We start from the raw sequence: 40,413 nt of genomic DNA, 5'->3' as shown, positions 1-40,413 counted from the left end.
TACATGCCCGTCGATGCGGCCGGGGAATGATCGCCTTGACCAGCGGAGGACCGGGCGCCGGCCGGGCGCCGGCCATGATCGCCCGCAGGGCGGCGACGGCGATCCCGGCCAGAGCCGCCGCCCGGGAAATCGCCTCTGTCGGTTTGCCGATCAACAGGGGCGAAGGCCTTTCATCCCACCCGCCCGGTCAGGACACGCCCGCGTGGCCAGCGCCCCGGCGCGCGGCCGAGAGGACATGAGTTCCACCACTCCACCATCCTCGGCCAGCGCGCCACCGCCCGCGATCGTGACGCCTGGGCCGCGCGCGACACCCCTCCACATCCTGCAGGCTTTTCCCGGCCAGTTATGCTAGCCCGGCCAGGGGCGTGAAACGGGCCCTGCGAACCAACATAAAGGCTGAACTGATGAGCACATTCGACGAAGACCTGTTCCTGAAGGGCCTGGAACAGCGCAAAGCGACCCTTGGCGCAGGCTATGTGGAAAAGAACCTCGCCGCCGCCGACGACTTCACCCGCCCCTTCCAGGAGGCCATGACCGCCTGGTGCTGGGGATTCGGCTGGGGCGACGAGACGATCGACGCCAAGACGCGCAGCATGATGAACCTCGCCATGATCGGCGCGCTGGGCAAGATGCACGAATGGGAACTGCACTGCCGCGGCGCGCTGAACAACGGCGTCAGCCGCGCCGAAATCCGCGCCATCATCCATGTCGTGGGCATCTATTGCGGCGTGCCGCAGGCGCTGGAATGTTTCCGCGCGGCGCGCAAGGTGCTCGACGAGCAGGACTGACGGCTGGTCGCAGTTCCCCTCTGCGCGGATCGATGTATATAAGGATCCGAATACGTCTCCACGATCATCGCCAGGGAGGACTTGATGACCGTTCTGAAACCCAGCCGCCGCGACCTGCTGAAACTGGCCGCGGTGGCCCCCGCCTTCGCCCTGCCCGCGCCGCTCAGGGCCGCGACGCAGTTGACCGGCGCCAACCCGGCGCATTTCCGGTTCAACATCGGCGAGATCCACCTCACCGTGGTCTCCGACGGCCATCTCGGCCTGCCCACCACCGGGCTGGGCGTCAATGCCGACGCCGAAGAGGTCAAGGCCTTCCTCAAGGCGCACCGCCTCTCGACGGAGGAGCACTACTCCCACACCAACCACCTGGTGATCGAGACCGGCGAGTCGACGATCCTGGTCGATGTCGGCTCCGGCGACCGCTTCCTGCCAACGGCGGGTCGGCTCCTGGACAACCTCGCCGAGGCGGGGATCGACGGCGGCGACATCACCCATGTGGTGATCACCCACGCCCACCCCGATCACATCTGGGGCATCCGCGACGACTTCGACGAGCCGATCTTCCCGGACGCCGAATACATCATCGGCGCAACGGAATACGACTACTGGATGCAGGACGACCTGGCGAACCAGGTGTCGCCCGAGATGCAGCAATTCGTGGTCGGCGCGGTGAACTCGCTCAGCGCGGACGGGCTGGAATGGACCATGGCGCAGGACGGCCACGAGGTGGCGCCGGGCGTGAGCCTGCTCTTCACCCCGGGCCACACGCTGGGCCACATGTCCCTGCGGATCGAGAGCGAGGGCAAGCAGTTGATCGCGCTGGGCGATTCGATGACCCACGCCTATATCTCGATGGAGCAGCCGGGCTGGGTCTCGGGCTCGGACACCGATCCCGCGCTGACGGTCGAGACCCGCAAGCGCCTGCTGGACATGACCGCCACCGACGAGATCGCGGTGCTCGGCTATCACTTCCCCTTCCCCGGCGTGGGCCATGTGATGCGGGCCGGCGACGCCTACCGCTTCGTTCCCGCGCTCTGGCGCTGGAGCTGACAGGCCGGCAAGCCTGACCAGAGGGCGGCGCCCGCCCTGGCGACGGGGCGGGCGCGGCCCGGGCTTCTTCAGCCCTCCAGCCGTCGCACGATGAGGAAACTCAGCCCGGCCATCGCGCCCGCGGTGGCCAGGCACAGCGGCAGCCCCCCGATCTGATAGCTCAGCCCCGACAGCAGCGTGCCCAGCAGCCGCCCCGCGGCGTTGGACATGTAGTAGAACCCCACATCCATCGTCACCCGCTCGGCCTCGGTGAAGGCGAGGATCAGGTAGGAATGCACCGCGCTGTTCAGCGCGAAGACGACGCCGAACAGCATCAGCCCCGCCACCAGCACCCCCGTCAGCCAGCCCTGCGGCCCGCCCGCGGCCCAGGCCGCCGCCGCCAGCGCCAGCGGGATCAGCGTCAGCGCACCCACCCAGACCGCCGCCAGCCGGACGATCTGCGACAGCGGCTTGCCCGCCGCGCCCAGCAGTTTCGGGGCCCAGGCCTGCACCGCGCCGTAGCCGATGACCCAGAGTGCCATGAATGTGCCGATCTGGAAGAACGCCGCGCGGTTGCCGGCCTCGGTCCCGTCCGAAAGGACGGCGTAGAAATAGATCGGGACGCCCACCACGAACCACACGTCGCGCGCCCCGAACAGGAACATCCGCGCCGCCGACAGCCGGTTGATGCGCGGGTCCTTGGAAAACACCTCGCGGAATTTCGCGCCCTTCCTGCCGCGCGGCAGCCCCGCCGGCATGAACAGCGCGACGCCCGCCAGGATCGTCGCAAGCACCGCGGCCATGGCGTAGACCGCAGCCGTGAAGCCCAGCACGCCCAGCAACGCCGCGCCCAGCAGGAAGCCCAGCCCCTTCACCGCGTTCTTCGATCCCGTCAGCACCGCGACCCAGCGGAACAGCGCCCCCTCGCCCGTCGGCGCCAGCAGCTTGACCGCGGATTTCGACGACATCTTGGCCAGGTCCTTGGCCACGCCCGAGGCCCCCTGCACCGCCATCACGAAGATCACCGACCCCACCACCGACCACCCTGGATCGAGCTGCGCCAGCGCCACCAGCGCCGCGATCTGGAGGCCGAGCCCCGCGTAAAGCGTCGAGGTCAGCCCGAACCGCGCTGCGATCCAACCCGCCGACAGGTTGGTGACCATGCCCATGAACTCGTAAAGCAGGAACAGCCAGGCCAGCTGCACCGGCGAAAAGCCGAGGCTGTGGAAATGCAGCAGCACCAGCATCCGCAGCGCGCCGTCCGACAGCATGAAGGCCCAGTAGGCCGCCGTCACCGCGATATAGGCGGCCAACCCGTCCGGCTTCGTCGCCCGCGCGGTCATAGGCCCGCGGCCACCATGCGGGTGACATCCGCCAGCCGGCAGGAATAACCCCATTCGTTGTCGTACCAGGCGAAAACCTTCACCTGCGTGCCGTCCACCACCATGGTCGAGGGCGCGTCGACGATCGCGCTGCGCGGGTCGTTGGTGTAGTCGCAGGACACCAGCGGACGTTCCTCGTAGCCGAGGATGCCCTTCAGCGCGCCCTCCGCCGCCGCCTTGAACAGCGCGTTCACCTCCTCCACCGTGGTGGGGCGTACGACCTCGAACACGCAATCGGTGAGCGAGGCGTTGAGCAGCGGCACCCGCACGGCGTGGCCGTTCAGCTTGCCCTTCAGCTCGGGGTAGATCAGCGTGATCGCGGTGGCCGAGCCCGTGGTCGTCGGGATCAGCGAATTCAGCGCCGAGCGCGCCCGGCGCGGATCCTTGTGGGGGCGGTCCACCATGGTCTGGGTGTTGGTCACATCATGGATCGTGGTCATCGAGCCATGCACGATCCCCAGCCCCTCCAGCAGCACCTTGACCACCGGCGCAAGGCAGTTGGTGGTGCAGCTGGCGGCGGTGATTATGTCATGTTTTTCTGGATCATAAAGGTCATGGTTCACACCATAGACGAGGTTCAGAACGCCTGGATCCTTGACCGGGGCCGAGACCACGACCTTCTTCACGCCCGCCGCGAAATACGGGGCGATCTTCGCCGCGGACTTGAACACCCCGGTGCAATCGACCACCAGGTCGACGCCCATCTCCTGCAGCGGCAGATCCTCGATCCGTTTCTCGGCGCGCATCTCCATGCGGTGACCGTTGACCGTGACCGAGGTCGCGTCATGGCCGATCTCGGCCGGCCAGCGGCCGTGAACGGTGTCGAATTCGAACAGCAGCGCGTGCTGTTCGGGCGTGCCGGCGATGTCGTTCAACAGCACGATCTCGCCTGGAAGCCCCTGGTCAAAAAAGGCGCGCAGGACCAGTTTTCCCATGCGTCCCAATCCGTTGATGGCAATTCTTGTCATGACACTCTCCAGTCGGATGACCTGTTTCAGTTGCCGTCGATCTGTCCGATCGCGTCGACCTGCGCTTGCAGCGCGAGCCGGTCGAGTTGGTCGAAGGGCAGCGCGGCGAAGGCCAGCACGCGGCGCCGCATCTGGGCGTATGTGGTGGCAAAGGCCAGCGCCTTCTCGGCATCCGTCCCCGTCACCTTGACCGGATCGGGCAGGCCCCAATGCCCGGTGATCGGCTGGCCCGGCCAGGGCGGGCATTCCTCGTTCGCGGCCTGGTCGCAGACAGTGAAGACGAAATCCATGACCGGCGCGCCGGCGCGCTGGAACTCGGCGATAGTTTTCGCCCGCAGCCCCGAGACATCGTGGTCGTTGCGCTTCAGCATCTCCACGGCGAAGGGATTGAGCTCGGAAAACGGTTTGGTGCCAGCGGAATAGGCGTTGAACTTCGCGCTGCCGATCGAGGCCAGCAGCGCCTCGGCCATGATCGAGCGGGCTGAATTTCCCGAGCAGATGAAGAGAACGTTGAACTTGCGGTCCGGCATGGCGGATTCTCCGGTGGTGGCAAGGGCACGCGCCGTCAACGGCGCGCAGAGGTCGGGCCGGCCCCGGCAGCAATCGGCGGCGAGAAAATCGACGAGCGCGCCCATCCGCGCAAGATGGACGCTGTAGAACACCGATTTCCCCTGCCGTTCCGAGTTCAGCAGCCCCGCCCGCTCCAGCGCGCCGAGATAGACCGACAGCGTGTTCGGTTTCAGCCCCAGCGCCGTGGCGATTTCGCTGGGCCGCACGCCCTCGGGGGCGCGCCGGGCCAGCAGCCGGAACACCGACAGCCGCCCCTCATGGGCCAGGGCGGACAGAATCGTGGTGGCGTCATTCAATTCCATAATTCATGATTACATGAATTGTATGGTCGTGAACAGGGTCAACCGGCCACAACCGCCGTTTTTCCGCGTCGAACCCCCGCCATGCGCCGCATTTGCGCCCTATTCGCATGTTCCGCTGCCCCCTGCGGCGCCCGATGAACGGGCATCCGGCCTGGGGGGCCAAGGCGGGCATGTCCCGCAGAAAGAGCAGAACGATGGCACGTCAGACCCCCACCGCCCCGCCGGCGGACGGCAAAACCGCCCCGCGCGAGGCGCCGGCCTCGCCCCCGGCCCAGGAACACAAGACGCAGGCGGACACGCCCGTCAGGTTCACCGACTGGGCCAGCATCTAGTCTTTGCCGCCCCGCGCGCCGCGCGCTAGGCTGTGCGCGCAAGGAGGGTGGGCATGGCGACGCCGATCTCGACGATCCGCAATCTCGGCCCCGCGATGGAGGCGGCCTTCGCCCGCGCGGGCATCCATTCGGCCGAGGAGCTGCGCGCGCTCGGCACTGACGCGGCCTATGCGCGGCTGCTGGAAAGCGGCCACCGGCCGCATTTCATCGCCTATTATGTGATCGAGATGGGCCTGCAGGGCCGTCCCTGGAACGACTGCAAGGGCACTGAGAAGGCCGCGCTGCGCGCCCGTTTCGACGCGATCAAGGCGGGCGGACATGACAAGGGCCGCTCCCGGCTGGAAGCGGCCCTCGATGAGATCGGGGTCATCGCGCGCCGTTAGGACCGCGATGCGCCGGACGGGTCGTTAGCCGACCAGTTCCAGGCCCGAGAAGAAATAGGCGATCTCGGCGGCGGCGGTGTCTTCGCCGTCCGAGCCGTGAACCGAGTTCTCGCCGATCGACAGCGCGAATTCCTTGCGGATGGTGCCCTCGGCCGCCTCGGCAGGGTTGGTGGCGCCCATCACTTCGCGGTTCTTGGCGATGGCGTCTTCGCCTTCCAGAACCTGAACCACGATCGGCTCGGAGGCCATGAACTCGCACAGTTCGTCGTAGAACGGGCGCTCCTTGTGCACGGCGTAGAAGACGCCGGCCTGCTCCTTGCTCAGCTTGATCCGCTTCTGCGCGATGATGCGCAGGCCGGCGGCCTCGAGCTTGGCGTTGATGGCGCCGGTCAGGTTGCGCTTGGTGGCGTCGGGCTTGATGATCGAGAAGGTGCGCTGAATGGCCATGATCGTCCTCGTCTGGGATGGGGTGTTTCGAAACTGCGCGGCGTGTAGCACGGCCACCGGGACGGATAAAGGGGCATAATTCCCCGTTTTCGCAGCATCGGCCTGGGCATCGCCTTTACCTGAGTCTTTTGATAGGTTATACGAGTCGCAGCCGCCTCGCGGCCCCACGAACAAAGGATCCAAGGAATGAACACGTTTGTCCGCGCCCTGATCTGCGCCACGGTTCCACTGGCCCCCGTGACGGCCCTGGCCGGCGGCGGCGACGCCCCGCTGCCGCTCGGCTATGCGACGTTCGAGGAGGCGGTTGCCCATTTCGACCTCGATGAGTGCCCCGCCGCGCTGGCCGGGCCGGAGCGGTTCTGCCGCGTCACGCTCAATCACGGCGACATCCATGTCTTTGCCTTCGCCGAGGCCGGCGACCAGCCGCTGGTGGCGTTGAGATCCTATCCCGGATCGGCGCTGCCGGCGGCGCTGGCCGGCCTGATCGGGGACTGACCCGCGCCGGACGCCTGCCCGCCCGGTCCGCCTTTCTTTCGCGCCCGCCGCGTCACGCATTGACAAGCACCCGCGCTGTGCGCTCTGTGCTGCGGCCATGCTGCGTATCACCGATCTGACATATGCCGTCGAGGGCCGCCCGCTGTTCGAGGGCGCCTCGGCCACGATTCCCACCGGCCACAAGGTCGGCCTCGTCGGCCGCAACGGCGCGGGAAAGACCACGCTGTTCCGCCTGATCCGGGGCGAACTGGCGCTGGAGGGCGGCGAGATCGAGCTGCCCCCGCGCGCGCGCATCGGCGGCGTGGCGCAGGAGGTGCCCTCCTCCGCGGTGTCGCTGATCGACACGGTGCTCGCCGCCGACACAGAACGCGCGGCGCTGATGGCCGAGGCCGAGACGGCGCAGGACCCCAACCGCATCGCCGAGATCCAGACGCGGCTGGCCGATATCGACGCCTGGTCGGCCGAGGCGCGCGCGGCCTCGATCCTCAAGGGGCTGGGTTTCGACGACGCGCAGCAGCGCCGCCCCTGCTCGGATTTCTCCGGCGGCTGGCGGATGCGCGTGGCCCTGGCGGCGGTGCTGTTCGCGCAGCCCGACCTGTTGCTGCTGGACGAGCCGACAAACTATCTCGATCTCGAAGGCGCGCTGTGGCTTGAGAACTACCTCACGCGCTATCCCCACACCGTGCTGATCATCAGCCACGACCGTGGGCTGCTGAACCGCGCGGTGGGGGCGATCCTGCATCTCGACAACCGCAAGCTGACCCTCTGGCCGGGCAATTACGACGCCTTTGCCAAGGCCCGCGCCGAACAGCGCGCGGTGCAGGCCGCGCAGGCGAAAAAGCAGGAGGCGCAGCGCGCCCATCTGCAAAGCTTCGTCGACCGGTTCAAGGCCAAGGCCACCAAGGCCAAGCAGGCCCAGAGCCGGGTGAAGATGCTGGAGAAGATGCAGCCCATCACCGCGCCCGAAGAGGCCGCGCGCGTGGTCTTCACCTTTCCCGCGCCGGAAGAGCTGTCGCCGCCGATCATCGCGCTTGAGGGCGTCTCGGTCGGCTATGACGGCCAGCCCATCCTGTCGCATCTCAACCTGCGGATCGACCAGGACGACCGGATCGCGCTGCTGGGCAAGAACGGCCAGGGCAAATCGACCCTGTCCAAGCTGCTGGCGGGACGCCTCGCGCCGCTCGACGGGCGGATGACCGTGGCCTCGAAACTGCGCATCGGCTATTTCGCGCAGCACCAGGTGGATGAGCTGCATGTGGACGAGACCCCGCTGCAGCACATCCGCCGCGAACGGCCCGACGAGGCGCAGGCCAGGCTGCGCGCGCGGCTGGCGGGCTTCGGCCTTGGCGCCGACCAGGCCGAGACCGAGGTCGGGCGGCTGTCGGGCGGGCAGAAGGCGCGGCTGTCGCTGCTGCTGGCGACTCTCGACGCGCCGCATCTGCTGATCCTCGACGAGCCGACCAACCACCTCGACATCGAAAGCCGCGAGGCGCTGGTCGAGGCGCTGACCGCCTATTCCGGCGCGGTAATCCTGGTGTCGCACGACATGCACCTGCTGAGCCTCGTGGCCGACCGGCTGTGGCTGGTGCAGAACGGCCGCGTAACCCCGTTCGAGGAGGATCTGGAAGCCTACCGCCGCCTGCTGCTGGCCGCCGACAAGCCGGAGAAGCCCGCCGCCTCCCCCGCGCCAAAGCCCCGCCGCCCCGACCGCGACGCGCTCCTCGTCCTGCGCGCAGAGGTGCGAAAATGCGAGGAACGGGTGGAAAAACTGGCAGAGATGCGCGAAAAACTGGATGCGAAACTGGCCGATCCGACGCTCTACGAGGGCGGCAAGGCCGACGAGATCGCCAAGTGGCAGAAGAAGCACGCCGAGGTGGTCGAGGCCGAGGAACGGGCCGAGGCCCTGTGGATGGACGCACTGGAAAAGCTCGATTCGGCAGAAAGATAGGCGATGGAGCTCACCTTCTACATCGGCGCCTTTGTCACCCTGTTCGTGGTGATCGACCCGATCGGCCTGGCGCCGCTTTTCGTGGCGATCACCCAAGGCATGACCGGGCATGAGCGGCGCGCCATCGCGCTGCGCGCCTCCGCCGTGGCGATCGGGCTGCTGACGCTCTTCGGCCTGTTCGGCGAGTCGGTTCTGGGGTTCGCCGGCATCTCCATGGCCGCCTTCCGCATCGCGGGCGGCATGCTGCTGTTCCTGACCGCGCTGGAGATGCTGTTCGAGCGCCGCACCAAGCGGCGCGAGGACCAGGCCGAGGACGACCGGCCCGACCCATCGGTCTTTCCGCTGGCGACGCCGCTGATGGCGGGTCCGGGCGCCATGGCCACCATGATCCTGCTGACCGGCGAGGTGCGCGGCGATCTCGCCGGCATGGCCGGGGTGCTGGGCGTGATGTTGGCGGTGATCGGCGTGGTGCTACTGCTGTTCCTGGCCGCGGGGCTGCTGGAGCGCGCGCTCGGGCGCACCGGCATCAACGTGGTCACGCGGCTACTGGGGATGCTGCTGGCGGCGCTGTCGGTGCAGTTCGTGCTGGACGGGCTGCGCGATTTCGGCCTTGCGCCGCTTTGACACCTCAACATTTCCGATTTCCTCCCTACCTATCATGGCAGGCGCGCTCCACCAGCCAGAGGACAGAATGGCAGGCGATCAGATCGGACAGTTGATTTACCTGGTGATCCTCGCCGCGGCGATCGGCGGCTATTTCATCGCGGCGAACCGGCGCCGGCTCGGCCAGGTGGCCCGCCACGGCGCGCTGTGGGGGCTGATCTTCGTCGGCGTGATCGCGGGGGCGGGCCTGTGGTCCGACATCCGCTCCACGGTGATGCCGCGGCAGGCGGTCTTTGCCGAGGAGCGGCGGATAGAGGTGCCGCGCGCGCCGGACGGCCATTACTACCTGACGCTGCTGATCAACGGCGCGCCGGTGCGCTTCGTCGTCGATACCGGCGCCACCGACCTGGTGCTGACCCGCGAGGACGCCGAACGCGCGGGGCTCGACCACGGGCAGCTTGCCTATCTGGAGGAAGCGCGCACCGCCAACGGGCTGGTGCGGACCGCGCGCGTGCGGCTGGACGAGGTGCGCCTCGGCCCGGTGGTGGACGAGAACATGCGCGCCGTGGTCAATGGCGGGCAGATGGACACCTCGCTTCTGGGGATGAGCTATCTCCAGCGCCATTCCCGGATGGAATTCACCGGCGACACGCTGATCCTGACGCGCTGAGCCGAACTCAATAGGTGCCTTCGGTGCGGATGTTGATCACCGCACCGCAATGCTTGCAATGCACGGCATCGACGTCATGCAGCAGCAGCCCGCATTGCGGACAGGGCTGGCGCACCTTGGAGGGGCGGAACAGCACCTGCGCCAGCCGCAGGAACAGCGTGACGCCGACGATCATCACCGCCACCGACAGCAGCCGCCCGCCCGTGCCCTCCAGCGTGATGTCGCCGAAACCCGTGGTCGTCAGGGTGGTCACTGTGAAATAGAGCGCGTCGGCGTAATTGCCGATATCGGGGTTCTTGCCCGACTGCGTGGCATAGATCAGCCCGGTCATGACGAAGAGGAAGACCAGCAGGTTGATCGCGGCGACGACCACCTCCTCGTGGCGCCGGAAAAACCTGAAATCGGCGCGCAGCCGGTCGAGCAGCTGGTAGGTGTGCAGCAGCCGCAGCGTCCGCAGGATCCGCAGGAAGGCCAGCCCCTCGCCCGCCATCGGCGCCAGGAAGGACACGATCGCCGCGATGTCGGCCAGCGTCGCGGGGCGCGTCATGAACCACAGCCGGCGCTGGCTGATCGCCAGCCGCGCACCGAAATCGGCCAGGATGAAGACGCCGAAGGCCGCGTCGAGCGCCTCGATCGCGACGCTGCGGGGCAGGAAGGAGGTGACGATCACGAACAGGATCGTCGCCAGGTCGAAGGCCAGCAGCCCGTAGCGGAAGCGGTGCGCCCGCGGCGTTTCGCCATCGTAGAGCTCCTGCAACACCGTCCGTCTCGCGAGGGTCATGCGCCGTCTCCCTGTTGCGAAGGCCCTCAGCCCACCGTGCCGCTTTCGGCCTTCTTCTCCCACCGTCCCGAAGCCTCGGACCAGTATTCCGCCGCCACCCCCGCCCCGGTCAATGCCTTCCACTGGGCTCGGGCGTGGCCGACGGCGGCCGGGTCATTGCCGTCGAACAGGATGCAGACCCGCTCCATCGTCTCGCAGTCCTGCGCGCTGACCTCGGCGCCGTCCACCGCCATCAGGCAGGCGGCACCGTTGGGCGCCCCGGCCCCGGTGGTCAGCAGCACCGGCTGGTCGGCGTCGAAGCCCGAGCCCGCCAGCCCGTGCGGCAGGAACCCGTCCTCGGGCACCAGCCACAGCCGGTCGTCGAGCCAGCGCAGCCGTTCGTCTGAGGTGCCGCGCACCACCACCCGCCAGCCGCGCGCGCGGGATTTCTCCAGCAGCATGGGCAGGGTCGCCTCCAGCGGCTGCCGGGTCAGGTGATAGAACAGCGCCGCGCCCATCAGCCCTCGAAACGGTCGCGCACCAGCCGGTCAAGCGCAATCACGCCCCAGCCGGTCGCCCCCTTGGGCGCGAGCGTGGTTTCGGATTTGACGCTGGCCACGCCCGCGATGTCGATATGGATCCAGGGGCAGCCCTCCTTGACGAAGCGCTGCAGGAACTGCGCCGCGGTGATGGAGCCCGCGGGCCGGCCACCGACGTTCTTCATGTCGGCGATCGGCGATTTGAGCTGCTCGTCGTAGGCCGGCGCCAGCGGCAGGCGCCAGGCCCCCTCGCCCTCGGCCTTCGCGGCCTTGAGGAAGGCGTCGCACAGCGCATCGTCGTTGGAGAAGACGCCGGCCATCTCATGCCCCAGCCCGATGATGATCGCGCCGGTCAGGGTGGCGAGGTCGACCATGCCCGCGGGCTTGAACCGCTCCTGCGCGTACCACAGCACGTCGCACAGCACGAGCCGGCCCTCGGCGTCAGTGTTCACGATCTCCACCGTGTCGCCCTTCATCGACTTGACCACGTCGCCCGGGCGGATGGCGGTGCCCGAGGGCATGTTCTCGACCAGGCCGACCAGGCCCACGACATTGGCCCGGGCCTTGCGCAGCGCGAGCGCGCGCATCACGCCCGCGACGACGCCGGCGCCGCCCATGTCCATGGTCATGTCCTCCATGCCCGCAGCCGGCTTCAGGCTGATGCCGCCGGTGTCGAAGACCACGCCCTTGCCCACCAGCGCGAGGGGCGCGTCGCCCTTCTTGCCGCCGTTCCACTGCATCACCACCACCTTGGAGGGGCTTTCCGAGCCCTGCCCGACGGCCAGCAGCGTCCGCATGCCGAGCTTCGCCAGATCCTCCTCCTCGAGGATCTCGACCTCCAGCCCCAGTTCCTGCATGGCGGCGAGGCGCGCGGCGAAATCGTCGGTGGTCAGGATGTTGGAGGGCTCGTTCACCAGATCGCGGGTGAAGAACACCCCCTCGGCCACCGCGGCCATCGGCCCGGCCTGCGCCGCGACCGCCTCGGGCTTGGACACCATCATGGTGACGGTGCCGCGCGGCTTGGACTTTTCGCTCTTGTGCTCGGTGAATTCATAGCCGCGCAGCGCCAGGCCGAAGGCGATCTCGGCCGCGCGGGCGTTGGGGCCGGCCAGCACCAGCATCCCGGCCTCGCCCTGAAGCTTGGCCAGCGCGGCGCCGGCCTTGCGCGCCTCTTCGACGCTGGGGCGTCGGTCCAGCCGCACCACGTCCACCGCCTCGGCGGCCATGCCCACGGGATAGGCCAGCGTCTTGGCCTCGCCCGGTTTCATCTTGGAAAATGCCTCGCTCTCGGCGAAGCGCGCCAGCGCGCCGCGGGTCAGCCGGTTGACCCGGCGCGCGGCCTGGTCGAGCGTGCCGTCGGCGGGCAGGAAAACCGCAACGCGGCCCGCCGCGGCGGCGATGGCCTCAAGGTCGATCTCGTTGAAACGGATGCTCGTGGGCGTGGTCATTCAGCTCTCTCCCTTGTCGTTGAATCCTACCTAGCGGCTGCCCGCGCGCTTGGCCAGATAGCAGTTTTCCACGCCGGACATTTGGTCTAGGGTCCGCGCGGAATATCTCGCCTGGGGGGCGGAGTGCGGAAATTCGACAGATACCTGCTGGCGCAGCTGACCGTTCTGTTCGGGTTCTTTTCGCTTGTCCTGATCTCGGTCTACTGGGTGAACCGCGCCGTGCTGCTGTTCGACCAGCTGATAGGCGACGGCCAGTCCGCCCTTGTATTCCTTGAGTTCACCGCTCTGGCGCTGCCCAACGTGATCCGGCTGGTGCTGCCGGTGTCGGGCTTTGCCGCGACCGTCTATGTCGTCAACCGGCTGATCTCGGAATCCGAGCTGGTGGTGGTGCAGGCGATGGGATTCTCCAGCTTCCGGCTGGCGCGTCCGGTGCTGGTCTTCGGGTTGATGGTGGCCGCGCTGGTAATGGTGCTGAACCATTTCCTGGTTCCCGCCAGCCGCGCCGAGCTGGCCGTGCGCAAGGTCGAGATCGCCGAGAACATCACCGCGCGGCTGCTGACCGAGGGGCAGTTCCTGCACCCCGCCGAGGGCGTGACCTTCTACATCCGCGACATCTCGACCGATGGCGAGCTGCGCAACGTCTTTCTGTCGGATGCGCGCAGCGCCTCGCAGCGCACCACCTACACCGCCGAGCGCGCCCTGCTGGTGCCGGGCGAGGACGGGCCCAAGCTGGTGATGTTCGACGGGCTGGCGCAGACGCTGCGCTACAACGGCAACCGGCTGTTCACCACCTCCTTCGCCGATTCCGTCTATGACCTGGCGGGGCTGATCGACGCCGGCGCGGCGGCGGCGCTGAGCATCGAGGCGCTGCCGACGCCCGCGCTGCTGTTCCCGACCGAGGCGCTGATGAAGACCACCGGCAAGCCGCGCGCGGCCTTCCTCTACGAGGGGCACGCCCGGATCGCGCAGCCCTTCCTCGGGGTGGCGGGGGCGCTGATCGGATTCTCGGCGCTGATGCTGGGCAGCTTCAGCCGCTTCGGCATCTGGAAGCAGGTGCTGCTGGCGGTGGTGCTGCTGATCGGGCTGCAACTGCTGGACAACGCGACCGCCGACATCGCCCGCCGCAACGAGGCGGCCTGGCCGGTGGTCTACCTGCCGCCCGTCGCGGGCATCGCGATGGCCTGGGCGATGCTGTGCATCAGCGCCTGCCCCACCCTCTTCGCCCGCCGGCGGAGGGTCGCGGCATGAGGCTGCATTTCTATTTCGCGCGCAAATTCGCGCTGACCCTGCTGGCGGTGACCACGGTGTTCCTGCTGATCCTGATGCTGCTGGACGTGGTCGACCAGATCCGACGCTTCGACATCGGCACGATCAGCGTCGGGCAGGCGACCCGGCTGGCGGCGCTGAGCGTGCCCTCCGCGCTCTACGGCATCCTGCCGCTGATCGTGATCCTGTCCACGCTGGCGCTGTTCCTGAAACTCGCCCGAACCTCAGAGCTGGTGGTCACGCGGGCCTCGGGCCGCTCGGCGCTCCGCGCGCTGGGGGCGCCCCTGGCGACCGCCTTCGCGACCGGCCTGCTGTGCGTGGCGGTGCTGAACCCGATCGTGGCGGCAACGCAGAAGGAATACGAGCGGCTGTCGGACGAATACCGCCACGGCACCCGCAACGTGCTGTCGATCTCGCGCGAGGGGCTGTGGCTGCGCCAGGGCGGCCCCGAGGGCCAGATGGTGATCCGCGCCGTGCGTGCCAATCTCGACGGCACGCGGCTCTATGACGTGACCTTCCTCGCCTTCGCGCCCAAGGCCGGCCCGGTGTGGCGCATCGAGGCGCGCGAGGCCGAGCTGACCGCCGGCGCCTGGGAGATCACCGAGGCCAAGCGCTGGACCTTCGACACCGCCAATCCCGAGGCCGGCGCGACCCAGCACGCGCATCTGTCGCTGCCCTCGGACCTGACCCGCGACCGCATCCGCGACAGTTTCGGCACGCCGAGCGCGATCCCGATCTGGCAATTGCCCGACTTCATCGCCAGCCTCAAGCGCGCCGGCTTCTCCGCGCGCCAGCACGAGGTGTGGTTGCAGATGGAACTGGCCCTGCCCGCGCTGTTCGTGGCGATGATGATGATCGGCGCCGCCTTCACCATGCGCCACACCCGCTTCGGGCGCACCGGCATCATGGTGATGGGCGCGCTGGGGCTGGGGCTGGCGCTGTTCTTTCTGCGCAACTTCGCCCAGATCCTGGGCGAGAACGGCCAGATCCCGGTGGCGCTGGCGGCCTGGAGCCCCCCGGTGATCGGCATCATGATGGCGCTGGCACTGATCCTGCACATGGAGGAAGGGTAATGCGCGGACACGTCCTGCGCCTGCTGGCGCTGATTCTGCTGCCGCTGGCCGCCTGGGCGCAGGAGCCGCCGGCGGCCACCCTGATCGCCGACCGGGTGGCGGTGGTCGGCAACAGCCAGCTGGTGGCCGAGGGCCATGTCGAGGTGCTCTACGAGGGGGCGCGGCTCAAGGCTGTGCGCGTGGTCTATGACCGCCCCACCGACAAGCTGACCATCGAGGGGCCGCTGACCCTCGTCACCGAGAACGACGCCATCCTGCTGGCCGACAGCGCCGAGCTGACCCCCGATCTGACCGAGGGGCTGCTGGTCAGCGCGCGCATGGTGCTGCGCCAGCAGCTGCAACTGGCCGCGAACGAGCTGCACCGCGTCGGCGGGCGCTATTCGGTGCTGAACAAGACCGTGGCGTCGAGTTGCCGGGTCTGCGCCGGATCGCCGATCCCGCTGTGGCAGATCCGCGCGCAGCGCATCATTCATGACGAGCAGGAAAAGCAGCTCTATTTCGACCACGCCCGGTTCGAGGTGATGGGCGTGCCCATCCTCTACCTGCCGCGGCTGCGCCTGCCCGACCCGACGCTGAAACGCGCCAACGGCTTCCTGATCCCCGAGCTGCGCTTCAGCGACGGTCTCGGCTCCGGCATCAAGCTGCCCTATTTCATCACGCTGGGCCGCCATGCCGACCTGACGGTGACGCCCTATCTTTCGACTGGCCGCACCCGCACGCTGGAACTCCGCTACCGGCAGGCCTTCCGCCACGGCGAGATCGAGTTCAACGGCGCCCTGTCGCGCGACACCTTGGTCAAGGGCGAGACCCGCCGCTACCTCTTTGGCGAGGGGCGCTTCGACCTGCCCCGCGATTTCGAGCTGACATTCAACATCCAGACGGTATCGGACCCGGCCTATCTGCTGGACTACGGCTATTCGGGCCGCGACCGGCTGCGCAGCGACATCGCGGTCGCCCGCACCCGGCGCGACAAGCATGTCGAGGCGGCGCTTTACTACTACAACTCGCTGCGCGCCTCGGAGGACAACCGCACCCTGCCCACCAGCCTGGCCGATCTGAGCTGGCAGCGCCGGTTCGAGCCGGGCTTGCTGGGCGGCATCGCCAAGCTCTCGCTGGAGGCGCATGCCCATCACCGCCGCTCGAACGCCGATGTGCTGGGGCGCGACGTGGCGCGCGCGGCGGCGCGGCTCGACTGGCGGCGCAGCTGGACGACGGCGGCGGGGCTGCGGATCGCCACGCTGGGGCAGATGAACCTCGACTACACCGGCCTCGCCGACGACGCCGCCACGCCCGACCCGGTCACCCGCGCCGCCCCCTTCGCCGCGGTCGAGCTGCGCTGGCCGTTGGTCCGGGCGGGCCGCGGCGGCGCCACCCAGGTGCTGGAGCCGGTGGTGCAGCTGGTGTGGTCCGACGACGACGACAGCACCCTGCCCAACGAGGACAGCGTCAGCGTCGAGTTCGACGAGGGGAACCTGTTTGCCCTCAACCGCTTCCCGGGCGCGGATGCCTATGAGGACGGGTTGCGCGCCAATCTCGGGCTGAGCTGGACGCGCCACGCCGCGCAGGGCTGGTCGCTGGCGCTGGCCGCGGGGCGGGTGCTGCATGCCGAGACGCCAAAGCAGTTCGCGGCCGGATCGGGCCTCGACGGGCTGAGCTCAGACTGGCTGGCCGTGGTGCAGCTCAAGACCGCCGACAACCTGTCGCTGACCAACCGCGCGGTGTTCGACGACAGCTTCGCCTTCACCCGCAACGAGCTGCGCCTGGCCTGGACGACCGAGCGCGTGGGGCTTGCCTCCAGCTATGTCTGGCAGGAGGCGAACCTGGCAGAAAGCCGCAGCATCGACAGTTCCGAATGGGTGGTCGACGCCGGCTACCGCTTCCGCGACAACTGGATCGGCAAGGCCGACTGGCGCTACGATTTCGTCGCCGACCGCGCCGCCCATGCGGGCGTCGGGCTGGAATACCGGAACGAATGCGTGACGCTGGACCTTTCGCTCTCGCGTCGCTTCACATCCTCGACTAGTGTAAGGCCGACCACCGACTTCGGTCTCCAAATCTCGCTGAACGGGTTCGGCGCCGGGGGCGACGCCAGCGCCTACCGCCGGACCTGCAGCCGCTGACACGACGCGCAGAACGGACGCCAAGAATGACCCGACTGACCCGCCTTTTCACCGTCCTTTTGCTGGTGCTGACCGCTGGCGCCGCCACGGCCCAGCAGGGCGGCCCCTTCGCGCCGCGGGTGATCGTCAACGACCGCGCCATCACCAATTACGAGGTGGAGCAGCGCATGCTGTTCCTCAAGCTGCTCAACAGCCCCGGCGATCTGGAGGAGGAGGCCATCAAAGGCCTGATCGACGACCGGCTGCGGATGGACGCCGCCAAGGATCTCGGCATCGCGCTGGAGCCCGAGCAGGTCGAGACCGGGATGGAGGAATTCGCGGGCCGCGCCAACCTGACCACCGAGCAGTTCGTCGCCGCCATCGGACAGGGCGGGATCGCCGCCCAGACCTTCCGCGATTTCGTCGAGGCCGGCATCGCCTGGCGCGAGGTCATCCGCGCCCGCTTCGGCCCGCGCGCCCAGATCACCGAGACCGAGATCGACCGCGCCATCGCGCTGTCCTCGCAGCGCGGCGGGGCGCGGGTGCTGCTGTCCGAGATCATCCTGCCCGCCGACACCCCCGAGCGGAAGGCGGAGTCGCAGACGCTGGCGGGCCGGCTGAGCCGCGACATCACCACCGCCGCCGGCTTTGCCGCGGCGGCGCAGCAATACTCGGTCTCGCCCTCGCGCGAGCGCGGCGGGCGGATCGACTGGCTCGACCTCGCCACCCTGCCGCCGCAGATCGCCGCCGCCGTGCTGGGACTGGCGCCGGGCGAGGTGTCGGACCCGATCCCGGTGACCAACGCCATCGCGCTGTTCCAGCTGCGCGCGATCGCGGAAACCGAGGTCGCCGAGCCCGAGACCCTGTCGATCGAATACGCCCGCTTCTTCCTCGAGCGCGGCACGCCGGAGGAGGCCGCGCGCGTCGCTGCCGAGGTCGATACCTGCGACGATCTCTACGGCGTGGCCAGGGGTCTGCCCGAGGACCGCCTGCTGCGCGAGGCCAGGGTGGTGGCCGAACTGCCCGACGACATCGCGCTGGAACTGGCCAAGCTCGACGAGGGCGAGACCGCGCTCCTGACCCGCGGCGGCGCGCCCTCGCTGCTGATGCTCTGCGGCCGGACGCCCGCCCTGGGAGAGGACGTGGACCGCACGGCGGTGCGCCAGCGCCTGCTGAACCAGCGTCTCGGCGCCTATGCCGAGGGCTACCTCGCCGAACTGCGCGCCGACGCCATCATCCGGTATCCGTGATGCGCCCGCCGATCGCCCTCACCGCCGGCGAGCCCGCGGGCGTCGCCCCCGAGATCACCGTCAAGGCCTGGGAGGTGCTGGGCGCGCGGCTGCCATTCTTCTGGATCGGCGATCCCGCACATCTGCCCGAGGGCACCAAACACGTCGAGATCCACCGCCCCGAGGAGGCGGTGCACGCCGCCGCCGTCGGCCTGCCGGTGCTGGCGCAGCCCTTCCCCGCGCCGGCCGTTCCGGGCGCGCCCGCGCCGGAGAACGCCGCGGCCGTGATCGCCAGCATCGCCCGCGCGGTGGAGCTGGTGCAGGAGGGCCACGCCAGCGCGCTGTGCACCAACCCGATCAACAAGAAGGCGCTGAAGGACGGGGCGGATTTCGCCTATCCCGGCCATACCGAATACCTCGCCCATCTGGCGGGGGTGAAGCGGGTGGTGATGATGCTGGCCTGCGCGGCGCTCAGGGTGGTGCCGGTCACCATCCACATCCCGCTGTCGCGGGTGGCGCACACGCTGAAGACGCCGCTGCTGCGCGACACGATCCGCATCACCCATGCCGCGCTGGTCCGCGATTTCGGGATCGAGGAGCCGCGCATCGCCGTGGCGGGGCTGAACCCCCATGCCGGCGAGGGCGGCGCGATGGGCCAGGAGGAGCAGGCGCTGATCGTGCCGGTGCTCGACGGCCTGCGCGCCGAGGGGATGGACATCGTCGGCCCCCTGCCCGCCGACACCATGTTCCACGAAGAGGCGCGCCGCCGCTACGACGTGGCGATCTGCATGTATCACGACCAGGCGCTGATCCCGATCAAGACGCTGGATTTCGCCCGCGGGGTGAACGTGACGCTGGGGCTGCCCTTCATCCGCACCTCGCCCGATCACGGCACCGCCTTCGACATCGCCGGCACCGGCCGCGCCGACCCGTCGAGCCTGATCGCCGCGCTGGAGATGGCCGAGCGCATGGCGCGGGCACGCGGCGCGTGAAGAATTTCATGCCTCCGGCGGGGATATTTACGGCCAGAAGAAAGGCGACGGCATGAGTGCGATCGACGGGCTGCCGCCCCTGCGCGAGGTCATCGCCACGCATGGGCTGTCGGCGAAGAAGACGCTGGGGCAGAATTTCCTTCTGGACCTGAACCTGACCGCCAAGATCGCGCGCCAGGCCGGCGAGTTGAGCGGCTGCGACGTGCTGGAGGTGGGACCCGGCCCCGGCGGCCTGACCCGCGGGCTGCTGGCCGAGGGCGCGCGCCGGGTGCTGGCGGTCGAAAAGGACGCCCGCTGCCTGCCCGCGCTGGCCGAGATCGCCGCCGCCTATCCAGGGCGGCTGGAGGTGATCAGCGGCGACGCGCTTGAGATCGACCCCATCGCGCATCTGACGCCGCCGATCCGGGTGGTGGCCAACCTGCCCTACAACGTCGGCACCGAGTTGCTGGTGCGCTGGCTGACGCCGGAGACCTGGCCGCCCTTCTGGGAGAGCCTGACGCTGATGTTCCAGAAGGAGGTGGCCGAGCGCATCGTGGCGCAGCCCGGCTCCAAGGCCTATGGCCGGCTGGCGATCCTGGCACAGTGGCGCGCGGAGGCGAAGATCGTCATGATCCTGCCGCCCGAGGCCTTCACCCCGCCGCCCAAGATCCATTCGGCCGTGGTGCATCTGCAGGCGCTGCCCGCGCCGCGCTACCCGGCCGACGCGAAGGTGCTGAGCCGGGTGGTGGCCGCGGCTTTCAACCAGCGGCGCAAGATGCTGCGCGCCTCGCTCAAGGGGCTGGCGCCGGACATCGAGGAGCGGCTGAGGAGCGCCGGGCTGGAGCCCACGCTGCGCGCCGAGCAGGTGCCGCTGGAGGGGTTCTGCGCGCTGGCGCGCGCACTGGCCTGACAGGGCCGATCAGGGGCGCAACGCGGCGCCCCCGGGGGCCGGTCATTCGGCCGCGGGAGCCTGCGGGGTATTTTCGCCCTCGCCGCTGGCGGCGTTGTCTGCGGATTCGGACACAGGCTCGGCCTTGGGCTTGGGCTTGCGCGGCGCGCGGCGTTTCGGCGGGGCCTTCTGCTCCGGCGTTTCCACCAGGCCGCTGTCGCCCTCGTCGCCGATCAGGTCGATCACGTCGGCGGGTTGCTCCTCGGCCTCGGGCTGCGGCGGGCGCTGGTCGCGCTGCTGCTGCTCGCGCTGCTGCTGGCGCTCGCGGTCCTGCTGTTCCTGCTGCTCGCGGCGGGCATCCTGCTCTCGCTGGGCCTCGCTCAGCATGCGGGCGTAGTGTTCGGCGTGCTGCTGGAAGTTCTCAGCCGCCACGCGGTCGTTGGCCAACTGGGCGTCGCGGGCCAGCTGGTTGTACTTTTCGATGATCTGCTGCGGCGTGCCGCGCACCTTACCCTCGGGGCCCGAACTGTCGAAGACGCGGTTGACGATGTTCCCGACCGAACGCTGGCGGCTCGACTTCGACCGCGATCGTGACTTGGATGATCTCATTTTCGTACTGGTTTCCAGCCTTAGTGTGGCATTTTATGACCCTGTGTGAGCCCTTGTCGGGCAGTGCCGGGTCCTTGCGATTTCTGGCTTTCGCGCGAGGGGGACCGCAGAGTGCATCCCTCCGCTCGCATGTCCGACTAACCATTTAGAGGCCGTCAAGACAAGGGAAAAATGTCTTCCCCGGGCGGTTCCGGCTGCGTTTTTGCGCCTTTGGCGGCGCAGATGTCACGGTTTTGCCGCGCTAACCACCCGGTCCCGACCATCCATATCGGCATGAACGGCGATGTTTTCAAGCCCCGCCACCCGCAAAAGGGCGGCCACGGCGGCGCCTTGCGTGGGGCCGATCTCGACCATCAGGCGGCCGTTCGGCGCCAGATGCGGGGGGGCGCAGGCGGCGATGGCGCGGTAGGCGTCGAGCCCGTCGCCGCCGGGGCTGAGCGCCATTTCCGGCTCCCAGTCGCGCACCTCGGGGGCGAGGCCAGGCATTTCATCGGCGGCGATATAGGGCGGGTTTGAGACGATCAGGTCAAACTGCCCCTGCACCGCCCCGCACCAGTCGGAACGCAGGAACGCGGCCCGCGCGATGCCCAGCGTCCGGGCGTTCTGCCGCGCCACCGCCAGCGCGGCCTCCGACAGGTCCACGCCGAGGCCGGTGGCCTGCGCGCGTTCGGCCAGCAGCGTCAGCAGGATGCAGCCCGAGCCTGTGCCGAGGTCGAGCACCCGCGAAAAGGGCTGGGACAGGGCCAGTTCGACCAGGGTCTCGGTCTCGGGGCGCGGGTCGAGCACGTCGCGGGTGACGTGGAAAGCGCGGCCATAGAAGGCGCGGCTGCCGATGATGTGCGACACCGGCTCGCGCCGTTCGCGGCGGGAAAGCAGGGCGTCGAAGGCGGCTTCGGCCGCGTCGGACATCTCCTCGGACAGATGCAGCACCAGCCGGTCGGGGGCGATTCCCATCGCATGGGCCAGCAGGCGGCGGGCGTCGCGCGGGGCGTCGGGGATGCCGGCGGCGCGCAGCCGGCGCGTGGCCGCGGCCAGGGCGGCGTTGCCGGTCACCCCTCGACCTCGGCCAGCTTGCGCGCCTGGTCGTCGGCGATCAGCGCGTCGATCACCTCGTCCAGATCCCCCTGCATCACCTGGTCGAGCTTGTAGAGCGTCAGGTTGATGCGGTGGTCGGTCATGCGGCCTTGCGGGAAATTATAGGTGCGGATGCGTTCGGAGCGGTCGCCCGAGCCCACTTGCGCCTTGCGGTCGGCGGCGCGCGCGTCCGCGGCGCGCTGGCGCTCCAGGTCGAAAAGCCGCGTGCGCAGCACCTGCATGGCGATCGCGCGGTTCTGGTGCTGCGATTTCTCGGAGCTGGTGACGACGATCCCGGTGGGCAGGTGGGTGATCCGCACCGCCGAATCGGTGGTGTTGACGTGCTGGCCGCCCGCGCCCGACGATCGCATGGTGTCGATGCGGATATCGCCGGCGGGGATGTCGATATCCACCTCCTCGGCCTCGGGCAGCACGGCGACGGTGGCCGCCGAGGTGTGGATGCGCCCGCCCGATTCGGTGGCCGGCACCCGCTGCACCCGGTGCACGCCGGATTCGTATTTCAGCCGGGCAAAGACCCCCTGCCCCTGCACGTTGGCCACGACCTCCTTGATCCCGCCAAGCTCGCTCTGCGCCATCTCGAGGATGTCGAAGCGCCAACCGCGCGCCTCGGCATAGCGTTGATACATGCGCAGCAGGTCGCCGGCGAACAGCGCGGCCTCGTCGCCCCCCGTTCCGGGGCGGATCTCGACGATGGCGGGGCGCGCGTCGGCGGTGTCCTTGGGCAGCAGCGCCAGGCGTAGCCTCTGCTCCATGCCCGGAAGACGTGCCCTGGCCTCGCGCAGCTCCTCCTCGGCCAGGCCCTTCATCTCGGGGTCAGACAGCAGCGCCTCGGCCTCGGCCTTGCTGTCCAGCAGGGCGCGATAGGCGGAGATTTCCTCGGCCACCGGCTTCAGCTCGGCGTATTCGCGGCTGACCTGCGCGAAATCCTCGCCCGCGCCCTGCGACAGGCGGGCCTCGAGATACTCGAAGCGCTGGGTGATCTGGTCGAGTTTGTCCATGGGAACCATGAGCGTGTTTTGCCCAAGCCGCAGGCGTGGTCAAGGGGCGCATCCGTGCTATGTTTGGCCATGATGCGCCTGATCGTGATCCTCGGGCTTGTCGCCCCTCCCGCGCTGGCCGACGTGACAACACCCGGCGGCAGGGTGATCGAGTGCTACTGCACCGACAGCACCGGCGGCCGTGTGGAGATGGGCGAGGAGATCTGCCTGTTCGTCGATGGCCGCGCCTTCATCGCACGCTGCGAGATGGCGCTGAACAACCCGATCTGGCGCGACACGGGGCGGGGCTGCGTGTCGTCACGGCTGCCCGAGGGCCTGCAGCCAGCCCTCGATCCTGCGTCGATTGACGCCCAGATCTGAACCGCCGAAGCGCAGGTGGCCCCGGATATGCAGCAGCGCGCCCTCCAGCCAGACATTGGTTGTGTCCGGGAAGCCCCAGACGGCGGAGCGGGTGACATAGCTGACATGCCCCTCCGCGACCGCCCCTGCCAGAGCCCGCGTGCGCGGCGTGGCGAGGATGATCGCGTCGAGCCGGGCCAGCGCCGCCTGCGGGTCACCCCCGACTGCGCGCACCGCCTCGAACCCGCCCGGCATGGGCCAGTCGCCCGGACCGTGGCCGGGATAGGTGCGGTGGACCTCCGCCACATCCATCGGCGCCACGCGGATATAGAGCGCGCCCGAGACCGCGATCAGCGCCAGCAGCGTCAGCGTGCTGAACAGGAACTGCCTCAGCCGCGCCTTCATTTTCTGCGGGTCCAGCCCCACAGGCAGATCAACTCCATCGCCACATGGGCGCCGGCGATGGCGGTGGCGCCGGTGGTGTCGAAGGGCGGCGAGACCTCGACCACGTCGCCGCCGACCATGTTGATCCCCGCGAGGTCACGCAGCATATGCGCCGCCTGCGCCGAGGTCAGACCGCCCCAGACCGGCGTGCCGGTGCCCGGCGCGAAGGCGGGGTCGAGCGCGTCGATGTCGAAGGTGACGTAGGTCGGGCGATCGCCGAGGATCGCCTTGATCTTCGCCACCGCCGCGGCGGGTCCCTTCTCATGCACCTCGCGCGCGTCGATGATGTTGACGCCCAGCGTGTCGGGGTTTTCGGTGCGGATTCCCACCTGGACGGAGGTTCTCGGGTCCACGATTCCCGATTTCACCGCCTTGTAGAACATGGTGCCGTGGTCGATCCGGTCGAAATCGTCATCCGCCCAGGTGTCGGTGTGGGCATCGAACTGCAGCAGCGACAGGGGGCCGTATTTCTCGGCATGGGCCTTGAGGATGGGGAAGGTAATGTAGTGGTCTCCGCCCAGCGTGATCGCCCCGGCGCCGGCCTCCAGGATGCCCGCCATATGCGCCTGCAGCGCGGCCGGGAAGCCGGGCACGTTGGCGTAGTCGAAGGCCATGTCGCCGTAATCGGCGATGCTGAACTCCTCCAGCGGGTTGTAACCCCAGCCATAGGGCGGGTCGAAGGCCTGAAGCGCGCTCGCCTCTCGAATCGCGCGCGGGCCGAGGCGGGTGCCGGGGCGGTTGGTCACCGCCTGGTCGAAGGGGATGCCGGTGATCGCCAGATCGACGCTGGTCAGGTCCTTGGAATAGCTGCGGCGCAGGAAGCTGGGCGCGCCGCCGAAGGCGTTCTCATAGGACAGCCCGCGGTATCCCTTGCGGGTAAAGGCCGTGTCCACCTGTGTTTTCGCGTCTTCGAGCGCCATGCGTCCCTCCTTCGTTTGCGCGCCAGATTAGCGGCCCGCGCGGCGAAGGAAAGCCCCGTCAGGGATGGGCGCGCGTCACGTCATGACCATAGAGCCAGGCGAACCGGCCCAGCATGCGGTCGGGCGCAAGCCGACCGCCGAGGCGCAGCGCGGCATGGGCTGCGGCGCGCAGCGGCGGGAAGCTGAGGTGGTAGTTGCGGGCGTTGCGGCTGGCGGCCTCGACGATGCGCGCGCAGCGCTCCTGCCGGGCGGCCTGATAGGCGGCGAGCGCGGCCTCGGTGCTGTCATGCGCGGCCAGGGTTGAGGCCAGCACCCAGGCATCCTCCAGCGCCATGTTCGCGCCCTGCGCGAGGAAGGGCAGCGTGGGATGGGCGGCGTCGCCTAGGATCGCCGCCGCGCCGCGGTGCCAGACCGGCGCGACGGGATGGCGGAACAGGCCCCACAGATAGACCTCCTCGACCCGCGCCAACAGCGCCTGCACCTCCGCGCCGAAACCGGCGAAGGCGGCGCGCAGATTGGCCGGGTCGTCGGGATGGTGCCAGCCCTCGTCGGCCCAGTTCTCGCGCTCCTGCACGGCGACGAGGTTGATCAGTTTCCCGCCGCGCAGCGGGTAGCAGACCAGATGCCGGCCCGGCCCCATGTAGACCCGCGCCTCGGGCGCGACATCGCCCGCCGCGGGCACCAGCGCGCGCCAGGCCACCTGCCCGGTAAAGAACGGCTGGTCCGCCCCGTTCAGCGCCCCGCGCACCACCGAATGCAACCCATCGGCCCCGATCAGCAGCCGCGCGTTGACCACCGCGCCCTGCGCCGTGGTCAGGCTGGCGCCCCCGGCGCCGACCCGGACCGAAGCGATCCGCTGAAGCAGGCGCAGCTTGACCCCCTCGGCGCGCGCGGCATCGGCCAGCATCCCCACCAGATCTGCGCGATGGACGAAGTAATAGGGGCCCGCCGCGCCGGACAGATCGAGGCGCACTACCTCGCGCCCGGCGGCGAAGTCGCGCAGCGAGACCGCCGCGGCGCGCTGGCCGAGGCGCGCCAGCGCTTCGCCCATCCCCAGCGCGCAGAGCACCGCCGCGCCGTTGGGGCTGATCTGCAGGCCGGCGCCGACCTCGCCGATGGCCTCGGCCTGTTCGAAGACGGTGACGCAGGCGCCGCGCCGCGCAAGCGCGATCGCCGCGGTCAGCCCGGCGATGCCGCCGCCCAGAACGGTGATGTCGCGGCCTGTCAGCACGGGCGGGCTCCTCAAGACGAAAACACCGGGACGCGGCGGCCCCGGTGAATTGGCGGCGCGAACCGGCGGGTGGCCGGCTCAGTCGTCGCGGTGGACCTTCTCGCGCCGCTCGTGACGCTCCTGCGCCTCGAGGCTGAGCGTGGTGGTCGGGCGGGCATCCAGCCGCTTCAGCGAGATGGGTTCGCCGGTCTCCTGGCAGTAACCATATTCGCCCTCTTCGATGCGGCGCAGCGCGGCGTCGATCTTGGCCACCAGCTTGCGCTGGCGGTCGCGGATCCGCAGTTCCAGCGCCCGGTCGGTCTCTTCGCTGGCGCGGTCGGCCACGTCGGGAATGTTGCGGGTGCCGTCCTGCAGCCCCTCGATGGTGGATTTGCTTTCGTCAAGAAGTTCGGTCTTCAGAGCGATCAGCTTGCGGCGGAAATATTCGAGCTGCCGCTCGTTCATGAACGGCTCATCCTCCGCGGGGCGATAATCCTCTGGCAGAAAAACTTCGGCTTTCATACCTGGTTCCTCTCGCAGCGCGGGCCCGGCTGTTGTTGTCACGTCAGTCACCCGGCTCTCCTGGCGCAGCGTTTATCCCAATGCGCTGGGGATGTCACTAGCATATAGTCCCGCTTTGTGGCTTTTTGTGCCCAGGCCCGCGGGCCTAGGAACGAGCGCTAGCAGCAGGAAAAACCGATGAAATTTGCCGGAACCGATTCGTATGTGGCGACCGAGGACCTGGCGGTGGCCGTCAATGCCGCCGTGGCGCTGGAGCGCCCCCTGCTGGTCAAGGGCGAGCCCGGAACCGGCAAGACGGAACTGGCCAAGCAGGTGGCGGGCGCCCTGAATCTGCCGATCATCGAATGGCATATCAAATCCACCACCAAGGCCGCGCAGGGCCTTTACGAATATGACGCCGTGAGCCGTCTGCGCGACAGCCAGCTCGGCGACGAGCGGGTGCACGACGTGCGCAACTACATCCGCAAGGGAAAGCTCTGGCAGGCCTTCGAATCGCAGGGCAAGACGGTGCTGCTGATCGACGAGATCGACAAGGCGGACATCGAGTTCCCCAACGACCTTCTGCAGGAACTCGACAAGATGGAGTTCCATGTCTACGAGACCGGCGAGACGGTGCGCGCCCGCACGCGGCCCGTGGTCATCATCACCTCGAACAACGAAAAGGAACTGCCCGACGCCTTTCTGCGCCGCTGTTTCTTCCACTACATCCGCTTCCCCGACCTGGAGACGATGAAGCGGATCGTCGAGGTGCATTTCCCCGGCATCAAGGACCGGCTGCTGACCACCGCGCTGACCCAGTTCTACGAGATCCGCGAGACCACCGGGCTGAAGAAGAAGCCCTCCACCTCCGAGGTTCTGGACTGGCTGAAGCTGCTGCTGGCCGAGGATCTGAGCCCCGAGGACCTGAAGCGCGAAGGCACCGACGCCCTGCCCCGCCTGCACGGCGCGCTGCTGAAGAACGAACAGGACGTGCAGCTCTTCGAGCGTCTGGCCTTCATGGCCCGGCGGCAGCGCTGAGCGCGCCCTGGGCCCGCGCGCTTTCCAAGCCGCGGAAAACGGGTGTAGGCTGGCCACCAAGCCGCAAGAGATACCTTTGTCATGAGTGATCTGATCATCCGCCCGCTCAGCCCCGCCGACGAGGCCGACTGGCGCCGCCTCTGGACCGCCTATCTGGACTTTTACGACTCCTCTGTGCCCGAAGGGGTTTATGCCACCTATTTCCGGCGGGTGCTGGGCGACGATCCGCGCGACTACAACGGCCTGCTGGCGGTGCTGGACGGCCGCCCCGTGGGGCTGGCGCATTACCTGTTCCACCGCCACGGCTGGAAGATCGAGGATGTCTGCTACCTCCAGGACCTCTACGCCGACCCGGAGGTCCGCGGCCAGGGCATCGGGCGCGCGCTGATCGAGGCGGTCTATGCCGAGGCCGACAAGGCCGGCGCACCTTCGGTCTACTGGTTGACGCAGGAGTTCAACTCCACCGCGCGGCGGCTCTACGACCGGATCGGGCAGATCACCCCCTTCATCAAGTATCAGCGGGGGTGACGGCGGTGCGCATGCCCGCCCTTGTGGCCTGCCTGGCGCTGACCGCCTGCGCCGCGGTCCCCACCGCCCCACCGCCGGACCGGCGCGCCGCCATCGAGACGCTGCCGCCGATGAAGGTGTTCGCCGAGATGCCGACGCCGAACGCGACGCGCCCCAACGGCCAGATCGCGCGGGATTTCATCGACCTCGCCTTCCAGATGGAAAGCGGCCGCCCAGTGCCGCTGATGACCCGTTTCGAACAGCCTGTGACGGTGCGCGTCACCGGCCCCGCGCCGGCCAGACTCGGCCCTGATCTCGCGGCGCTGCTGCACCGGCTGCGCCACGAGGCGGAGATCGATATCCGCCGCGCCGACGGCCCGTCGGCCGACATCACCATCGAGGTGGTGCCGCGCGCCACGCTGCAATCGCTGGTGCCGCAGGCCGCCTGTTTCGTGGCTCCGCGGGTGACCGGCTGGGACGAATACCGCCGCGCCCGGCGCTCGCAGCAGGTGGACTGGACCGCCCTGACGCGGCGCGACCGGGTCGCCATCTTCCTGCCCGGCGATGTCAGCCCGCAGGAGGTGCGCGACTGCCTGCATGAGGAACTGGCGCAGGCGCTGGGCCCGCTCAACGACCTCTACCGGCTTCCCGACAGCATCTTCAACGACGACAATTTCCACACCGTTCTGACCGGATTCGACATGCTGATCCTGCGCGCCTATTACGCGCCGGAACTGCACAACGGCATGACCCGCGCCGAGGTCGCCGCGCGCCTTCCCGACGTGCTGGCGCGGCTCAACCCCGGCGGCCAGCGCCCGGCCGGGCCGCCGCCCGCGCCCACGCCGCGCGCCTGGATCGACGCGATCGAGACCGCGCTGGGGCCCGGAACCCCGCCCGCCCGCCGCCGCGCCGCGGCCGAGGCGGCGGTGCAGATCGCCTTGCGCGAGGGCTGGTCCGACAACCGCACCGCCTTCGCCCTGTTCGCCCTGGGCCGGCTGACCCTGCCGGTGGACGGCGAAACGGCGCTGGCGGCCTTTCTGCGGGCCGGCCAGATCTACGCGGCCGAGCCCGCCACGCGCATCCAGGCGGCGCATGTGGCCATGCATCTGGCGGCGTTTTCGCTTTCCACCGGCCAGGCCGAGGCGGCGCTGCAGATCGCCAACCACAACCTCGCGCCCGCGATGCGCGCCCAGAACGCCGCGCTCCTGGCCTCGCTGCTGATGATCAAGGCCGAAGCGCTGGAGGATCTCGGCCGCGCGTCCGAGGCGCGGGCAGTGCGCCTCGACAGCCTCGGCTGGGCGCGCTATGGCTTCGGCCCAGACAGCGAAGTGCGCGTGCGCCTCAGGGAGATCGCCGCGCTCAGCCCGAAAGGACGCACATGATCGTAATCGCAGGCATTCTGCTCGGCGCCCTCTGGGGCGGCATGCTGGCCCGTCGGCGCAAGGGCAAACCCGCCGACATCGCGCAATACGCTGCCGCCTACGGCATCATCTTCGGCATCGTCGGCATGTTCGTCACCATCTTCGTCGAGCGCATGCTGTAAGCCGATGTTCCTGCCCTTTTTTGAGACCCTGCGCGAGACCGGCATCCCGGTTTCACTGCGCGAATACCTCGGGTTTCTCGAAGGCGTGCAGGCCGGCCTCGTGACCTATGACATCGAGGGGTTCTACTACCTCGCGCGCACCGCGATGGTGAAGGACGAGCGCCATCTCGACCGCTTCGATCAGGCCTTCGCCAAGGCCTTCGAGGGGGTGGAGAGCCTCAGCATCGAACAGGTGCTGGAGGCCGTGGACCTGCCCGGGGAGTGGCTGCGCAAGCTGGCCGAGAAACACCTCAGCGACTCCGAAAAGGCCGAGATCGAGGCGCTCGGCGGCTTCGACAAGCTGATGGAGACGCTGAAGGAGCGGCTGAAGGAACAGCAGGGCCGCCACCAGGGCGGCAGCAAGTGGATCGGCACCGCCGGCACCTCGCCCTTCGGCGCCTATGGCTACAACCCCGAGGGCGTGCGCATCGGCCAGGCCGAAAGCCGCCACCAGCGCGCGGTGAAGGTCTGGGACAGGCGCGAGTTCCGCAACCTCGACGACACGGTGGAACTGGGCACGCGCAACATCAAGGTGGCGCTGAAACGGCTGCGCCGCTGGGCCCGCGACGGCGCGGCCGAGGAGCTGGACCTCGACGGCACGATCCGCGCCACCGCCGATCACGGCTACCTCGACGTGCAGACCCGCCCCGAGCGGCGCAACGCGGTCAAGGTGCTGCTGTTCCTCGACGTGGGCGGCTCGATGGACCCGTACATCAGGCTGGTGGAAGAGCTGTTCTCGGCCGCGCGGTCCGAGTTCAAGCATCTCGAATACTACTATTTCCACAATTGCCTCTACGAGGGCGTCTGGCGCGACAACGCGCGGCGCTGGCGCGACCAGACCCCGACGGCCGAGGTGCTGCGGACCTATGGCCGTGATTACAAATGCATCTTCGTCGGCGACGCCTCGATGTCACCCTACGAGATCCTCTATTCCGGCGGTGCGAACGAGCACTGGAACGAGGAGGCCGGCCAGGTCTGGCTGCAGCGCGCCCGGCAACAATGGCCACAGCACCTGTGGATCAACCCCCTGCCCGAACGGCAGTGGCGCCATACCCAGTCGGTGGCGATGATCGACGAGATATTCGAGGGCCGCATGGTGCCGATGACACTGGAAGGGATCGAGCGCGGGATGAAGGCGCTGGGCCGCTAGGGACTCTCCCAAAGAACGAGAGCAGCGCCCGACCCTGTGTGGGCGCGAAAGCGGCCTCCCGGGGGGGGGAGGGTCGGGCGCCGCCCGGCGTAAACGCCGGGCGGAAGACACGCCCGATGTCTCGCCAAGACGGTTTGCCGCGCCTGATGAGGCCCTGAGTAATTGCCCCCGAAGCCCCGCGCCCCCATATTCGCCCCATGCTGAAATTCACGCCCATCCTGCTCGCCATCCTCTACGCCCTCGCCATGTACCGCTTCTCGGTCTGGCGCACCTCGCGCGAGCTCGACGCGCGCTCGACCGAGCTGGCCGACCCGCGGCTGAAAAAGCTCACCGACCGCATGGCCGCGGCGCTGGAGCTGCCACGCATCAAGGTGCATGTCTACGAGATCGACCCGGTGAACGGGCTGGCCGCGCCGGACGGGCGCATCTTCATTACCCGCGGCTTTTTCCGCAAATACCAGCAGGGCGAGGTCACCGCCGAGGAGATCGCTTCGGTCATCGCGCATGAACTGGGCCATGTGGCCCTGGGACATTCCCGGCGGCGGATGATCGACTTTTCCGGGCAGAACGCGCTGCGCACGGCGCTGGCGATGGTTCTGGCGCGCATCCTGCCCGGTGTCGGGGTCTATATCGCCAACACCCTGACCACGCTGCTGGCCGCCCGCCTGTCGCGCGGCGACGAATACGAGGCCGACGCCTATGCCGCCGCCCTGCTGGCGAAATCGGGCATCGGGACGGAGGCGCAGAAATCGCTGTTCCGCAAGCTCGAGGCGCTGACCGACACCCGCGCCGGCGTCACCCCGGCCTGGCTGATGAGCCATCCGAAAACCGCCGAGCGGGTCAAGGCCATCGAGAATCTCGAGGCGCGCTGGCAGCGCGGCTGAGCGGGGCGCTCACATCCTGTCAGGACCGGCCCCCGCATGGGACGGGCACGCGTTTGCGCCCCGGGGCCGCGGGCCGAAAAGGCCCTCTCGACCCGCCATCCTACCCCGCCAGCGCCTTGCCCAAACGCGGCAGGCGCGCGCGTTTCAACAGTTTCCGCAGATCCATCGCCTCGCCCGACATCCGCGACGCGGTGTCGTGCACCTGCGCCACGCAAGCCTCCACCGCCTCGGGCGCCTGACGCCACAGCTCCAGCAGGAGATGGTCGGGGCTGTCGCGGCGCAGCCCCTCCTCCTCCAGCGTGCGGCGGGGGAAGTCGGAGGCGTTGAAGGTCACGATCACGTCGGCCGAACCGGCGATCGCGGCGGCCAGCACATGCACGTCGGCCGGGTCGGGCAGCCAGAGCCGCGCCTCCAGCCCCTCATGCGGGGCCACGCCGGCGCGCGGCCAGTTGGCGCGCAGCAGCGCGATCTCGGCGCGCGCCTGCGCCTCGCCGGTGGGGCCGATCTTGCGCGCGGCGCGCGCCCATTCCTCGAGGATGCGCTCTGACCAGAGCGGCGTGAACAGCCCGCGCCCGGCGACGCAGAGCAGGATCTCGCGCAGCACGGTGGGATAGAGGACGCAGGCGTCCAGCAGCACCTTCATGGTGCCAGCCGGAAGAACAGCGCCTTGAGATAACCGCTTTCGGCCAGTTGCGGCAGCATCGGGTGGTCGGGCCCGGCAAAGCCGGTATGGATCAGCTGCGCCGCCCGCCCCGCGCGCCCGATGCCGCGGGCGGAGGCGGTGCGGAACTTGCCCAGTTCGGCCGCATGCGAGCAGGAGCACAGGCCCAGATAGCCGCCCGGCGCCACCAGGGGCGCGGCCAGCCGCGCCACGCGCTCATAGGCGCGCAGTCCGGCCTCCAGCGCCTGGCGGTTGGGGGCGAAGGCGGGCGGATCGCAGATCACCACGTCGAACTGCGCCCCCTCCTCCTGCAGCGCCGCCATCACGTCGAAGGCGTCGCCGCGGCGGGTGGCGAAACGCCCCTCCACGCCGCCGGCCCCGGCGCCCTTCTGGGCCAGTTCCAGCGCCGCGGCCGAGCCGTCCACGGCCAGCGCGCTTTCGGCGCCCGCCGCCAGCGCGGCCAGCGAAAAGCCCCCGACATGGGAGAACACATCGAGCACCCGCGCGCCGCGGGCCAGCCGCGCGGCGAAGGCGTGGTTCGGGCGCTGGTCGAAGAACAGCCCGGTCTTCTGCCCGCCCACGAGGTCGGCCATGTAGGTGGCGCCGTTCATCGGCACGGGGACCGGCCCATCGAGCGCGCCGCGCAGGATCTCGGTGCGTTCCTCCAGCCCCTCCAGCGCGCGGGCGCGGCCGGTGCCGTTCATCACGATGGTCGAGACCCCCGTGACCTCGGCCAGCGCATCGGCCAGCGGGCCGATCAGCGCATCGGCCCAGGCGGCGTTGGGCTGGATCACGGCGGTCTCGCCGAAACGGTCGATCACCACGCCGGGCAGCCCGTCGGCCTCGGCATGGAGCAGCCGGTAGAAGGGCGCGTCGAACAGCCGCGCGCGCATCTCCAGCGCGCGGGCCAGTTTCGCCGCCAGCCAGCTCTGGCCGATCTCTGCCTGCGGGTCGCGGTCGAGCATCCGGCAGATCAGTTTCGAGCCGGGATTGACCGCCACCACGCCCAGGGCGCGCCGCTCGGCATCCTCGAGAACGGCCAGCGTTCCGGGGACGAGCGCCTTGGTGCGGCGATCGGTGACCAACTCATTGGCATAGACCCACGGAAAACCGTGGCGCAGGGCGCGGGCATCGGCCTTGGGCAGAAGCCGCACGACGGGTAGGGTGGCTTGCGTCATGGCTTTCTCCTAGTCGGTTCCGCGCGCCGCGAAAAGGGGGCAGATGCGGCCGCGGCGGCCCCTGCTCCGGCTTTGGCCTTGCCACGTTAGCGCTCACCCGGCATACCGGAGCCAAGCCCTGTCGCACAGAAAGGCCCCGCATGCCGCTCAACGATACCGTCCGCAAGGTTACCGAGGCGATCGTGGAACGCTCGCGCCCGACGCGGCCTGCCTATCTGGAGCGCATGGTGCGCGCGGCGGAGGCGGGACCGGCCCGCGCGCATCTGAGCTGCGGCAACCAGGCCCATGCCTATGCCGCGATGGGCGCCGACAAGGACGCGCTGGCCGGCGGTCGCGCGCCCAATCTCGGGATCGTAACCGCCTATAACGACATGCTCTCGGCGCATCAGCCGTTTGCGCGCTTTCCCGACCTGATCAAGCAGGCTGCGCGCGACATCGGCGCCACGGCGCAGGTCGCGGGCGGGGTGCCCGCGATGTGCGATGGCGTGACCCAGGGCCAGCCGGGGATGGAGCTGTCGCTGTTCTCGCGCGACGTGATCGCGCTGGCGGCCGGCGTGGCGCTGAGCCACAACAGCTTCGACGCGGCGGTGTACCTGGGCGTGTGCGACAAGATCGTGCCGGGCCTGGTGATCGCGGCGGCCAGTTTCGGGCATCTCCCGGCGGTGTTCCTGCCCGCGGGTCCGATGCCCTCGGGCCTGCCCAATGACGAGAAGGCCAAGGTGCGCCAGCGCTTCGCCGCCGGCGAGATCGGCCGCGACGAGCTGATGGCGGCCGAGATGGCCTCCTACCACGGGCCGGGCACCTGCACCTTCTACGGCACCGCCAATTCCAACCAGATGCTGATGGAATTCATGGGGCTGCACCTGCCCGGCGCCAGCTTCGTGCACCCCGACTCGGCGCTGCGCGACGCGCTGACGGCGGCGGGCGCGCAGCGGGCGCTGGCGATCACCGCGCTGGGCGGGGATTACCGCCCCGTGGCGCAGGTTCTGGACGAGCGCGCCTTCGTCAACGGCATCGTCGGGCTGATGGCCACGGGCGGGTCCACGAACCACCTGCTGCACCTGCCCGCGATGGCGCGGGCGGCGGGGATCGTCCTGGACATCGAGGATTTCGCGCGCCTGTCGGAGGTCACGCCGCTGATGGCGCGGATCTATCCCAACGGGCTAGCCGACGTGAACCATTTCCACGCCGCGGGCGGGCTGGGCTACATGATCGGCGAGTTGCTGGAGGCCGGGCTGCTGCATCCCGACGCGCTGACCGTGGCCGGCGACGGGCTGGCCGCCTATGCGCAGGAGCCGACGCTGGCCGGCGGCACGCTGGCGTGGCGCGCCGGCGCGCGGGTCAGCGGCAATGACCGCATCCTGCGCCCCGCCGGCGACCCGTTCCAGGCCACGGGCGGGCTGCAAAGCCTCGAAGGCAATCTCGGGCGCGGGGTGATCAAGGTCTCGGCCGTTGGCGCGGACCGGCAGGTGATCGAGGCCCCTGCGCGCATCTTCCAGGACCAGGACAGCGTCAAGGCCGCCTTCCGCGCGGGCGAATTCACCACCGACACCGTGGTCGTCGTCCGCTTCCAGGGGCCGCGCGCCAACGGCATGCCCGAGCTGCACGGGTTGACCCCGATGCTGTCCGTCCTGCAGGACCGCGGGCTGCGCGTCGCGCTGGTGACCGACGGACGCATGTCCGGGGCCAGCGGCAAGGTGCCGGCGGCGATCCATGTCTGCCCCGAGGCCGCCGAGGGCGGCCCGCTGGCCCGGCTGCGCGACGGCGACGTGGTGCGGCTCGACGCGCCCGCCGGCCGGCTGGAGGTGCTGGCCACGGATATCGAAACCCGCGCGCCGGCCACCCCCGACCTGAGCGCCAACGACTACGGCCTCGGCCGCGAATTGTTCACCCTGTTCCGGCAGACCGTCGGCCCGGCCACCGCCGGCGCCTCCAGCCTGCCCCTGCCCGGAGAGACCCCAGAATGACCCCGCATGACGCCAGCCGCCGCACCGAAGAAATCTGCCGCCTCGCCCCGGTGATCCCGGTGCTTGTCGTCGAGGACCCGGCGACCGCGCGTCCGCTGGCCGAGGCCCTGGTCGCCGGAGGGCTGCCCGCGCTGGAGGTCACCCTGCGCACCCCCGCCGCGCTGGAGGTCATCGCCGAGATGGCGCAGGTCAAGGGCGGCGTGGTCGGCGCGGGCACGCTGCTGACGCCGCAGGACGTGGCCCGGGCCAAGGCGGCGGGGGCGTGCTTCGGCGTCTCGCCCGGCTCGACCGCGGCCCTGCTGGACGCCTGCGAGGACGAGGCGCTGCCGCTGCTGCCCGGGGCGGCGACCGCGACCGAGGCGATGCACCTGCTGGAGCGCGGCTTCCGCGTGCAGAAATTCTTTCCGGCCGAGGCCGCGGGCGGCGCCGCGCTGCTGAAATCGCTGGCCGCGCCCCTGCCGCAGGTCCGGTTCTGCCCCACCGGCGGCATCTCGCCGGACAATGCCGGCGCCTATCTGTCCCTGCCCAACACGCTCTGCGTCGGCGGGTCGTGGGTCGCGCCGGCCGATCTGGTCGCCCGCGGCGACTGGGCGGCGATCACCGGACTGGCGGCGCAGGCCGCGGCGCTGACCTAGACCGGGCTAGTCGCGATCCCGCCCGCGCCAGCCGCCGCGGCGGCGCGGCCGCGCGCCCTGCTCCAGCCCCGCGCGCAGCACCCCGTTCATCGGGTGGTCCGGCGCCTCGGGCGCGTAGCGCTCCAGCAGCAGCCGCAGCTGCGCGGAGAGGTCCGCGTCCGGCGGCACGCCGAGCGCCCAGTCGAGGAAGATCGACCTGCAATCGGCCTCGGTGATGCCCTCGATGCGGTAGGCCTCGCGGATCAGCCCCCGCGGATCTGCCTCGTCAGCGCCCATTCTGTCCTCCGCCCTGATGATGGCGCGCAAGCGCGCTTTCGATGATGCCCGTGGCCTGTTCGGCCGCGCGTTCCAGCGCCTCGGCCAGCGCCTCCTCGCTGTCGGCGCCGGTGCAGCGCAGCAGGAAGGCCGCGCCGCCCTCGCCCAGCGTGCCGGGCTCCGGCGTGCGGTCACTCAGCAGCTTGACCGCGGTTTCCACCCGGCGGAACAGGCCGTAGGTCTCGGCCAGCGCCGCGGCCTCCTCCGCGCCCAGCCAGCCGACCGCGACCCCGGCCTGCAATTGCGGTCCCACCTGGGTCGAGGGATCGCCCGCCATCAGCGCCGCGGCCGAGGCGAGCAATTCGATGTCCTGCCCGCGCCCCGGCCCCTGCTTGCCGTCCCAGGTGCCGCGCGCGGGCTTGGCCTCGGCCAGGCGGGCGCGCATGTCGATCACCGCGGCCACGATCTGCTCCGGGTCGCTCTTTTCCGCCAGCAGCACGCGGCGGAAGGTCTCCACCGCGGCGGCCAGAGCCCCGGCCCCGGCGACCGCGCGGGCGCGGGTCAGCGCCAGGTGCTCCCAGGTCCAGGCCTCTTCGCGCTGGTAGCTGCGGAAGGCCTCGATCGAGGTCGCCACCGGCCCCTGCCGCCCCGAGGGGCGCAGCCGCATGTCCACCTCGTAGAGCCGGCCCTCGGCCATCGGCGCGGTTAGCGCGGTGACCAGCGCCTGCGTCAGCCGCGCGTAATAGGCGCGTGCCGCCAGCGGCCGCCGCCCGTCCGAGCTGTCCACCCCGGCCGGGTCGTAGATCACGATCAGGTCGAGGTCCGAGCGCGCGGTCAGTTGCCCCGCGCCGAGCGAGCCCATGCCCAGAACCACCGCGCCGTTGCCGGGGGGCGGCCCGTGCTTTTCGCTGAATTGCGCCACAACCGGCCCCCACAGCGCGGCCAGCACCGCCTCTGCCAGGTCGGCGTATTGTGCGCTGGCCTCGGAGGCCGGGATCAGCCCGCGCAGCAGGTGCACACCGATGCGGAAATGCCATTCCTTGACCCAACGGCGCGCGGTGTCGAGCTGGCCCTCGTAGTCGTCGATCTCGGCCAGCCGCGCCGAAAGCTCGGTGCGCAGCGTTTCCGCCCCGGGCCATTCGGAGAAGAAATCGCCGCCGATCACCGCGTCCAGGACGCCCGCGTTGCGCGACAGGTAGCGCGCAAGCTCCGGCGCGGTGGCCGCGACGTCCACGATCAGGTCGATCAGATGCGGGTTCGCCTCGAAGAGCGAGAACACCTGCACCCCCGCCGGCAGCCCCGCGAGGAAGCCGTCGAAGGCGTGCAGCGCCTCGCCGGGCTTGGCCGCGCCCGCCAGACGGCGCAGGATCTCGGGCTTGAGCCGGGCGAAAATCTGCACCGCGCGCGGCGAGCGCAGCGCCGGGTAGCTGGGCCAGCGGTCGACGATCTCCTCCAGCCCCTCGGGCACCGGCGGCAGATCCTCGGCGGCCGGGCGGGCGTCAGGGGCGAAGAAGCCCTCGGTCAGGTCGTCGACCCGTTCCAGCCGCGCCTGCAACTCGGCGCGGAAGGCAGCGGTGTCGCCCTGCCCGCAGAACCGCGCGATGCGGTCGATCCCCTCGGTGCCATTGGGCAGCGAATGGGTCTGGGCGTCGTTGACCATCTGCAGGCGGTGCTCGACCTCGCGGTGGGCGCGGTAATCGGCGCTGAGCGTCTGCGCCACGTCCTGCGGCACCCAGCCCTTCTCGGCCAGCCGGACCAGCCCCTCGACCGTGCCGCGCACCCGCAGATCGGGGTCGCGCCCGCCGGCGATCAGCTGCCGGGTCTGGGTGAAGAACTCGATCTCGCGGATGCCGCCCGCGCCGAGCTTCATGTTGTGGCCTTCCAACGCGATCGCCCCGTGCAGTCCCTTGTGCGCGCGGATCTTGATTCGCATGTCATGGGCATCCTGGATCGCCGCGAAATCCAGATGCTTGCGCCAGACGAAGGGGCGCAGCCGGTCGAGATAGGCCCAGCCGGCCGTCAGGTCGCCGGCGCAGGGGCGGGCCTTGATATGGGCGGCGCGCTCCCACGTCCGGCCCACGGATTCGTAGTAGCGCTCCGCCGCCTCCATCGACAGGCAGACAGGCGTGACCGAGGGATCGGGGCGCAGCCGCAGGTCGGTGCGGAAAACATAGCCGTCGCCCGTTGGCTCGCTCAGCAGCGCGGACAACCGGCGCGTGACCCGGATGAAGCTCGCCCGCGCCTCGTGGTAATCGGCGTCGTCGAAGCGGCTGTCGTCGAACAGGCAGATCAGGTCGATATCCGAGGAATAGTTCAGCTCATGCGCGCCCTGCTTGCCCATGGCGAGCGCCACCATCCCGCCCGCGGTCTCGATATCCGCCTCGGTCTGGCCGGGCAGCCTGCCGCGCGCGATCTCGGCGCCCACCAGCGCCTTCAGCCCGGTGTCGATGCAGTGATCGGCGAAATCGGTCAGCGCGCGGGTGACCGCCTCCAGCGGCCAGGCCCCGGCCAGATCGGCCAGCGCGATCCACAGCGCCGCGCGCCGCTTGGCCTGGCGCAGGCCGGGCTTGAGACGGTCGGCGGGCAGCGCGCGCACATCCGCCAGCAGCCCCGCCATCGCCGCCTCGGGCGTGGACGAAAGCGCGCCCTCCAGCCAGTCGGCCTCGCGCTCCATCGCCGCCTTGAGAAAGGGGCTGCACCCGGCGGTCCCCTCCAGAAGCGCGCGGATTTCGGGAGGTTGGGCGGCGAAACGCGCCAGCACCTCGGCGCCACGCTCGGGGTCGTAGGGGATCGGGTGGCGGGTGATGCGGGATGCGAAACTCATGCGCAAGTGATGCCGCGCGGCCGCAACCGGGTCAACGGGCTTGCGCGTCCGGGGCGGCGCGACAATAGTCGCACCGCAACAAGGAGGACCCATGAGCAAGAGCCTGAAACGGGTGCGCGCGGCGCTGGAGGCGGCCGGGCTGAGCCCCGAGATCGCCGAGGTCGGCGCGGCCCGCACCGCCGCCGAAGCCGCGCAATCGGTCGGATGCGAGATCGACCAGATCGCCAAGTCTATCATCTTTCGCGGCGCGGACACCGGCACAGCGATCCTGTTCCTGACCGCGGGCGGCAACAAGGTCTGCGCCGAGAAGGCCACGGCGCTGGCCGGCGAGGCGCTGGGCAAGGCCGACGCCGCGCTGATCCGCGCCCAGACCGGCTTCGCCATCGGCGGCGTGGCCCCGATCGGCCATCTCAGCCCGATCCGCGCCTTCTGGGACCCGCGCCTGTCGGAATTCGGCACCGTATGGGCCGCCGCCGGCACCCCGCGGCATGTCTTTCCCATCGCCCCGGCCACCCTGCTGGAACTGACTGGCGCGCAGGTCGCCGGTTTCACCCTCTGACCTGCATGTGAAAAACCTTCACATCATGGCTTGAACCGGGCAGGCGCCCCTCCCATGTGACCCAATGTGAATGTCATTCACATCCGAGCAACCTGTTTGGGAGAGTTTCATGAGTTCCGTCGCCACTTGGCCCTCGCAGGCCGAATCCTGGCTCGATCAGCGCGGCAAGGGCGCCTGGCTCGCGGCCATGGTGCTGGGTTTCATCCTGTTCTGGCCCGCGGGCCTTGCCCTTCTTGCCTACATGATCTGGAGCAAACGCATGTTCTTCAACGCCTGTTCGCAGTCCCGCCGTCACCACGCCCGCGCCTGCGGGTTCAAATCCTCGGGCAATTCCGCCTTCGACGCCTACAAGGCCGACACCCTGCGCCGGCTGGAGGAGGAACAGCACAGCTTTGAGGCGTTCCTGCAACGCCTGCGCGAATCCAAGGACAAGATGGAGTTCGACCAGTTCATGGAGGACCGGGCCCGCCGCGCCCCCGAGGACAGTGGCGCGCCGGCCGCCTGAGCCTGACGAAAAACCCGGGGCGCCGCATCAGGCGCCCTTCCCTTTTGCCCGCCGCAGCCCCAGATTGGCTCCATGACCAACGCCCTGCCCGACCCCGACTATCATGCCGAGTTCTACGCCGACGTGCCGCTCAAGCGGCTGATCGCCTGGCTGGTGGACACGCTTCTGATCGTGCTGCTGACCGTCCTGGTGCTGCCCTTCACCGCCTTCACGGGGCTGTTCTACTTCCCTTTCCTGGCGATGATGGTGGGCTTCGTCTACCGCGTGCTCAGCGTCGCGGGCGCCTCGGCGACGCCGGGGATGCGGCTGATGGCGATCGAGCTGCGCAATGCGCGGGGCGAGCGTCTGGACCTGCCTCAGG

Annotated in this window: 44 protein-coding genes (1 of these 44 running past the window's edge); 26 read left to right on the top strand and 18 right to left on the bottom strand. The window is 69.5% G+C overall.

The window, feature by feature from the left end:
• The first annotated feature begins 404 nt into the window (after nt 1-404).
• Both KCI33_RS10330 and KCI33_RS10325 read left to right on the top strand, forming a co-directional pair.
• Entirely contained in the window at nt 405-788 is a 384-nt protein-coding gene (locus tag KCI33_RS10330) for a carboxymuconolactone decarboxylase family protein (protein WP_212524706.1), read from the top strand.
• Nucleotides 789-872: 84 nt separating this feature from the next.
• Nucleotides 873-1,838 carry an MBL fold metallo-hydrolase gene (locus tag KCI33_RS10325; RefSeq protein ID WP_212524705.1) on the top strand — a complete coding sequence of 322 codons (966 nt, stop codon included), beginning with the start codon at nt 873-875 and terminating at the stop codon, nt 1,836-1,838.
• Between the two features lie 68 nt (nt 1,839-1,906).
• Here KCI33_RS10325 and arsJ read toward each other — a convergent pair whose 3' ends face one another.
• The 3 genes from arsJ to KCI33_RS10310 are packed head-to-tail and all read right to left on the bottom strand — an operon-like array spanning nt 1,907 to nt 5,039.
• The gene (arsJ, locus tag KCI33_RS10320) at nt 1,907-3,160 is read right to left on the bottom strand and encodes an organoarsenical effux MFS transporter ArsJ (RefSeq protein WP_212524704.1); all 1,254 of its coding nucleotides are present in this window, start codon (nt 3,158-3,160) and stop codon (nt 1,907-1,909) included.
• Nucleotides 3,157-4,167: an ArsJ-associated glyceraldehyde-3-phosphate dehydrogenase gene (locus KCI33_RS10315; RefSeq protein WP_212524703.1), complete on the bottom strand. Its 1,011-nt coding sequence runs from the start codon at nt 4,165-4,167 to the stop codon at nt 3,157-3,159. The genes arsJ and KCI33_RS10315 overlap by 4 nt, the downstream gene beginning before the upstream one ends.
• 26 nt (nt 4,168-4,193) lie before the next feature.
• Nucleotides 4,194-5,039 (bottom strand): helix-turn-helix domain-containing protein, encoded by an 846-nt coding sequence (locus KCI33_RS10310; RefSeq protein ID WP_212524702.1) that lies wholly within the window; start codon nt 5,037-5,039, stop codon nt 4,194-4,196.
• 194 nt (nt 5,040-5,233) lie between these two features.
• On the opposite strand from KCI33_RS10310, the gene KCI33_RS10305 reads away from it, so the two are divergent.
• Nucleotides 5,234-5,371 (top strand): hypothetical protein, encoded by a 138-nt coding sequence (locus KCI33_RS10305; protein ID WP_212524701.1) that lies wholly within the window; start codon nt 5,234-5,236, stop codon nt 5,369-5,371.
• A 53-nt stretch (nt 5,372-5,424) separates the two neighbouring features.
• Nucleotides 5,425-5,754 carry a TfoX/Sxy family DNA transformation protein gene (locus tag KCI33_RS10300; protein WP_212524700.1) on the top strand — a complete coding sequence of 110 codons (330 nt, stop codon included), beginning with the start codon at nt 5,425-5,427 and terminating at the stop codon, nt 5,752-5,754.
• 24 nt (nt 5,755-5,778) lie between these two features.
• Here KCI33_RS10300 and ndk read toward each other — a convergent pair whose 3' ends face one another.
• Nucleotides 5,779-6,201, bottom strand: coding sequence for a nucleoside-diphosphate kinase (gene ndk / locus KCI33_RS10295; protein WP_212524699.1), 423 nt, complete (start codon nt 6,199-6,201; stop codon nt 5,779-5,781).
• A gap of 186 nt (nt 6,202-6,387) precedes the next feature.
• Here ndk and KCI33_RS10290 point away from each other — a divergent pair, with 186 nt between their 5' ends.
• The 4 genes from KCI33_RS10290 (at nt 6,388) to KCI33_RS10275 (ending at nt 9,917) form a co-directional block, all read left to right on the top strand.
• Nucleotides 6,388-6,696, top strand: coding sequence for a hypothetical protein (locus KCI33_RS10290; protein WP_212524698.1), 309 nt, complete (start codon nt 6,388-6,390; stop codon nt 6,694-6,696).
• Between the two features lie 97 nt (nt 6,697-6,793).
• Nucleotides 6,794-8,644: an ABC-F family ATP-binding cassette domain-containing protein gene (locus KCI33_RS10285; RefSeq protein ID WP_212524697.1), complete on the top strand. Its 1,851-nt coding sequence runs from the start codon at nt 6,794-6,796 to the stop codon at nt 8,642-8,644.
• A 3-nt stretch (nt 8,645-8,647) separates the two neighbouring features.
• Entirely contained in the window at nt 8,648-9,268 is a 621-nt protein-coding gene (locus KCI33_RS10280) for a MarC family protein (RefSeq protein ID WP_212524696.1), read from the top strand.
• A 67-nt stretch (nt 9,269-9,335) separates the two neighbouring features.
• Nucleotides 9,336-9,917 carry a TIGR02281 family clan AA aspartic protease gene (locus KCI33_RS10275; protein ID WP_212524695.1) on the top strand — a complete coding sequence of 194 codons (582 nt, stop codon included), beginning with the start codon at nt 9,336-9,338 and terminating at the stop codon, nt 9,915-9,917.
• 7 nt (nt 9,918-9,924) lie between these two features.
• Here the strand turns inward: KCI33_RS10275 and KCI33_RS10270 are convergent, their stop codons facing one another.
• From KCI33_RS10270 to KCI33_RS10260, 3 genes are read right to left on the bottom strand one after another with little or no spacing between them, the layout of a single operon-like run.
• On the bottom strand, nt 9,925-10,698 hold the full coding sequence (locus tag KCI33_RS10270) for an ion channel (RefSeq protein WP_212524694.1): 774 nt from the start codon (nt 10,696-10,698) through the stop codon (nt 9,925-9,927).
• A gap of 26 nt (nt 10,699-10,724) precedes the next feature.
• A complete protein-coding gene (locus KCI33_RS10265; protein WP_212524693.1) occupies nt 10,725-11,195 on the bottom strand; it encodes a DNA polymerase III subunit chi in 471 nt (156 codons plus the stop codon).
• Nucleotides 11,195-12,664, bottom strand: a complete 1,470-nt coding sequence (locus tag KCI33_RS10260; protein WP_212524692.1) for a leucyl aminopeptidase — start codon at nt 12,662-12,664, stop codon at nt 11,195-11,197. The genes KCI33_RS10265 and KCI33_RS10260 overlap by 1 nt, the downstream gene beginning before the upstream one ends.
• A gap of 123 nt (nt 12,665-12,787) precedes the next feature.
• Here KCI33_RS10260 and lptF point away from each other — a divergent pair, with 123 nt between their 5' ends.
• From lptF to rsmA, 6 genes are read left to right on the top strand one after another with little or no spacing between them, the layout of a single operon-like run.
• Nucleotides 12,788-13,912, top strand: coding sequence for an LPS export ABC transporter permease LptF (gene lptF / locus KCI33_RS10255; RefSeq protein ID WP_212524691.1), 1,125 nt, complete (start codon nt 12,788-12,790; stop codon nt 13,910-13,912).
• A complete protein-coding gene (gene lptG / locus KCI33_RS10250) occupies nt 13,909-15,003 on the top strand; it encodes an LPS export ABC transporter permease LptG (protein WP_212524690.1) in 1,095 nt (364 codons plus the stop codon). Before lptF ends, lptG begins: the two co-directional genes overlap by 4 nt.
• The gene (gene lptD, locus KCI33_RS10245) at nt 15,003-17,123 is read left to right on the top strand and encodes an LPS assembly protein LptD (protein WP_212524689.1); all 2,121 of its coding nucleotides are present in this window, start codon (nt 15,003-15,005) and stop codon (nt 17,121-17,123) included. Before lptG ends, lptD begins: the two co-directional genes overlap by 1 nt.
• A gap of 26 nt (nt 17,124-17,149) precedes the next feature.
• Entirely contained in the window at nt 17,150-18,352 is a 1,203-nt protein-coding gene (locus tag KCI33_RS10240) for a peptidylprolyl isomerase (protein WP_212524688.1), read from the top strand.
• Entirely contained in the window at nt 18,352-19,323 is a 972-nt protein-coding gene (gene pdxA, locus KCI33_RS10235) for a 4-hydroxythreonine-4-phosphate dehydrogenase PdxA (protein ID WP_212524687.1), read from the top strand. Before KCI33_RS10240 ends, pdxA begins: the two co-directional genes overlap by 1 nt.
• A 52-nt stretch (nt 19,324-19,375) precedes the next feature.
• On the top strand, nt 19,376-20,212 hold the full coding sequence (rsmA, locus tag KCI33_RS10230) for a 16S rRNA (adenine(1518)-N(6)/adenine(1519)-N(6))-dimethyltransferase RsmA (protein WP_212524686.1): 837 nt from the start codon (nt 19,376-19,378) through the stop codon (nt 20,210-20,212).
• A gap of 42 nt (nt 20,213-20,254) precedes the next feature.
• Here the strand turns inward: rsmA and KCI33_RS10225 are convergent, their stop codons facing one another.
• The 3 genes from KCI33_RS10225 to prfA all read right to left on the bottom strand — a co-directional run bounded on the left by KCI33_RS10225 (nt 20,255) and on the right by prfA (nt 22,902).
• A complete protein-coding gene (locus KCI33_RS10225; RefSeq protein WP_212524685.1) occupies nt 20,255-20,800 on the bottom strand; it encodes a DUF4167 domain-containing protein in 546 nt (181 codons plus the stop codon).
• A 225-nt stretch (nt 20,801-21,025) separates the two neighbouring features.
• Nucleotides 21,026-21,853, bottom strand: coding sequence for a peptide chain release factor N(5)-glutamine methyltransferase (prmC, locus tag KCI33_RS10220; RefSeq protein WP_212524684.1), 828 nt, complete (start codon nt 21,851-21,853; stop codon nt 21,026-21,028).
• Nucleotides 21,850-22,902 (bottom strand): peptide chain release factor 1, encoded by a 1,053-nt coding sequence (gene prfA, locus KCI33_RS10215; protein WP_212524683.1) that lies wholly within the window; start codon nt 22,900-22,902, stop codon nt 21,850-21,852. Before prfA ends, prmC begins: the two co-directional genes overlap by 4 nt.
• 45 nt (nt 22,903-22,947) lie before the next feature.
• Between prfA and KCI33_RS10210 the strand changes: the two genes are divergently transcribed.
• A complete protein-coding gene (locus tag KCI33_RS10210; RefSeq protein WP_349252201.1) occupies nt 22,948-23,253 on the top strand; it encodes a hypothetical protein in 306 nt (101 codons plus the stop codon).
• Here KCI33_RS10210 and KCI33_RS10205 read toward each other — a convergent pair.
• From KCI33_RS10205 to dksA, 4 genes are all read right to left on the bottom strand, one after another.
• Nucleotides 23,191-23,637 carry a DUF1499 domain-containing protein gene (locus tag KCI33_RS10205; RefSeq protein ID WP_212524682.1) on the bottom strand — a complete coding sequence of 149 codons (447 nt, stop codon included), beginning with the start codon at nt 23,635-23,637 and terminating at the stop codon, nt 23,191-23,193. The two genes, KCI33_RS10210 and KCI33_RS10205, sit on opposite strands and share 63 nt — an antisense overlap.
• The gene (speB, locus tag KCI33_RS10200) at nt 23,634-24,596 is read right to left on the bottom strand and encodes an agmatinase (RefSeq protein WP_212524681.1); all 963 of its coding nucleotides are present in this window, start codon (nt 24,594-24,596) and stop codon (nt 23,634-23,636) included. Before speB ends, KCI33_RS10205 begins: the two co-directional genes overlap by 4 nt.
• 58 nt (nt 24,597-24,654) lie before the next feature.
• The gene (locus KCI33_RS10195; protein ID WP_212524680.1) at nt 24,655-25,827 is read right to left on the bottom strand and encodes an FAD-dependent monooxygenase; all 1,173 of its coding nucleotides are present in this window, start codon (nt 25,825-25,827) and stop codon (nt 24,655-24,657) included.
• Nucleotides 25,828-25,905: 78 nt separating this feature from the next.
• A complete protein-coding gene (gene dksA / locus KCI33_RS10190) occupies nt 25,906-26,328 on the bottom strand; it encodes an RNA polymerase-binding protein DksA (RefSeq protein ID WP_212524679.1) in 423 nt (140 codons plus the stop codon).
• 177 nt (nt 26,329-26,505) lie between these two features.
• Between dksA and KCI33_RS10185 the strand changes: the two genes are divergently transcribed.
• From KCI33_RS10185 to KCI33_RS10160, 6 genes are all read left to right on the top strand, one after another.
• Entirely contained in the window at nt 26,506-27,345 is an 840-nt protein-coding gene (locus KCI33_RS10185; RefSeq protein WP_212524678.1) for a MoxR family ATPase, read from the top strand.
• 81 nt (nt 27,346-27,426) lie between these two features.
• Nucleotides 27,427-27,873: a GNAT family N-acetyltransferase gene (locus KCI33_RS10180; RefSeq protein WP_212524677.1), complete on the top strand. Its 447-nt coding sequence runs from the start codon at nt 27,427-27,429 to the stop codon at nt 27,871-27,873.
• 11 nt (nt 27,874-27,884) lie between these two features.
• Nucleotides 27,885-29,234: a DUF2927 domain-containing protein gene (locus KCI33_RS10175; RefSeq protein ID WP_212524676.1), complete on the top strand. Its 1,350-nt coding sequence runs from the start codon at nt 27,885-27,887 to the stop codon at nt 29,232-29,234.
• Nucleotides 29,231-29,395 (top strand): apolipoprotein acyltransferase, encoded by a 165-nt coding sequence (locus KCI33_RS10170; RefSeq protein WP_212524675.1) that lies wholly within the window; start codon nt 29,231-29,233, stop codon nt 29,393-29,395. The genes KCI33_RS10175 and KCI33_RS10170 overlap by 4 nt, the downstream gene beginning before the upstream one ends.
• Nucleotides 29,396-29,399: 4 nt before the next feature.
• Nucleotides 29,400-30,584, top strand: a complete 1,185-nt coding sequence (locus tag KCI33_RS10165; RefSeq protein WP_212524674.1) for a VWA domain-containing protein — start codon at nt 29,400-29,402, stop codon at nt 30,582-30,584.
• A 197-nt stretch (nt 30,585-30,781) separates the two neighbouring features.
• On the top strand, nt 30,782-31,468 hold the full coding sequence (locus KCI33_RS10160) for a M48 family metalloprotease (protein WP_212524673.1): 687 nt from the start codon (nt 30,782-30,784) through the stop codon (nt 31,466-31,468).
• 100 nt (nt 31,469-31,568) lie between these two features.
• Here the strand turns inward: KCI33_RS10160 and KCI33_RS10155 are convergent, their stop codons facing one another.
• Together KCI33_RS10155 and KCI33_RS10150 are read right to left on the bottom strand one after the other, a co-directional pair.
• A complete protein-coding gene (locus KCI33_RS10155; protein WP_212524672.1) occupies nt 31,569-32,111 on the bottom strand; it encodes a PIN domain-containing protein in 543 nt (180 codons plus the stop codon).
• Entirely contained in the window at nt 32,108-33,307 is a 1,200-nt protein-coding gene (locus KCI33_RS10150) for a class I SAM-dependent rRNA methyltransferase (RefSeq protein ID WP_212524671.1), read from the bottom strand. The genes KCI33_RS10155 and KCI33_RS10150 overlap by 4 nt, the downstream gene beginning before the upstream one ends.
• Before the next feature lie 140 nt (nt 33,308-33,447).
• Between KCI33_RS10150 and edd the strand changes: the two genes are divergently transcribed.
• Nucleotides 33,448-35,274: a phosphogluconate dehydratase gene (edd, locus tag KCI33_RS10145; protein ID WP_212524670.1), complete on the top strand. Its 1,827-nt coding sequence runs from the start codon at nt 33,448-33,450 to the stop codon at nt 35,272-35,274.
• A complete protein-coding gene (gene eda, locus KCI33_RS10140) occupies nt 35,271-35,909 on the top strand; it encodes a bifunctional 4-hydroxy-2-oxoglutarate aldolase/2-dehydro-3-deoxy-phosphogluconate aldolase (RefSeq protein WP_212524669.1) in 639 nt (212 codons plus the stop codon). The genes edd and eda overlap by 4 nt, the downstream gene beginning before the upstream one ends.
• A gap of 6 nt (nt 35,910-35,915) precedes the next feature.
• Here the strand turns inward: eda and KCI33_RS10135 are convergent, their stop codons facing one another.
• Both KCI33_RS10135 and KCI33_RS10130 read right to left on the bottom strand, forming a co-directional pair.
• On the bottom strand, nt 35,916-36,185 hold the full coding sequence (locus tag KCI33_RS10135) for a hypothetical protein (protein WP_212524668.1): 270 nt from the start codon (nt 36,183-36,185) through the stop codon (nt 35,916-35,918).
• A complete protein-coding gene (locus KCI33_RS10130) occupies nt 36,175-38,988 on the bottom strand; it encodes a glutamine-synthetase adenylyltransferase (protein WP_212524667.1) in 2,814 nt (937 codons plus the stop codon). Before KCI33_RS10130 ends, KCI33_RS10135 begins: the two co-directional genes overlap by 11 nt.
• A 91-nt stretch (nt 38,989-39,079) precedes the next feature.
• Between KCI33_RS10130 and KCI33_RS10125 the strand changes: the two genes are divergently transcribed.
• From KCI33_RS10125 to KCI33_RS10115, 3 genes are all read left to right on the top strand, one after another.
• Nucleotides 39,080-39,547 (top strand): YbaK/EbsC family protein, encoded by a 468-nt coding sequence (locus KCI33_RS10125; protein ID WP_212524666.1) that lies wholly within the window; start codon nt 39,080-39,082, stop codon nt 39,545-39,547.
• A gap of 109 nt (nt 39,548-39,656) precedes the next feature.
• Complete coding sequence (locus tag KCI33_RS10120; RefSeq protein ID WP_212524665.1) at nt 39,657-40,052, top strand: DUF2852 domain-containing protein; 396 nt, start codon at nt 39,657-39,659, stop codon at nt 40,050-40,052.
• A gap of 72 nt (nt 40,053-40,124) precedes the next feature.
• Nucleotides 40,125-40,413: the 5' portion of an RDD family protein gene (locus KCI33_RS10115; RefSeq protein WP_212524664.1), read on the top strand. It continues 152 nt past the right edge of the window; 289 of the gene's 441 nt are visible here — the first part of the coding sequence; its start codon is at nt 40,125-40,127; the stop codon falls past the right edge of the window.

Origin of the sequence: Actibacterium sp. MT2.3-13A, from assembly GCF_018139985.1 — a bacterium.
In the GTDB taxonomy this organism is placed as follows: Bacteria; Pseudomonadota; Alphaproteobacteria; order Rhodobacterales; family Rhodobacteraceae; genus JAGSOU01.
Note: the sequence above shows the minus strand (reverse complement) of the source record. Positions and strands in the feature narration are given on the sequence as shown.

Bases quoted from the DNA above. Each gene is read 5' to 3' on its own strand.
- arsJ (WP_212524704.1), bottom strand. From the start codon at position 3,160: ATGACCGCGCGGGCGACGAAGCCGGACGGGTTGGCCGCCTATATCGCG.
- lptG (WP_212524690.1), top strand. From the start codon at position 13,909: ATGAGGCTGCATTTCTATTTCGCGCGCAAATTCGCGCTGACCCTGCTG.
- dksA (WP_212524679.1), bottom strand. From the start codon at position 26,328: ATGAAAGCCGAAGTTTTTCTGCCAGAGGATTATCGCCCCGCGGAGGAT.
- pdxA (WP_212524687.1), top strand. From the start codon at position 18,352: ATGCGCCCGCCGATCGCCCTCACCGCCGGCGAGCCCGCGGGCGTCGCC.
- KCI33_RS10120 (WP_212524665.1), top strand. From the start codon at position 39,657: ATGAGTTCCGTCGCCACTTGGCCCTCGCAGGCCGAATCCTGGCTCGAT.
- KCI33_RS10285 (WP_212524697.1), top strand. From the start codon at position 6,794: ATGCTGCGTATCACCGATCTGACATATGCCGTCGAGGGCCGCCCGCTG.
- KCI33_RS10305 (WP_212524701.1), top strand. From the start codon at position 5,234: ATGGCACGTCAGACCCCCACCGCCCCGCCGGCGGACGGCAAAACCGCC.
- KCI33_RS10270 (WP_212524694.1), bottom strand. From the start codon at position 10,698: ATGACCCTCGCGAGACGGACGGTGTTGCAGGAGCTCTACGATGGCGAA.
- KCI33_RS10290 (WP_212524698.1), top strand. From the start codon at position 6,388: ATGAACACGTTTGTCCGCGCCCTGATCTGCGCCACGGTTCCACTGGCC.
- ndk (WP_212524699.1), bottom strand. From the start codon at position 6,201: ATGGCCATTCAGCGCACCTTCTCGATCATCAAGCCCGACGCCACCAAG.
- KCI33_RS10165 (WP_212524674.1), top strand. From the start codon at position 29,400: ATGTTCCTGCCCTTTTTTGAGACCCTGCGCGAGACCGGCATCCCGGTT.
- KCI33_RS10240 (WP_212524688.1), top strand. From the start codon at position 17,150: ATGACCCGACTGACCCGCCTTTTCACCGTCCTTTTGCTGGTGCTGACC.
- KCI33_RS10155 (WP_212524672.1), bottom strand. From the start codon at position 32,111: ATGAAGGTGCTGCTGGACGCCTGCGTCCTCTATCCCACCGTGCTGCGC.
- KCI33_RS10150 (WP_212524671.1), bottom strand. From the start codon at position 33,307: ATGACGCAAGCCACCCTACCCGTCGTGCGGCTTCTGCCCAAGGCCGAT.
- KCI33_RS10330 (WP_212524706.1), top strand. From the start codon at position 405: ATGAGCACATTCGACGAAGACCTGTTCCTGAAGGGCCTGGAACAGCGC.
- KCI33_RS10265 (WP_212524693.1), bottom strand. From the start codon at position 11,195: ATGGGCGCGGCGCTGTTCTATCACCTGACCCGGCAGCCGCTGGAGGCG.
- edd (WP_212524670.1), top strand. From the start codon at position 33,448: ATGCCGCTCAACGATACCGTCCGCAAGGTTACCGAGGCGATCGTGGAA.
- KCI33_RS10160 (WP_212524673.1), top strand. From the start codon at position 30,782: ATGCTGAAATTCACGCCCATCCTGCTCGCCATCCTCTACGCCCTCGCC.
- KCI33_RS10280 (WP_212524696.1), top strand. From the start codon at position 8,648: ATGGAGCTCACCTTCTACATCGGCGCCTTTGTCACCCTGTTCGTGGTG.
- KCI33_RS10205 (WP_212524682.1), bottom strand. From the start codon at position 23,637: ATGAAGGCGCGGCTGAGGCAGTTCCTGTTCAGCACGCTGACGCTGCTG.
- KCI33_RS10170 (WP_212524675.1), top strand. From the start codon at position 29,231: ATGATCGTAATCGCAGGCATTCTGCTCGGCGCCCTCTGGGGCGGCATG.
- KCI33_RS10135 (WP_212524668.1), bottom strand. From the start codon at position 36,185: ATGGGCGCTGACGAGGCAGATCCGCGGGGGCTGATCCGCGAGGCCTAC.
- speB (WP_212524681.1), bottom strand. From the start codon at position 24,596: ATGGCGCTCGAAGACGCGAAAACACAGGTGGACACGGCCTTTACCCGC.
- KCI33_RS10260 (WP_212524692.1), bottom strand. From the start codon at position 12,664: ATGACCACGCCCACGAGCATCCGTTTCAACGAGATCGACCTTGAGGCC.
- lptD (WP_212524689.1), top strand. From the start codon at position 15,003: ATGCGCGGACACGTCCTGCGCCTGCTGGCGCTGATTCTGCTGCCGCTG.
- KCI33_RS10180 (WP_212524677.1), top strand. From the start codon at position 27,427: ATGAGTGATCTGATCATCCGCCCGCTCAGCCCCGCCGACGAGGCCGAC.
- KCI33_RS10125 (WP_212524666.1), top strand. From the start codon at position 39,080: ATGAGCAAGAGCCTGAAACGGGTGCGCGCGGCGCTGGAGGCGGCCGGG.
- KCI33_RS10130 (WP_212524667.1), bottom strand. From the start codon at position 38,988: ATGAGTTTCGCATCCCGCATCACCCGCCACCCGATCCCCTACGACCCC.
- rsmA (WP_212524686.1), top strand. From the start codon at position 19,376: ATGAGTGCGATCGACGGGCTGCCGCCCCTGCGCGAGGTCATCGCCACG.
- eda (WP_212524669.1), top strand. From the start codon at position 35,271: ATGACCCCGCATGACGCCAGCCGCCGCACCGAAGAAATCTGCCGCCTC.
- KCI33_RS10315 (WP_212524703.1), bottom strand. From the start codon at position 4,167: ATGACAAGAATTGCCATCAACGGATTGGGACGCATGGGAAAACTGGTC.
- KCI33_RS10310 (WP_212524702.1), bottom strand. From the start codon at position 5,039: ATGGAATTGAATGACGCCACCACGATTCTGTCCGCCCTGGCCCATGAG.
- KCI33_RS10185 (WP_212524678.1), top strand. From the start codon at position 26,506: ATGAAATTTGCCGGAACCGATTCGTATGTGGCGACCGAGGACCTGGCG.
- prfA (WP_212524683.1), bottom strand. From the start codon at position 22,902: ATGGTTCCCATGGACAAACTCGACCAGATCACCCAGCGCTTCGAGTAT.
- KCI33_RS10225 (WP_212524685.1), bottom strand. From the start codon at position 20,800: ATGAGATCATCCAAGTCACGATCGCGGTCGAAGTCGAGCCGCCAGCGT.
- KCI33_RS10175 (WP_212524676.1), top strand. From the start codon at position 27,885: ATGCCCGCCCTTGTGGCCTGCCTGGCGCTGACCGCCTGCGCCGCGGTC.
- KCI33_RS10275 (WP_212524695.1), top strand. From the start codon at position 9,336: ATGGCAGGCGATCAGATCGGACAGTTGATTTACCTGGTGATCCTCGCC.
- KCI33_RS10325 (WP_212524705.1), top strand. From the start codon at position 873: ATGACCGTTCTGAAACCCAGCCGCCGCGACCTGCTGAAACTGGCCGCG.
- KCI33_RS10300 (WP_212524700.1), top strand. From the start codon at position 5,425: ATGGCGACGCCGATCTCGACGATCCGCAATCTCGGCCCCGCGATGGAG.